We start from the raw sequence: 57,339 nt of genomic DNA, 5'->3' as shown, positions 1-57,339 counted from the left end.
TCGTCGTCCATGACGTCGTCGTGCAGGACCAGCAGCCGTACATAGTCATGGAATTGATCGAGGGCGGTTCGCTGGCCGGGCGGATCGCGCGGGGCGGGCCGCTGGACGCGGACGCCGTCGCACGCATGGGCATCGACCTGGTCGGGGCGCTGCGCACCGCGCACGAGGCGGGCATCCTGCACCGTGACCTCAAGCCCGCCAACGTACTCCTGGAGCGGTCGACCGGCCGCGTCGTGCTCACCGACTTCGGGATCGCGCAGCTGACGGGGGCGACGACGCTCACGGAGGTCGGGTCGTTCGTGGGTTCGCCCGAGTACACCGCGCCGGAGCGGATGGCGGGGGAGCGGACGGGGCCCGAGTCCGACCTGTGGTCGCTGGGCGCCCTGCTGGTCACCGCGCTGACCGGCGAGTCACCGTTCCGCCGCGACTCCATCGGCGGCGTGCTGCACGCGGTCGTCTACGACGACTTCCGCCCGCCCGTGGCCGCCGCGCCGCTGCTGCCCGTGGTGCTCGGCCTCCTGGACCGCGATCCGGACCGGCGGCTCGACGCGGCGGAGGTGGAGGGGCTGTTGAAGGCGTATGTCGAGACGGGGCGGATGCCGGCGGTGGTGCGGGAGAGACCCGGGTCCGGGCTGCCGGGGCTCCCGGGACGGGCGGGCTTGCCGAGTCTGCCGGGGTTTCCGAGGAGATCGGGTCTGCCGGGGTTACCAGGGCGGTCGAGGCAGTCGGGGCGCGGCGTCCAGACACCGGCCGAGCGGGAGCTTCTCGCGAGCCAGGCCGCCGCGGGGCTCGTGAAGCCGGAGAAGCACGGCCGGGCGTTCATGGTCGCCGCCGCGCTGGTGGCGGCCCTCACGGGGGCGGGGGTCTCCGCCGCTCTGCTCCTCGGCAGGGGCGGGGACGGCGGTGACACGCCGGCCACCCCGTCGTCCTCCGCGACGCCTGCCTCGCCGACGCCCACGGTCACCGTGACGACGCGCACGCCGAGGCCGTCGTCGCCCGAGGCCCCTCAGGGCTACCGCATCGCGAAGGACCCCAAGGGCTTCGCGCTCGCCGTGCCCGAAGGCTTCCTCCGGCAGGCGGACGGCCCCCGTGTCTACTACGTGTCGCCCGACGGCACCTACCGCATCGGCATCAAAGAGGCGCCCTCCGAGCCCGGCGGCCCGCTCGCCGCACAGCGCCGCGCCGACTCCGAAGGACCGCGCACCAACCCCGGTTACCGCGACAGCAGGGTCTCGGAGACCACGCGCAACGGAAGGCCCGCCGCCCTGTGGGAGTACACCTGGGACGGTTACAGCGAGGAGAAGGGCGGCCGGCGCACGCTCGACCTGTGCTGGGAAGAGGGCGGCCGGAGGTTCGACGTGTGGGTGTCGGCGCCGGCCGGGGACGCGGGGCAGGCGCGGCGGTACTTCGACGCGGCGGTCGACACGTTCGTACGCCGATGACGTCCCCCGGAGTGCATCACCCCGGTCACAATGGGGGGCCTGGCTGGAAAGGTGGGGTCCCGGCAAGGTAGTGATGTGGGCATGAGTAACGACGGGGGAGCCTCTTACGGGCCGTACGAACCCACCAGCTTCGGCCTGCAGCCGCCACCACGACCGGGAGCACCGGGCATACCGGCGGCACCGGGAATACCGGAACAATCCAGCCAACACGGCGGCCCGCACCCCGGCAACCCGTACGCCCAGCCCGCCCCGGCCGTGCCCGCCCCGGCCGCCCCCGCCCGAGCCGCGGCCCACCAGCCGTCCCGGCCCGAGCCGGGCGCGGGCCGGCTGATCGCGAACCGCTACCGGCTGCTCGCCAAGCTCGGCCACGGCGGCATGGGCACGGTGTGGCGCGCCAAGGACGAGACGGTGGACCGCGAGGTCGCCGTGAAGGAGCCGCGCCTCCCCGACCACCTGCCGGAGCGCGAGCGCGCCAACGCCTTCGAGCGGATGCGCCGCGAGGCGCGCGCCGCGGCCCGCCTCGACCACCCGGCCGTCGTCAACGTCCACGACGTGGCGGTCGAGGACGGCCAGCCGTGGATCGTGATGGAGCTCGTCCAGGGCCGTTCCCTGGGCGCCGCGCTGCAGGAGGGCACGCTCGGCGCCCGCGACGCCGCCCGCGTCGGCCTCGACGTACTGAACGCGCTGGACGCCGCGCACCAGGCGGGCATCCTGCACCGCGACGTGAAGCCGGACAACGTCATGCTCGGCCGCCACGACCGCGTCGTCCTCACCGACTTCGGCATCGCCCAGATCGAGGGCGAGACGAATCTGACGGACACCGGCGGATTCGTCGGTTCGCCCGAATTCATCGCGCCCGAGCGGGTGTTGGGCCAGCGGCCCGGACCGGCGTCCGACCTCTGGTCGCTGGGCGTCGTCCTGTACGTCGCGACCGAGGGCGTCTCGCCCTTCCGCCGCAACAACACCCCCGCGACGCTCCAGTCCGTCCTGAACGCGACGCCCGCCGCGCCCGCATCCGCCTCCGGACCGCTCGCCGAGGCGATCAACCGGCTGCTGGTCAAGGACCCGGCCCAGCGCCCCAACGCCGCGCAGGTCCGCACCCTCCTGGAGGCGGCGGCCAGGCCTCCGCAGCCGGCGCCGACGCAGATCGTCACGGTCGCGGGCGGTGGCGCCGGGCAGCGGGGCAAGGGCATCTTCCTGAGCCGCAAGGCCTTGGCGGCCGTCGCGGGTGCGGTCGTCGCCGCCGTGGCCGCCGGGGTCCTGGTGGCGGTGAACCCGTTCGGCGGCTCGGACGACGCCGAGGGCTGGAAGAAGCACGAGGCGAAGGTGGTCGCCGCCACGGTCTCCACTCCCGAGGGGTACGTGGAGAGCAAGCCGGAGGCCACCGACACGGACAAGTCCTGGGTCAGGTACACCGATCCCAGCGGTGCCGTCTTCATCACGCTCGACCTCGCGGAGAAGAAGGACACCTCGCTGGAGGTCGCGGGGACCGCGGCGGCCCAGGCGTACGCCGACGCGGAGAAGTTCGAGGAGAGCGGCGAGACGTCGTTCAGCAACATGTCCGGCGACCCCGCTCCCGTCGCCAGGACCAAGGAGACGAAGTACCGGGACCGGAGCGCCGCCGAGAACACGGTCACGTACACCGACTCGCAGACCGAGCTGCCGCACGAGGCCAAGATCCTCTACTACCGGACCAAGTCCGGTGACATGTACCGGCTGTGGATCGACTATCCCGGCAAGGGCGACTTCACCGCCCGCGGCCGCGAGGTCGCCGAGACCGCCATCGCCGACCTGGAGCTCGACAAGCTCTGAAAACTGCTCCAAGGCTCGTCCCGCTGGCGACAACGCCCTGATCAGCGGCTTTGTCGCCAGCAATCACTGGCGTGGTGCGAGTGACGCGTGAAGCCCATTACCGATGGGTACCCAAAAACCTGACGTGGGCCTACTCTCACGAGCATGACGGACTCGCAGGCCATCGCAGCGCCCCTCGGCACGAACCCGACCGCCCCGGCCCCCGAAGGCGCGCGCACCGCCGCCGACGTGGTCACGCCCGAGCTGATCGCCCAGCTCACCCGTGACGTCATCGGTTCGGGGCGTACGGCCAACCACACGCCGCTCACCGGCGAGAAGCTGGCCGACCTGCCCGAGTCCACCCCCGAGGACGTGGCCACCGCCTTCGAGCGGGCCCGCACCGCCCAGGTCGCCTGGGCCAGGACCCCCGTGAAGCAGCGCGCCGCCGTCCTGCTGCGCTTCCACGACCTGGTGCTCCAGCGCCAGGCCGAGGTCCTCGACCTGATCCAGCTGGAGACCGGCAAGTCCCGGCTGCACGCGCACGAGGAGATCCAGGCCGTCGCGGTCGCCGCCCGGCACTACGGCCGCAAGGCCCCCTCGTATCTGAGCCCGAAGCGGCACACCGGCGTCGTCCCGACCCTCACCAAGGTCACCGAGAACCGCCAGCCGCGCGGCGTCGTCGGCCAGATCGCCCCCTGGAACTACCCGTTCGAGCTCTCCATCGGCGACGCGCTGCCCGCCCTCGTCGCGGGCAACGCCCTCGTGATGAAGCCCGACACGGAGACCTGCCTGACCGCCCTGTGGGCCCGCGACCTCATCATCGAGGCGGGCCTGCCGTCGGAGGTCTTCCAGGTCGTCCTCGGCGAGGGCCCCGTCGTCGGCCCGGAGGTCGTCAAGCACGCCGACTACGTCTCCTTCACCGGCTCCACCCGCACCGGACGCGAGGTCGCGCAGGGCGCCGCCGCGCGCCTGGTCGGCGTCTCGCTCGAACTCGGCGGCAAGAACGCCATGCTGGTCCTGCACGACGCCGACGTCGACAAGGCCGCGTCGGGCGCGGTGCGCGCCTGCTTCTCCTCCGCGGGCCAGCTGTGCATCTCCATCGAACGGCTGTACGTCCACGAGTCCATCGCGGACGAGTTCGTGGCGCGCTTCGCCGAGCGCACGAAGGCGATGCGGCTCGGCAAGTCCCTCGCGTACGGCGCCGACATGGGCTCCCTCGTCGGCGAGCGGCAGCTGGAGACCGTGACCCGGCACGTCGAGGAGGCCGTCGCCAAGGGCGCCACACTCATCGCGGGCGGTGTCGCGCGCCCGGACATCGGCCCGTACTTCTTCGAGCCCACGATCCTGGACGGCGTCGAGGCCCCGATGGCGGTCTGCACCGAGGAGACCTTCGGCCCGGTCGTCTCCATCTACCGCTTCACCGACGAGAACGAGGCGGTCGAGCTCGCCAACGCCACTCCGTACGGTCTGAACTCCTCGGTCTGGACGAAGGACGGCAGCCGCGGCCGCAAGCTCGCCGCCCGCCTGCGCACCGGCACGGTCAACGTCAACGAGGGCTACGCGCCCGCCTACGGCAGCGTGCAGTCCCCGATGGGCGGCATGAAGGACTCCGGTCTCGGCCGCCGGCACGGCTCCGAGGGCATCCTCAAGTACACCGAGGCGCAGACCGTCGCCACCCAGCGGATCATGCCGCTCGCCCCGTCCTTCGGGATGGACGACGAGAAGTACGCGGCGTTCATGACCACGAGCCTCAAGGTCATGAAGGCGTTCCGACTGCGTTAGCGACTGCGCGAGCAACCACAGACGGCCCGCGGGCAATTTGACGAGGAGAGTCCATGTCACAGGAGAGCTCTGCCCGGAACCAGGTGGGCGATGACGCTTCGTACGACTACGACGTCGTTGTCGTAGGTTCGGGATTCGGCGGCGCGGTGTCCGCGCTGCGGCTGACGGAGAAGGGCTACCGCGTCGGCGTCCTCGAAGCGGGCCGCCGCTTCACGCGCGCGACGCTGCCCAAGAACTCCTGGGACCTGAAGAACTACCTGTGGGCCCCCGCGCTCGGCCTCTTCGGCATCCAGCGCATCCACCTGCTCGGCAACGTGATGGTCCTCGCGGGCGCCGGGGTCGGCGGCGGCTCGCTGAACTACGCCAACACCCTCTACGTACCACCCGAGCCGTTCTTCAAGGACTCGCAGTGGAAGGACATCACGGACTGGCAGGACGAACTGCACCCCTACTACGAGCAGGCCAAGCGCATGCTCGGGGTGCGGCTCAACCCGACGACGACGCCCTCGGACATCCATCTGAAGGCCGCCGCCCAGGAGATGGGGGTCGGCGACAGCTTCCACATGGCACCCGTCGGCGTCTTCTTCGGCGACAAGGACGACGCGGACGGTCGTTCAACGACCCGCCCCGGCACGGAAGTTCCCGACCCCTACTTCGGCGGCGCAGGGCCCTCCCGCAGGGCCTGCACCGAATGCGGCGAGTGCATGACGGGCTGCCGGCGCGGCGCGAAGAACACCCTCAACGAGAACTACCTCTACCTCGCGGAGAAGGCCGGCGCGGTCGTCCACCCGATGACATCGGTCGTCGCCGTCACCGAGGACTCGCAGGGCGGTTTCGCCGTCGCCACCCTGCCCACCGACGACAAGCGCAAGGGCCGGGGCCGGACGTTCCGGGCACGCAAGGTGGTCATCGCCGCCGGTACGTACGGGACGCAGACGCTCCTGCACCGCATGAAGGACACCGGCCTGCTGCCGCACATATCGAAGCGGCTCGGCACGCTCACCCGCACCAACTCCGAGGCGCTGGTCGGCGCCCAGACCACCGACCGCCGCTACCGCAAGCGCCACGGCGCCGAGAAGGTCGACTTCACCAAGGGCGTCGCGATCACCTCGTCGATCCACCCGAACGCCACCACCCACATCGAGCCCGTCCGCTACGGCAAGAAGTCCAACGCCATGGGCAGCCTGACGGTGCTCCAGGTCCCGTACAGCGCCAAGGGCGGCAAGGCACGGGTCGCGGGCTGGCTCGGCAACGTCGCCCGCCATCCCTCGCTCCTGCTCCGCTCCCTCTCCAACCGCCGCTGGTCGGAGCGCACCATCATCGGCCTGGTCATGCAGTCCCTCGACAACTCCCTGACCACGTACCGCAAGGAGAAGGGCATCGGGAAGGGGCTGCTCACCGCCCGCCAGGGCCACGGTGCGCCCAACCCCGACCAGATCCCCGAGGCCACCCGGGCGGCGACGATCCTCTCCAAGGAGATCAACGGCTTCGCGGGCTCCAACATCGGCGAGCTCATGGGCACCCCGCTGACCGCGCACTTCCTCGGCGGCTGCCCGATCGGCGACTCGCCGAACACGGGCGTCATCGACCCCTACCACCGGCTCTACGGACACCCCGGCATCTCGGTCGTCGACGGCGCCGCGGTCTCCGCGAACCTGGGGGTGAACCCGTCCCTGACGATCACCGCGCAGGCCGAGCGCGCGATGTCGTTCTGGCCCAACAAGGGCGGCGAGGACCCGCGTCCTGCACAGGGCGAGCGGTACGTGCGGCTCGCGGCCGTCGAACCGAAGACCCCGGCGGTCCCGGCGGACGCGTTCGGCGCGCTGAAGCTGCCGTTCCTCGGGATGCCGACGGTGCCGCCCAAGTCCGAGGTGTAACGGACCGCTTCCGGGGTCTCCCGGACGCACGCGGATACACGTAAGGACCTGCGCCCCCCTCCGAGCGCAGGTCCTTCCGCGTGATCAGGTGCCGCGTTACGCGGCGGTGTCGGCCTTGCGGCGACGTACGGCGAGCACCGCGCCCGCACCGGCGACGACGGCGATCCCGCCCACGAGGGCGACGGTCGGCAGCATCGAGCTGGAGCCGGTCTCGGCGAGGCTGCCCGTGTCGCCGGTGGTGCCGGCGGTCGGGAGCTCCTTGGCGGCGCCCTGCGGGGACTCGTCGGCGGTCGGCGTCGGCGTCGGCTTGTCCGGGGTGCGGGTGGCCGTGCCCGGCGTCTCCTCGGTGCTGCCCGGCTTGGCGATCGTGAGCGGCTGGTACGCGTTCGACTCGTGCATGCAGTTCTGCTCGGGGTCGAGGTACTTGCCGAGGCCGACCGCGTAGCCTTCACCGGTCGGGGCCTTGGGCTCGATGCTCACCCGCAGCTTGATGTCGACCTGCTCGTCGGCGCCGAGGTCCGTGACGTCGAAGGCGAGCCCGCCGTTCAGGTCGCCGTCGATCACCTCCCAGGCACCGGACTTGGTGTCGAAGTACTGCAGGTCGGTGTAGTGGGCGAGCCGGTCCTCGTCGTCCTTGCCGTACGAGCGGTCGTTGACGGCCGCGATCCACTTGACCTCACCGAGCTCCTCGTCGGTGGGGTTGCTGAGGGACAGCTCGAACCGGTGCCAGCCGCTGCCCTTGACGATCTTCTTGGGCAGGCCGACGAGGTCGACCTCCAGCACGGAATCGGGGTCCACGCCCTCGTCGTCGACCTCGCAGTCGACCGGCTCCTCCGTCTCCTCGTCCTCAAGCTCCTCGTCGTCGAGGTCCTCGTCCTTGATGTCGTCGGGGACGTCGTCGCTCTTCGCGGGCTTCGGGGACTTCGCGGGCTGTGCGGTCTTTCCGGGCTTCGAGGGCGGCGTGGACGTCGGCTTGCCCTCCGGCTCGTCCGTGTCCTTGTCGGTCGCGGGCGGCGTGGAGGTGGCCGTGCCCGTGGGTGTCCCGGCCGGCGTGGGCGTCCCGGAGGGCGTCGTGGCAGACGTCGCCGAGCCGGCCTCCTCGGTCGCGAAGGAGGCCGGGGCCGAGAGCAGCGCGAGCGGGGCCAGGGCAGCCGTAGCGGCCGCGGCAGCCATGGCACGACGAAGCTTCATGAAGACCTCAGGAAGTCCGGCGCGCTGCCTGGTGGGGCAGCACGGAGATGGAGGCGTCCGAGGTGGGGACGCGGGTGTGGCCGTAGTTACTGCATGCATGACCTGCGATCCCTGTGAATGGTTGTCCTCGAACTCACGGAATTCTTATGTGGGGTGGATCACAGCGCTTGTGCTGTCGTGAGGGGGTGCCGTAGAACTGCCCCCGCTCCGGAGGGACATAAGGGGAGGGGACAGCGTGGCCATACCCGACGAGGTGTGGGAGAGATTCGAGAACGACAGCGAGCGGGACATCCGCTCGTCCGCGCCGAAGGAGCCGTCCGCGCGGGCCCGCATGGTGGCCGAGAGGCTGCGGCGCCTCGACGAGGAGGCCGCGCGCCGCCGGATCGAGGAGGCGGGGCGGTTCCGCCGCAGGCGCGCCAAGCGTGCGGCCGCGAGCGAGCGGTGGCGGCCGGACGACTGGCGGGCGGCGCCGACGGGTCCGCGGCGCAGCGGACGGTCCGAGCGCGGCCGCAGGGCGTGGAGCGTGGTGATCGTCATCGGCGGCATGGCCCTCGCGATCGTGCTGCTCAGCCCGTTCCGCTTCTGGATCTGGGGCTGGTGACGGCGGCGCGCGGAACCGGAATGGATCTTCCCCCGTCGTAGAAGTGCAAGCAGTGACGAGCAGGCAGTAACAAGCAGGAAAGCCTTCGGGGGAAACAGAACGTGAAGTCAGCTGTGTCGCGTGTCGTGGTGACCGTCTCGGTCGTGGCGGCCCTCGGAGCGAGCGCCGCGTGCAGCGGCAGCGGTGACGATGACGCCAAGAAGCCGGCGAAGCCGCATGCCGGTGTGGGCTCCGCGGCCCTGGAGGAGGCGGCCCTCGCCGCGGGGGACGTCAAGGGCTACGAGGTCGAGACGCCCAAGAAGTCCGGGGTCGCGGAGGGGCCCGCCGCCGGGAAGCCGTCGCCCACGGAGTGCGCCCCGCTCGCCGCGATGCTCGGTTCCGGTTCCGGTTCCGGTGCTGGTGCCGCTTCCGGTGGCGCGGCGAAGGCGAAGGCCCGCGTCGACCGAGTCCTGACTCCGACCGACGACGCGGTCTCCACGACGACGGGCGTCGAACTGGCCGCCTACACCGAGGCCGGTGCCAAGCAAGCGATGACGGACCTGCGCACGGCGTCGAAGTCAAAGAAGTGCTCCGCCTTCCGCGTCGGCGAACAGCGCTACCTCGGCGTGAAATCGCTGCCGGCCCCGGAGGGCGGTGGCGACGAGGTCGTTTCGTACAAAATCGCTCATCGCAAGGGCGAGTTCGTGATGCGGGACAGCGTCACGGTCGTGCGCAGCGGTGCGACGCTCGCGGTCTTCGACGCGTCGAACCTGTACGACCCGGAGGGCGTCCAGAGCGACAGGGAGGCCGCGAAGGACGGCGCGGACGACGTGGCCGGCGCCGGGGCGCCCACGGCGGACGAGGATCCGAAGGTGGCCCCCGCGATCGTCGACGCGCAGCTCGGCAAGCTCTGACCCACCTCACACGCGCCGCGTACAACCTTTTGGCCGGTTTCCGATCGTTACGGAAAACGCTGGTGACAGGCGTGCGTTTACCGCTTTCATGTCGCCTCGGCGCGGGCCGTCGCCCGCGCCGTGAACTGAAGGCAGGAAACGGAAACGTGAAGTCAACTGTGTCTCGGGCCGTCATGGCCGCGTCCGTCACGGTCGCGCTGGGCCTGACCGCAGCCTGTGGCAGCGACAACGGCGACAGCGGCAAGAGCGGCGACAACGGCAAGAAGGCGTCGGGGAAGCCTGCCGCGGTGCGGCCGGCCGCGAAGAAGTCGACCGTGCTGACCACCGCCGACCTGGAGAAGGCGGCACTCGTCAAGGGCGACCTCAAGGGCTACAAGGTCGAGAAGATGTCCGCGGCGGACATGCCCGCGCAGACCGTGCCCGCGGACCCGGCCGCTTGCCAGCCGCTGGCCGACATGTTCATGTTCGCCGGCCGGCCGACGGCGAAAGCCCGCGTCGGCCGGACCGTGACCAGCACCGACGAGCTGGACGCGACCGTCATCTCGTTCGCGCTGCTCGCCCACGAGAAGGCGGCCGCGGAGAAGGTCATGGACGGCCTGCGGACGGCCACGAAGAAGTGCACCTCGTACGAGCACGCCGGCTCCGAGTACCGCGACGTCGCGGCCCTGGCCGCCCCGAAGACGGGCGACGAGGCCGTCTCGTACAAGGTCGTGGGCGACATCGAGGGCCAGAAGACGCCGATGAGCTTCACCGTCGTCCGCAGCGGGCCGACGGTCGCGGCCTTCTACTCGATCAACCTGCTCAAGCCGAAGAAGTTCGGCGTGCCGACGGAGATCGTCGAGGCGCAGGTGAAGAAGTTGGAGAAGACGAGCAAGTAGAGCGAAGGGCCCCGCGGGACGGATCCGCGGGGCCCTTGGCCGTCGGCACCGACGTCAGGGCTGCGTCGGGGCCTCGGAGCGGCGCCGGGGGGAGTGCGCCGCTTGGTCGAGGTGCCGGTGGCCGACCCGGCGCACAGGGGGCGCTCGCGTGGTATCGACCAATGGCAATGAAGCTGTGGACGGGGGACGTGCGGTCCGCCCTTCTACGCATCGTGCTGGATGTGCTGTTGGCAGCGCAACCGTTTCGACCCACTTCTGTAGGGAAAGGGCCGGGGATCCCGCTCGTGCCCGGGACGGGGTTCGGCGGGGTGGTTTCGGGACGACGTCGGGGACGGAGGCCGGCCGGCTCCGGGCGTCCCCGGAACCGACCGTTCTCTTGGGTGACCGGGCTGCTGTCCCCTGCCGTCCGGTCACATCACTGGAGTGAGGTCCCACGGCGCGAGGACGCAATCCTCACGCCTCATCGCTCCAGCGGAGCCACGCGTGGTTCTTACGGGCCCGCACCTGGCTGACACGGACACCGGGACCAACGAAGCCCGCCCGGCACCGGTCACGCGCCGTACGGGTGAGAACGGACCCGAACTCGTGCGCGGGGCTCAGACACGGCCCCGGCACAGCTCCAGGAGCGTCATCGCGAGCGCCGTGCCGGGCTTGCCGAGCGCGTCCCTGTAGTGGCCGAGGATCTCCATCTCGCGGGAGAGGTTCACGCGGCGGCCGCCGGAGGTGATGCGTGCTTCCTGGATGACGGCCGAAACGGCCATCCGTTCCTGTACGAGGCCGATGATCCGGTCGTCGAGCGCGTCGATCCGCTCCCGGGCGTTCTCGATCACGTCGGCGGCCTCGGGGGTGCGGGCGCCGGTCTTGTCCGCGGTGGCGGTCGTCATCGTCATGTGGGGTCTCCTTGTCGGAAGAGGTGCCCCGGAGCGGCAGGACCCGCGTACGACAGAGCGCCCCGGGCCTTGTCGGCCCGGGGCGCCCGGTAAGTCGCTTGTCAGTGGATCAAGCAGCTCGACCATGGCAGCCGGCAGGCCGGTCGCCATAGGTAAAGAGGAAGCTGAGGTGCTTGGTCACGGGCTCAGTATGCCCCCACGCGCGCGTGCCGGGTCAATCGGAGCCCGCGTACGGCTCGGATACTGAGACGCCCGCCCGTCCACGCTCCACGCGGGGCCCGTCGGATACGACGAAGGGGTCGCGCCGAGCCCGTTAGAATTGACAAACACAGACCCCCTGCTCACGCACGAGCCTCTGCTCACGCACCGCTCAAGCTCAACGCCGGAAGGCCGCCGCCGTGCCATCAGCGCCCCCCGCTGCCGCCGCTCCCGACACCGTTCTGGTCGTCGACTTCGGAGCGCAGTACGCCCAGCTCATCGCCCGTCGCGTCCGTGAGGCCCGCGTCTACAGCGAGATCGTGCCGAGCACGATGCCCGTCTCCGAGATGCTCGCCAAGAAGCCCGCCGCCATAATCCTGTCCGGCGGCCCTTCGTCGGTGTACGCGGAGAACGCGCCGGTCGTCGACCGTCAGCTCTTCGAGGCCGGCGTCCCCGTCTTCGGCATGTGCTACGGCTTCCAGCTGATGGCCACCACCCTCGGCGGCACGGTCGACAACACGGGCGCCCGTGAGTACGGCCGCACGCCGCTGGCCGTCTCCAAGGCCGGCTCCACCCTCTTCGAGGGCACCCCCACCGAGCAGTCCGTGTGGATGTCGCACGGCGACGCGTGCAGCGCCGCGCCCGAGGGCTTCACGGTCACCGCGTCCACGGACGTCGTGCCGGTCGCCGCCTTCGAGGACGACGAGAAGAAGCTGTACGGCGTGCAGTACCACCCCGAGGTGATGCACTCCACGCACGGCCAGCAGGTCCTTGAGCACTTCCTCTACCGCGGCGCCGGCCTCAAGCCGAACTGGACGACCGGCAACGTCATCGACGAGCAGGTCGCCGCGATCCGCGAGCAGGTTGGCACCAAGCGCGCGATCTGCGGCCTCTCCGGCGGCGTGGACTCCGCGGTCGCCGCGGCTCTCGTGCAGAAGGCCATCGGCTCCCAGCTGACCTGCGTCTACGTCGACCACGGCCTGATGCGCAAGGGCGAGACCGAGCAGGTCGAGAAGGACTTCGTCGCCGCGACCGGCGTCAAGCTGAAGGTCGTCGACGCCCAGGAGCGGTTCCTGAACGCCCTCGCCGGGGTCAGCGACCCCGAGGAGAAGCGGAAGATCATCGGGCGCGAGTTCATCCGCGTCTTCGAGCAGGCCCAGGCGGAGATCGTCGCCGAGGCCCCCGGTGACCAGCCCGTGGAGTTCCTGGTCCAGGGCACCCTCTACCCCGACGTGGTCGAGTCCGGTGGCGGCAGCGGCACCGCGAACATCAAGTCCCACCACAATGTGGGCGGACTCCCCGAAGACCTTGAGTTCCAGCTCATCGAGCCGCTGCGCAAGCTGTTCAAGGACGAGGTCCGGATGGTCGGCGCCGAGCTCGGCCTGCCGGACGAGATCGTCCAGCGCCAGCCCTTCCCCGGTCCCGGCCTGGGCATCCGCATCGTCGGCGAGGTCACCAAGGACCGCCTCGACCTGCTGCGCGAGGCCGACGCCATCGCCCGCGAGGAGCTGACGGCGGCCGGTCTCGACCGGGAGATCTGGCAGTGCCCCGTCGTGCTGCTCGCGGACGTCCGCAGCGTCGGCGTCCAGGGCGACGGCCGCACCTACGGCCACCCGATCGTCCTGCGCCCCGTCTCGTCCGAGGACGCCATGACGGCCGACTGGACCCGCATGCCGTACGACGTCCTCGCGAAGATCTCGACGCGCATCACGAACGAGGTCGCCGACGTGAACCGCGTCGTCCTCGACGTGACGTCGAAGCCGCCGGGGACCATCGAGTGGGAGTGACCCCCAGGGGCCCAGGGCCCAGGGTCTGAGTCCCCAGGGTCTTCCCGCACGCTTCCTGAGCGCCGGTGCCGCCATGTCCGAACGGAGTGGCGGCACCGGCGCTCTCACGTCCGCCGGGTCGTGCGGACCGGGGCGCCCGGCCTCCACCACTGCACCGCCAGGTACTTCTCGTCCTCGATGTACGTGCGGACCACCTCCGTCAGCTCGGCGCGGAAGAGGTGGAAGGCGTCCGGATCCGGCGGATTCACCGAGTCCGTGTAGCGCGCGACGGCCTCGGGGTCGCGCACCTCCACGGCCCGGCCCGCGATGCGGACATCGCCGCCCGCCATCTCCGTGCCCGGCCCCGGGTTGGCCTGCAGCGCGAAGCGCGGGTCGCGGCGCAGGTCGAGCGCCTTGACGGAATTCGGCATCATGCCGAGCCACAACTCCCCGTGCAGGAAACGGGCTTCCAGCCCGGTGGTGCGCGGCGAACCGTCCTTGCGGAGCGTCGCGAGGACGTGGTGGGTGAACGCGCCGAAGCGCTCCTCGACCGTCGCGGCCAGGCCCGGTTCCGCTGCGGCGAAGGCTTCCCAATTGACTTCCCCATCGAATGGCATGCCCACAGCCTGCCGCCGATACCGGACACCTCCTGTCACCTTTCCGCGCGCCGTTGATCGCGCCGCGCCTCTGTCCTCCTGGGCTTCCCGCCGGTAACTTCCGCCCCGTACAGCCAGGGATGGAGGACACATGCAGGCGCCCACACCGATACCCGTCGAACGGTTGCAGTTCGCGATGCCGCCCGTCCATGAGTCCGTGACGGACGAACGACGGCACCGCAAGGAGAGGCTCGCCGGCGCACTGCGGATCTTCGGACGGTTCGGGTACGAGGACGGGGTCTCCGGCCACATCACCGCGCGCGACCCGGAACACACCGACTGCTTCTGGGTGAACCCCTTCGGCATGCCCTTCAAGCACATCACCGTCGGCGACCTCGTCCTCGTCAACGCCGAGGGGCAGGTGGTCGAGGGGCGCCACCACGTCAACCAGGCCGCGTTCACCGTCCACGCCCAGGCCCACCTGGCGCGGCCCGACGTGGTCGCCGTCGCCCACTGCCACTCGCTGCACGGCCGCGCGCTCTCCACGCTCGGCGAACTCCTGGACCCGATCACCCAGGAGGCCTGCGCCTTCTACGAGAACCACGCCCTGTACGACGGCTACACCGGTGTAGTCGTCGACGCCGCCGAGGGCCGCAGGATCGCGGCCGCGCTCGGCGAGCACAAGGCGGTCATCCTGCGCAACCACGGTCTGCTCACCGTCGGGGACTCCGTCGACGCCGCCGCCTGGTGGTTCATCTCCATGGAACGCTCCTGCCAGGTCCAGCTGAGCGCGCGGGCCGCCGGCCGGCCGGTGCTCATCGGCCACAAGCAGGCGGTGCAGACCCGCGAGCAGCTCGGCAGCGATCTGGTCGCGTGGATCAACTACCAGTCCCTGTGGCAGGACATCAGCCGCAGCGAACCCGACCTGCTGGCCTGACCCGGCCGTCAACACCGAGCCGGGCCATTCACCCCCGCTGACCTGACCCCGGCAGTACGTTCGCCCTTCAGTGCGGCACAATTCGCTTGCTCTGTAAGGAAGTTCGCACGGGGCCCCAGGGGCTTCGAGGGTGGGGAAGGCGGCGTACGCGGTGGCAGTGCAGGAGGCGGGGCAGGGCGCGCACGGGGGTGGCTGCACATGCGGCGGCTGCCCGCACGGGGCGCGCGAGGGGCACCGAAGAGCCGTGGCCGCGTTCCTCGCCAAGCGGGACGAACTCGCTTCCGGGCAGGGGCTGCCCGCAGCCGTCGCCCACTCGGCGGGCGCCTCACGGCAGTGGGTGTCGGACGAGCTGACGCAGTCCGCGCACACCGTCGCCGAGCGCGGCAGGGCCGAGGGCGAGGCCTGGCTGCGACGGCTCTGGACGCGCACGCTCGGCGTCGTCTGGATCTCCTTCGGCGTGCTGCTCCTCGTCCAGGCGCTCACCGCGATCGGCGCCGGCTGGTCGGACGCGCGGACCGCCGGGCTCCTCGCGGCCTTCGTCGTGGGCGGGCTGCTGACCGGCGCGGCATACGCCCACCGGGCGCGCGGCGGGGTCCTCGCGCCGGTGATCGGTGAGGACAACCGGCTCTCCACCTCGCGTGCCGTGGCCGCCGCCTGGGTGGTCCTCGTCGTCTTCGCCGTGCTCGTCCTCGCGGGCGAACTGGCCGCCGCCTCGGACCACCGGCAGCGCGACGAACTGATCACTGGCCTCGACCTGGCCGGCGCCGCCGGAACAGTGACCGTCCTCGCCGTGGTGTGCGCGGTCGCCGTCCTGGTACGCAGGGTCGTCGGCCTGCGCGTGCTCGGCCAGCGCCTGCAGAAGGTGCGCGCGGACCGGCCGCGGGCCGCCGACCCGCTCACCGACGACGAGGGCCGCGGCAGCTTCAGCGACGCGCAGTACGTCCTGGTCAACGCCGTCGCCGTGGTCTTCGCCGCCGTACGCCTCGCGCGGCGGCCCGAGCAGCTGCCCGACCTGCCGTGGGGTCTCGCCCTGCTCGTGCTGGTGTCTGCCGTGACGTATCTGGCGGGGAAGTACTCCGAAGGCGGCCGTCCCGTGATCCTCTCCGTCGTCCGCGCCCGCGAGGCCGGTGACCTCGACGCGCCCATCCGCACGGGCGACGACATCGAGATCCGCGGCGCGGGCTTCGTCCCGCCCGGCGCCGGGGACGCGGACCGCCTCGCCCGCACGGTCGTCCGCATCGGCGCCGTGCACGTCCACGTGCCGCTCGTGCCCGTGCCGGGCGGCTTCACCAACCCGACCGACGCGACGCTGACCGTGCCCGTCCCCGTCGACGTCGAACCCGGCCGCGTCGACGTCCAGGTCGTCACGGCCGCGGGCGTCGAGACGAACCGCGTCACGATCGACGTCACGGACTGAACCACCTCTGCCTCCCCCCTCTCCGGACCACCCGGACCTGTGCCGTGGAATCCGCTGCACATGGGTGAGCAGCGGCACCTCTTCGTACGTATCGTCGGAAGACGGGACCACGCGAGAGGCGGCGGAGTGCCATGGCGCACGGCATGCGTACGGACAGCCACACCCACCACGTCAGGCGCGCCGACTGGCGGGACTCCGCCACCCGCTACGCTCTGCTCCCCCTACGGATCTTCCTGGGCGTCACCTTCATCTACGCCGGCCTGGACAAGCTCACCGACAGCACCTTCCTGCAAGCGAGCGGCGCGGGCTCGATCGGCGCTCAGATGGAGGGCGTCCGGGACATCTCCGCGATTCCCCCGCTCGTCGACCTTTCCCTCAAGAGCCCCGTCGGCTTCGGCTACGCCATCGCCCTGGGCGAACTCGCCGTCGGTATCGGCACACTCATCGGCCTGTTCGCCCGGATCGCGGCGCTCGGCGGAGCACTCATCTCGCTCAGCCTCTGGCTGACCGTCAGCTGGCAAGAGACGCCCTACTACTACGGCAACGACCTGGCGTACCTGATGGCGTGGCTGCCACTGGTGCTCGCCGGAGCCGCGGTCTTCTCCCTCGACGCCCTGCGCACCGCCCGCCGCCGCGGGAACGTCCCGGGGCCCGACGGACCCTAGTCCTGCCGCTGGTCCTTGGCGCCCTGGGAGCGGCCGACCGGGCGGGCCGTGCCCCTCGGACGTATCCCGTGGATCGCCGCCGCCACGCCCGCGAGGAACAGGCCGGCCATCACGAGCGGCAGCGCGACGAACCAGGGCGCGTCCCAGGCACCGCCCGCGTCGCCCGCGTACACGACGGCGACCAACAGCAGGAAGAGGCCTGCCACCAGCTTTCCGGGGTGGAATTCATGACGTAGCACGGGTCACCTTCGCTTGTCCGACGCCGACTTCGAGGCGCAGCTCCATCGTGCCGCCGTCCTTGCTGCCCGCGGGCGGCCGCAGCGTCGCCTTCTTCTCCCGGCCCGGAGCGATGTCCAGGTCCTTGTTCTTGTCGTCCGGCAACACGATGTCGCCGACGCCCACTTCCGCGTCGAGCCGCACGGTGGCGTCCTTCGGCACGATCACCCGGAGGTCGCCCGCGCCGACCTCGACGCCGGTCTTGAGCGTCTTCCCCTTGCCGAGCTCGACCTTGCTCAGATCGAGCGTGCCCCTGCCGAACCCCACCTCGTACTGCGGCCGGACGTCCGCCACGGCCGTAGGTATCCAGTCCATGCGGGCGTAGTGCGTCGTGATGTTCTTCGGCAGGGCCGCCGAGGCCGCGAGGAGCCCGGCGGTGAGCACCGCCAGCACGATCGATCCCGCGCCGGTGCGCCCGAGGAAGGCGCTGACCGCGATACCGAGGCCGAACACCGCCAGCGCGCAGGCGAGACCGGCCTGCAAGGTCGTGCCGAGCGGTTGCTCCTCCCAGGTCAGGCCGGTGCCGAGGCCACCCGCGAGCAGGGCGAACAGGAACACCCAGCCGCCGATCCAGCGCGGCCCCCTGGGCTGCGGTTCCGGGTCGGCCACCGCTGTCTCCTTGCGGGGCACACCGCGGTGGTGACCCGACGGCTGATAACCGATGGCGAGGCCTTCGGGACCCCAGAAGTAGCCCGAGACCCCGTCGTACGTACCGTCCTTCACTATCGGGTCGCGCCACCATGAAGGCCCTCCGGTGACGGGGGGCGCCTTCGCCTCGGGCGGAGCGTCCGCCGCGGCCTGTGCCGCCGCCTGATCGGTGTCGAGGGTGTCGCGCTGCTGCGACCAGTACCCCGCGCCCGCGAGGAGCAGGGCCAGGACGGCGGCGAAGGTGAGCGCCCCGCCGTTGTTCAACAAAGTGAGGAAGACGCCGCAGCCGACCAGGGCGAAGAGCACCGCGGTCAGCGCCTGGCCGTCGACCCGGCCGGAGAGGAGCCTGCGCACCTCGTTCTCCTCCTCGTCCTCGTACGGCACGAAGAGCCAGGCGAAGCCGTAGAAGACCAGGCCGAGGCCGCTGGTTATGGCCAGGACGGCGAGGCCGATGCGGAAGATCACCGGATCCATGTCGCAGTGCCGGCCGAGCCCGGCGCACACGCCGCCGAGCTTCTTCTGCCGACGGTCGCGGCGGAACTTCCGCTCCTCCGCGGGCAGGCCCGGGGCCTGACCGTCGACGGGATCGGCCGCGTGAGCGCCCGCGGGACCGGCCGGCTCGCTGTCCGCGGTGCGCAGGGCATCGCGGATGGCGGCCTCGGTCTCCGTCTCGGCGGGCTGCTGATCTGTCATGCGTCCATGGTGACTGCCGCGGGCCCGCCGCGGCAGTCGGGACGACCCTGGCCGAACCCTGATATCGCCCCTGAGACGCCCCGGGTCGCACCCCTGACAGGGCCGGGGCAGGGGTCGAGATCAGGGAAGTCTCGGGGGTCGACCCTGATGCTCGTACCCGAGCGCGCGTGTGAGGATCGATGACATGCCGGAAGCCGCCGCCCCGCCCATCGAGGACGTCCGACCGCTGCGACCGCTGCGCAAGCTCTACCGCAGCGGTGACGGCCGTTGGCTCGGCGGCGTCGCGCGCGGCCTGGCCGGACACCTCGGGCTGCCCGTGATCTGGGTCCGGCTGATCTTCGTCGGCCTGTTCACCGCGGACGGCCTCGGCGCGCTGCTCTACGCGGCGTTCTGGTTCTTCGTCCCGCTCGGGGTGGGCGGCGTCGACTCCGAGCGGCCGCCCGCGGCCGTCACCGCCGAGACCACGCCGGACGGCCGCCGAAGACTCGTGGCCCGCAAGCCCGACAAGGGGCAGCTCGTCGCGCTCCTCGCGATGGTCGTCGTCGCCATGGTCTTCGTCGGCAATGTGGACCTGGACGGCTCGACCAAGGCCTATGTCTTCCCGACCCTGCTCGTCGCCGCGGGTGTCGCCCTCGTCTGGCGGCAGGCCGACAACGCCCGTCGGGCGCGCTGGATGGCCGTCGGCCGTCGCAGGCGCACCCTCACCATCGCCCGGTCGGCGGCCGGTGTGCTCCTGGTCGGCGCCGGCGTCTCCGGCATCTTCGTGCTGCAGGGCTCCGCCGCGCACCTCGGTGCGGTGCTGCAGGCCTCGCTCGCCGTGCTCGTCGGCATCGCGCTGCTCGCCGGCCCCTATCTCGTCCGCATGACGCAGGACCTCTCCGAGGAACGGCTGATGCGCATCCGAGCCCAGGAGCGAGCCGAGGTCGCCGCCCATGTCCACGACTCCGTGCTGCACACCCTCACCCTGATCCAGCGCAACGCGGAGAGCGCGGGCGAGGTCCGCCGCCTCGCCCGGGCCCAGGAGCGGGAGCTGCGGGCCTGGCTCTACAACCCCGAGGGCAGCGGCAAGGACGAGGACGAGGAGCCCGACACCCTCGCCGAGGCGGTCCGCCGCAGCGCCGCGGAGGTCGAGGACAAGCACGGCGTCCCCATTGAGGTCGTCGTGGTCGGCGACTGCCCGCTCGACGAGCCGCTGACCGCACAGATGCAGGCCGCGAGGGAAGCGATGGTCAACGCCGCCAAGTACGGTGGCGAGGGCGGCGCGGTGCAGGTCTTCGCCGAAGTCGAGGAGGAGACGGTGTTCGTGTCCGTCCGGGACCGCGGTCCCGGCTTCGATCTGGATTCCGTTCCGGACGACCGCATGGGCGTACGAGAATCGATCATCGGCCGCATGCAGCGCAACGGCGGCACGGCGCGGCTGCGCGCGGTGCCCGGCGGCGGCACGGAAGTCGAGCTGCAGATGGAGAGGACGGCGACGACATGAGCGACACGACCGGGGCGAGCGAGCCCATGGAGCCGACCGGGACGGACGAGGACGGCGGTGCGGACGGGCGTCGCGTGCGAGTCGTCCTGGTCGACGACCACCGGATGTTCCGTACCGGAGTGCAGGCGGAGATCGGCCGGACCGACATCACCGGCGTCGAGGTCGTCGGCGAGGCCGCCGACGTCGACCAGGCGGTCACGGTCATCACGGCCACCCGGCCGGAGGTCGTCCTCCTGGACGTGCACCTGCCGGGCGGCGGTGGCGTGGAAGTCCTGCGCCGCTGTTCGCCGTTGATGGCGGACGCGGAGAGCCCGGTGCGCTTCCTCGCGCTGTCGGTCTCCGACGCCGCCGAGGACGTCATCGGCGTCATCCGGGGCGGTGCCCGCGGCTATGTCACCAAGACCATCACCGGCACCGACCTGGTGGACTCGATCTTCCGCGTGCAGGACGGCGACGCGGTGTTCTCGCCGCGCCTCGCCGGGTTCGTCCTGGACGCCTTCGCCTCGACGGACGCACCCCCGATCGACGAGGACCTGGACCGCCTCACGCAGCGCGAGCGGGAGGTCCTGCGGCTCATCGCGCGTGGTTACGCGTACAAGGAGATCGCCAAGCAGCTCTACATCTCCGTGAAGACGGTCGAGTCGCACGTCTCGGCGGTGCTGCGGAAGCTGCAGCTGTCCAATCGGCATGAGCTGACGCGGTGGGCGACGGCGCGACGGCTGGTCTGACCGGACGACGGTGGGGCGTGGAGCCGTGTGCCGGTGGCGGTGCCGTGGCTCACGCCACGCGCGTGGCTCCTGCGAACGGCATCTGGTCGATGGGGGCGAGCCGTACCGGGGCGCTCGGGTTCGGGGCGTGGATCATCTTGCCGTTGCCGACGTAGAGGCCGACGTGGCTGATGCCCGAGTAGAAGAACACCAGGTCGCCGGGGCGCAGTTCGGAGCGGGAGACGCGCCGGCCCGAGGCGATCTGGGCGTAGGTGGTGCGAGGCAGGGCGACGCCCGCCGAGCGGTACGCGGCCTGGGTGAGCCCTGAGCAGTCGAACGCGTTGGGGCCGGTGGCGCCCCAGACGTAGGGACTGCCGATGGCCTTGTACGCGTAGGAGACGGCGGACGCGGCGCGGGCGTTGGGGGCCTTGGCGGTGCCCAGGGAGGCCTTACGGGCGTCCGAGCGGGAGGCGGGGTCGTCTTCTTCCCGGCCGGCGAGTTCCGCGCGCTGCTCGGCGGTGAGCCGGGACAGCAGCCGCTTCGCCTCGCCGAGCTTTCTGGTGATCGTCTTCTTGTGCTTGTTCAGCTCCGCCTGGCGTGCGCGGAGGGCGGTCAGCCGGTCGTCGGCCGCGTCGCGCAGCCGGTCCATCTCCCGGACCTGCTTCCGCACATCGCGGAGGGCGAGGGCCTGGCGGCTGCCGGCCCGGTCGGCGCGTGCCGCGCGGTCCAGGAACTGCGCGGGATCGGAGGAGAGCGCGAGCTGCAGGGAGGGGTCGATGCCGCCCGCGCGGTACTGCGCGGCGGCGTACGAACCGAGGCTGTTACGGGTGGCGTTGAGCTTCTCCGTCTTGCGGGCCGCCGTGTCGCGCAGTTCACGGAGCGATTTCTCGGCCTTCTCGGCCTTCTCCTTCGCGCCGTTGTACTTCTCGGTGGCTGTCTCCGCCTCGCGGTAGAGCGAGTCGACCTTTGCCTTCACCTCAGTGGGGCTGAGCCGGGGGTCCGCGTGTCCCGTGCCGTCCAAGGCGGTCACCGACGCGGCTCCGGCAAGGGCGAGGGTTGCGGCGGTGCGGGCCGTGCTGCCGCTGAGTGAGCGCTGTCTGGGCTTGCGGTGCGCTGCCACGAAGTGGGGCTCCTCACGTGTCCGGCGGCGGCCCGCACAGGGGGGACGGGCCGCCGCCGGGTTTCTCGGCGGTGGTGACCGACAGCCGACCAGGTTCGGACGGCGGTTGGGGAGCCGGTCACCTGGTGAAGGACGCTAAACCTGGCCGTCACCGGTTGGTGAGGGACTGTGCGCAACTGACGGAAGTGGGCGGACAGTGACCGACAACGACCGTGCCGTTCGCCGGACGGCGGCCGCTTGGCGCATGGCCGTGACCGATGGCTCGTTTCCGGCTTGCCCGGCCGGAGTGAGGTGATATGGGGGCGCCTGCCCGGCCCGGCCCGACGCCCGGCTAGGCTCCGGCCTCATGGACCTACTCATCCATCTCTTCGTCGGCCTGCACATCATCGGCATCGCCTCGCTCCTGGGCGGCTTCCTGACCCAGATGAAGCAGATGGGCCAGGGCACCGCGCGCTTCAGCCCCGGAATGCTGCACGGCGCGTTGATCATGCTCGTCACCGGTGTGGTCCTGGTGGGCCTCAACCAGGCGGACGACAACACGGTCAACAACGTCAAGATCGGCATCAAGCTGGCCCTGCTGATCGTGATCCTCGCGCTGGTCTATGTGAAGCGGGACGAGGAGAAGGTCGACAAGGGCATGTTCGGTGCGGTCGGCCTGCTGACCACGGCGAACATCTTCATCGCGGTGCTGTGGACCTGAGTTTTTACACCTCTACGCGCGCGTGGCCCGCATCCTGCCGGATGCGGGCCACGCGCTTTGTGATCAAGCGCTTTGTGCTCAAGCGGGGCGCACCACGCTGTGGATCGGCATGTAGTAGATCGACTCGACGCGGACGTTCGCGCCCGGCTTCGGGGCGTGGATCATCTTGCCGTTGCCGATGTAGATCCCCACGTGACTGATGTCGTCGTAGAAGAACACCAGGTCACCCGGCTTGGCGTCGGCGGTCTTCACGGCCGTGCCGACCTTCACCTGGTCCCACGTGGTACGCGGCAGGGAGATTCCCGCGGCCTTCCAGGCGTCCTGGGTGAGTCCGGAGCAGTCGTAGGAGTCGGGGCCGGTGGCGCCCCACACGTACGGCTTGCCGATCTGACCCTCCGCGAAGTCGATGACCTTCGCGGCCTTGGTGGCGTAGCTGCCGTCGGTGCTTCCGGAGCCGGAGCCGGAGCCGGTTCCGGATCCTGAGCCCGAACCCGAACCCGAACCCGCGTCGGAGCCGGAGCCGGAACCAGAGCCCTGGTCGGACTCCCGCTCCTTCTCCCGCTGCGCCGCCTCCTCGGCCTTCCGCTCGCGCTCCGCCTCCGCGGCCTGCTCACGGGCCAGCTTCTCGGCCTTGCGCTTGGCCTCCTGCTTCTTCTTCCGCTCGATCTCCGCGAGCCGCGCCTTCTCCTCGGCGGTCAGCTCCGAGAGGAGCTCACGCGCGTCGCCCAGCTTCTTCTGGACGGTCCGCTTGCTCGTCCTGAGGTCGTCCCGCGAGTCGCTCAGCGTCTTGAGGCTCTTCGCGGCCTTCGTGCGCTGCTTGGTCGCCGATGCCTGCTGCGCCTGGTAGTCGTCGACCGCCTTCTTCTGGCGCGTGGTCAGCCGGTCCGCCAGGTGGTTCTGGTCGAAGTAGCCCTGCGGGTCCTCGGCGAGCATCATCGTGGCCGTCTCCGAGACGGCGCCGGTGCGGTACTGGGCGGCGGCGAACGAGCCCAGCTCCTCGCGTGCGTCGTTCAGCTCGGCCGTGCGCTTGGCCACGTCGTCGAGCAGGCGGTCGACCTTCTTGCGCTGCTTGTCGGTGCGCTCCTTGGCCGAGTTGTACTTCTGGGTGGCCACGCCGGCCTGCTGGTAGAGCTCGTCGACCTTCTTCTGGACCTCTTCGAGGCTGGGCTTCGTCGGCGCGGAGGGCGCCGCCTGTGCGCTCTGAGCCAGGAGGGCGACGGAGGTGAGGGCTGCCGTCGTGATGCCGAGGGCGGGGGCCGTGCGTATGCCGGCTGTACGGGTCCGCGGCTTGCGGTGCGACGCCAAGGGAGGCGACTCCTTCCGTAGACCGCCTACCGGGTTAGCTGTCGGGTTCGGGCGGGTGGTTCGGAAGGCTGCCCTACAGTCCCGTACTTCGTACGGGACCGATTCACCCCAAGGTTCTGGTGGGTCCCCGGCTCCGAACACGTCGGACTCGGCGGAGGTCACTCGTTCCCGGCGGGGTTCGCCGGTGGGGGGCGAGTGGCCCGCCGGGCACGCTAGCCAACCCGTGTGGCTCCTGTGAAGGTTGATGTTCGATATGCCCGATACATTTTCGTGACTTTACGAGACCCTTGACGCGGACACGGCGGAGACCGGAAGCGGCGTAGCCAAGCGTGATCGCTTGTGAGCGCGGCGTAGGAAGGTCGGGGTGTGTCCGGAACCCGCAGCGGGTTGTCAGTGGCGCCGCCTAGACTCGGGAGGCGATGAGCAGCCTCTTTGATGACAGCTTCCTGGCGGACCTGCAGGCCTCCAAGGCCGCGGACGAAGCGCCCCCGCCGCCCGAGGACAGCGCTCCGGAGCCCATTCCGGACGACTTGTTCGACGGGAAGTTCGACGCGCCCATGACCCGGCAGTCGCACTACCGCGACGGTGCCCCGCGCCCGGTCATCGACCCGGCGTCGCTCCTCGACGGGCTGAACGAGAACCAGCGCGCGGCCGTCGTGCACGCCGGCTCCCCCCTGCTCATCGTGGCCGGCGCCGGCTCCGGCAAGACCCGCGTGCTGACCCACCGCATCGCGTACCTCCTCGCCGAGCGCGGCGTGCACCCCGGCCAGATCCTCGCGATCACCTTCACGAACAAGGCCGCGGGCGAGATGAAGGAGCGCGTCGAGCACCTCGTGGGCCCGCGGGCGAACGCGATGTGGGTGTCGACCTTCCACAGCGCCTGCGTCCGCATCCTGCGCCGCGAGTACAAGAAGCTGGGCTTCACCTCCTCCTTCTCGATCTACGACGCCGCGGACTCCAAGCGCCTCATGGCCCTGGTCTGCCGCGACCTGGACCTCGACCCGAAGAAGTTCCCGCCGAAGTCGTTCAGTGCCAAGATCTCGAACCTGAAGAACGAGCTGGTCGACGAGGAGGACTTCGCCGCTCAGGCCGCCGACGGTTTTGAGAAGACCCTCGCCCAGGCCTACGCGATGTACCAGTCACGCCTCCGCGAGGCGAACGCGCTGGACTTCGACGACCTGATCATGACGACGGTCCACCTGCTGCGTGCCTTCCCTGACGTCGCCGAGCACTACAGGCGCCGCTTCCGGCACGTCATGGTCGACGAGTACCAGGACACCAACCACGCCCAGTACGCCCTGGTGCGCGAGCTCGTCGGCCCCTCCGGAGGCGACGAGGACGACCCGGCCGAGCTGTGCGTCGTGGGCGACGCGGACCAGTCCATCTACGCCTTCCGCGGTGCCACCATCCGGAACATCCTCCAGTTTGAGGAGGACTACACCGATGCGACGACGATCCTCCTGGAGCAGAACTACCGCTCCACGCAGACGATCCTGACCGCCGCGAACGCGGTCATCGAGCGGAACGAGAGCCGCCGCCCCAAGAACCTCTGGACCAACCAGGGCGCGGGCGCCCGCATCACCGGATACGTCGCCGACACCGAGCACGACGAGGCCCAGTTCGTCGCCGACGAGATCGACCGCCTCACCGACGCGGGCGAGGCCAAGGCCGGCGACGTCGCGATCTTCTACCGGACGAACGCCCAGTCCCGTGTCTTCGAAGAGATCTTCATCCGCGTCGGCCTGCCCTACAAGGTCGTCGGCGGCGTCCGCTTCTACGAGCGCAAGGAGGTCCGCGATGTGCTGGCCTACCTGCGCGTTCTCGCCAACCCCGAGGACGCGGTCCCGCTGCGCCGCATCCTGAACGTACCGAAGAGGGGCATCGGCGACCGCGCCGAAGCCATGATCGACGCGCTCTCGCAGCGCGAGAAGATCTCCTTCCCGCAGGCCCTGCGCCGCGTCGACGAGGCGTACGGAATGGCGGCCCGCTCCACCAACGCCGTCAAGCGTTTCAACACGCTCATGGAGGAGCTGCGGACCATCGTCGAGTCCGGCGCGGGCCCGGCCGTCGTCCTGGAAGCCGTGCTCGAACGGACCGGCTACCTCGCCGAGCTGCAGGCATCGACCGACCCGCAGGACGAGACCCGCATCGAGAACCTCCAGGAGCTCGCCGCCGTGGCGCTGGAGTTCGAGCAGGACAACAGCGCAGCCGCCGAGGGCGAGGAGGGGACCGCCCCGGCCGGTACGCTCTCCGACTTCCTGGAGCGCGTCGCCTTGGTCGCCGACTCCGACCAGATCCCCGACGAGGAGGACGACGGCTCCGGAGTCATCACGCTCATGACCCTGCACACCGCCAAGGGCCTCGAATTCCCCGTGGTGTTCCTGACCGGCATGGAGGACGGCGTCTTCCCGCACATGCGCGCCCTCGGGCAGGTCAAGGAGCTGGAGGAGGAGCGCCGCCTCGCGTACGTGGGCATCACCCGCGCGCGTGAACGGCTCTATCTGACCCGGTCCTCCATGCGCAGCGCCTGGGGCCAGCCGTCGTACAACCCGCCGTCGCGTTTCCTGGAGGAGATCCCGGACACGCACCTGGACTGGAAGCGGACCGGCTCGGTCGGCGCACCCGTCTCGTCCGGGCCGGCGGCGGGCATCGCCTCGACGCTGTCGTCCTCGCGCTCGCGTTCCGGCGGGGCGCAGGGCTTCGCCACGCGCCGCGCGTCGGAGAAGCCGGTGGTGTCGCTCGCCGTCGGCGACCGGGTCACGCACGACCAGTTCGGCCTCGGGACCGTGGTCGGGGTGAAGGGGACGGGTGCGAACGCCGAGGCGACGGTGGACTTCGGAGAGCCCAAGCCGAAGCGCCTGCTGCTGAGGTACGCGCCGGTGGAGAAGCTCTGACGGCTCTGACGCCGAGGGCGGCGGCCGGAGAGCTGCTCTAGGGGTTACGTCGGGTCGAGGCCGTGGCTGCGCAGCCACGGCAGCGGGTCGATCGCCGAGCCGCCGCCCGGCCGCACCTCGAAGTGCAGGTGCGGTCCTGTGGAGTTGCCGGAGTTCCCGGAGAAGGCGATGGCCTCGCCCGCCTTCACGGGACCGCTGGAGATCTTGTGCGTGGAGAGGTGGCAGTACCACGTCTCCGTGCCGTCCTTGGCGGTGACGATCGCCATGTTGCCGTAGGCGCTGTTCCACTTCGTCGACACGGTGCCGTCGGTCGCGGCGAGGACCTCCGTGCCGTACGACACAGGGAAGTCGATGCCGGAGTGCGCGGACATCCAGTTGACGCCCGCCTGGCCGTAGTAGGCGCTCAGTCCGTGCTGCTTCACCGGCAGGGCGAACTTGGGGCGCAGCCGCTCCTTGCGCGCCGCCTCGGCCGCGGCCTTCTTCTGGGCGGCCACCTTCTCGGCCTTGAGGTCGATGCGCTCCTGCGTGCGGCTCGCGCGGTCCGCGAAGTCGCCGGCGTCGGCGGAGAGGTTCGCCAGCTGGGTGTCCAGCTTGTTGTTGGCGGCGGAGGGCTGCACGGGCGCGGTGTCCGGAGCCGACGCCGTCGTCTCCTTCTTCTCGTCGTCCCCGCCGAAGCTGCCCACGGACGCGGCGGCCACTCCGGCGACGCCCATGACGCAGGCCGAGGGCACCGCGACGGTGAACAGGGCGGAGCGCTTGGCGGGGGTCCGGCGGCGGGTCCTGGAGCGGCCGCCGTCGGCGCCGCCGCTCTTTCCGCGGGAGGCGCGGGACGTCCGGGGAGCGGCGCTCCCGGAATCCGCGGCGGCCGTCTCGGGGTCCACGGTCCCGTACGGGTCGTCGGCGTCGGCGTCGGCGTCGAGCGCGTACTGGTCGAGGTCGGGCTGCTCCGCCTCGTGCGGCGGGGCCACGTCATGCGGGTCGTACGCGCTCGTGTCGAAAGTCTGCGTGTCCCACTCGCCGGTCTGCGGCGTCTGGTCCCAGGCGGTGGTGTCCCACTGGCCCGTGGAGTCGGGGCCCGGCTGCGAGGGGATGTCGGCGAGCTGCTGGTAGCCACCGGTCGACCACATGGAGGCGGTGTCGTAGCTGCCGGTGTCGTACGTCTCGGCGTAGTACTGCGCGGCGTACGGATCCTCGGTGAGCGTCGTCCGCTGCGGCGGGGCCGTGGTGGCCGTGGTGGTCGCCCACTGGCCCGTGTCGTGCCCGGTGCCCGGCATGTCACCGAAGAGCGGGTCGGTGGCGAAAGTACCGGTGTCGAAGCTTCCGGTCTCGAAGCTTCCGGTGTCGAAACCGGTGGTGGCGAAGGTGCCGGTGGAGTAGGTGTCGTAGCCGTAGCCGCCGTGCTGGGCGCTCTGTCGGTCGTACGTCGGGTAGTGCGGTTGGTCGGCGCCGGGTGCCGAGGACGGGGGAGTCGAGCTCCCCGACGGGTGACGGTCGTTCACCAACTTCTCTTTCGCCTCGGCAGCAGGGGCAGAGCAGTGCGGCGACTGTACCCGGCGGTATACGGGCGCGACAATCTTCGGCAGGTTTCACGGTTTCAGGAAACGGGCATTCGGCCGTCTTTCGGGGGACTGTGGGCACAGCCTTGGCTCTGCGTTCGAGGTTCGTTCGACAGGAGTGGGTGCGAGCGGGGGTGTGGAGGTGGGGAGTGACGGATGAGGTGGGCCGGGGTCAGGCGACCGTCAGTCCGCCCGGTGCGCTCTTGGCGTCGGCTCCTGGATTCGCCAGGTCGAGTGCCTGGCGTATGCCGTTCGCGACGGCGGGGTGCACCGGCAGTGCGAGATGCCCGATGCCGGTCACGCGGACGTTCTGCGCGAGCAGGTCGGGGTGGTCGACGCAGGCCGTCTCCAGCGGGTCCATGATCTGGTCCAGGTCGCTCCAGAAGCTCACGAACTGCGTGCGGCAGCCCGGCGCCGGCTCCTTGAGTTCCTGGATCACGTCGGAGCCCGGACGCATCTGTCGGACGATCGGGTGGGCGTCCGCGAGCGGCACGACGCGGGTGCCGGCGTGCGGGGTGCCGAGCGTGACCAGCGTGCGTACGCGTGCGTCACCGTCGAGCCGCTGCACGTAATAGCGGGCGATCAGGCCGCCGAGGCTGTGCCCGACAACATCCACCCGGGCGTGTCCCGTGCGCTCGCAGATCTCCTCGATGTGGCGGCCGAGCAGCTCGGCGGCGACACGGATGTCGCAGGTCAATGGGGAGTAGTTGAGGGTCTCCACCCGGCGGCCGTGCTGGGAGAGCGCGCGGCGCAGCAGTACGAAGACGGAGCGGTTGTCGATGAAACCGTGCAGGAGCAGGACCGGAGGCCTGCCGTCCGGGGGCAGCCGGGGAGCGCCGGGAGGCGGCTGGACCGGGGCCGACCTGCGCTCCTGGGCGATGCCGGAGGGGTAGAGGAGCACGTGACCCGCGAGGATCGTCATCTCCAGTGCGGTCGCCTTCAGCAGGGCCACGGAGAGGCCGGCCACTTTGGCCGGCAGAGCGGGGAGGGCCGGGAGTGGGGTCAGGCCGAGGATTTTCGGCAGCAGCGAACCGAGTGGCCGAAAGGGGCGGGCCCCCGCGTGGGCCTTCGTGACCGGCATCGTCGACCTCCCGTTTGGCGCACGGAAGGGAGGCTCTGTCCCCCGTGTGCCCTAGGGGGAGTCGTGGTCGAGGAGTCGGCTGTGCGATGGCGATCCCGGCCACCGCCCTGCGGTGACTCCGTGCCCCCGTTGCATCGCCGATACGCGGTGTCACCACGCCGTGCGGCTGCCGGCGCGGTGGCCCGGCGTCTCGTTGCGGCTCCCCTCGCGCCTGGTCCGGATGCGGAGCGTGAACCCCTGGGTTACGGACGGGCGCGCAGCGAACGTGTCCCACGTGTGATTTCCCCCTCGCTCTCCACCGTGAAACTGCCGCTTGCGCGATGCTGGGGATAACGTTCGTTCACTTCCCCGGCCGGTGCGGTGCGGGGTATCTGTGCCGGGGACAGACTGTTGTCGGTTACGGATATCGGTACATGGAGGCAGTGATGGGTGTGGCAGCCGGGCCGATCCGCGTGGTGGTCGCCAAGCCGGGGCTCGACGGGCACGATCGCGGGGCCAAGGTGATCGCGCGGGCGTTGCGCGACGCCGGTATGGAGGTCATCTACACCGGGCTGCACCAGACGCCCGAGCAGGTGGTGGACACCGCGATCCAGGAGGACGCCGACGCGATCGGCCTCTCCATCCTCTCCGGAGCGCACAACACGCTGTTCGCGCGGGTGTTGGAGCTCTTGAAGGAACGGGACGCGGAGGACATCAAGGTGTTCGGTGGCGGCATCATCCCGGAGGCGGACATCGCACCGCTGAAGGAGAAGGGCGTCGCGGAGATCTTCACACCCGGGGCCACCACCACGTCGATCGTGGAGTGGGTCCGGGGGAACGTGCGCCAGGCCGCCTGAGGGGTCCCCAGGTCGCTTGAGGGGTCCCATCGGTGGTCCGCCGTGGTCGGCGACATGGCGGTGGACGCCATGTCGATGGGCGTCAGCACGGTGGACGTCATGTCGCCGGGGCGAGTTCGTCGCGTATCGCCGCGCGCAGGCGCAGGGTGGTGACCAGGCGTTGGAACGCTTCCGACCAGTAGCTGCCCGCGCCGGGTGACGCGTCCTCCGATTCGTCGGGGATGGCGGTGAGCGCTTCCAGGCGGACCGCCTCGGCCGGGTCCAGGCAGCGCTCGGCCAGGCCCATCACTCCGCTGAAGCTCCACGGGTAACTGCCCGCGTCGCGCGCGATGTTCAGGGAGTCGACCACGGCTCGGCCGAGAGGGCCGGCCCAGGGAACCGCGCAGACGCCGAGCAGTTGGAACGCCTCCGACAGACCGTGTGCCGCTATGAACCCCGCCACCCAGTCCGCACGCTCGGCGGCGGGCAGGGAGGCCAGCAGTTTGGCCCGCTCGGCCAGGGATACGGCGCCCGGGCCTGCCGCGTCGGGTGAGGAGGGGGCGCCCAGCAGCGCTCTGGACCAGGCCACGTCACGTTGGCGTACGGCCGCGCGACACCACGCGGCGTGCAGTTCCCCCCGCCAGTCGTCGGCCACCGGGAGCGCCACGATCTCGGTCGGGGTGCGGTTGCCGAGCCGGGGCGGCCAGGTGGCGAGCGGGGCCGATTCCACGAGCTGGCCGAGCCACCAGGAGCGCTCGCCCCGGCCGTTCGGGGGCTTCGGGATGACGCCGTCCCGCTCCATGCCCGCGTCGCACTCGTGCGGCGCCTCGACGGTGAGGGTCGGCGTGCTCGATGTGTGGTCGACGGCCACGCAGGAGGCCGCGCGCGCCGACATCCGTCCCGCCAGGGCCGATTCGGGAAGCGCGGAGAGCAATTCGGCCGCTGTGGAGCGGACGTTGCGGCTGCGGTCGGTGAGGGCCTGCTCCAGGAAGGGTTCGTCCGCGGCGGAGAGGCCCGTGCGCAGCGAGTCGAGGAACATCAGGCGGTCCTCCGCCCGCTCCGTCGGCCAGGTGGAGGTGAGCAGGTCCAGGGCCATGCGGGCGTTGTCCGCACGCAGCGCGGTGAGCAGGGCGACGCGCTCGGCGAAGAGGCCCTCCTCCCAGAGCTGCCCGACTCTCTGTGCGTCGTCGGTCGACGGGAGCGCCACGCCGCCTCCCGGGGTGGCGCGGAGTGCGAACTTCCAGTCGGGGTTCAGGCGGGCCAGCCAGAGAGCTCTCGGGCCCGCGAAGGTGAGTGCCTGGGGGCGCAGGTCCGTGCGGCCGCGGGCCGCGTTCAGGAGGGCAGGCAGGAGCTCCGGAGGCGCCCCGTATCCTCGCGCGTTGGCCAGGGCCAGCCACTGGGGCAGGAGCTCCATCAGGTCGGGTGCGGCGCCGCGGCGGCCGGCGCTGCCGGTCCCCGGCTGGTCGGTGAGCAGCGTCGCGAGTCTGCGTCCGGCCGCGGGCGGTACCTGTGGCCTGGGGTCGTCCGGGGCGGGTTCGGGTGGTGCGGCGGCCGGGGCCGGGCGCAGGCCCGCCCTGCGGCGCACCGTCTGCACCGCCGCCGCGTCCAGGAGGGCGAGTGGCGCCTCCTTGCCGGGGGCGTGCAGGGCGGGGGGCAGCGCGCGGCGGTCGGTGCCCAGCAAGGCCGCCGTGACCAGGTCGTCCCAGGTGGGGGCGGGGGGTGCAGTGGACATGCGTGTCTCCTGGTGTGCGTTTGTCCCGTGGTGCGCGGTTGTCCCCTGGTGTGTGTACGTTCCCTGGTGCGCGGCTGTCAGCACAGCGGCACCGGCTCTCGTGAGTCCTTCTGCCAGGCCGTGAGGGGCGTGAAGCCTTGGTGGCCGCACTCGCCGAACACCGTCAGCGGTGCGCCCCCGGACAGGGCGACCAGACGCCACAGGCCCGGCCTGGATATGGCGGCTGGGGACAGGGGGAGGGCGGTCCGGAGGGCGGTGGTGCCCTCGGAGTCCGTCAGCTGCCAGGAGCCTTCGTGCGGGGTCGGTATCACCTCGGAGAGCGTGACCGGCCAGGACTCCAGCCATGGGTCGCCGCGCAGCGCCTCGCCGTAGCGGACGGCGGCCTCTTCCGTGCGTACGCCACGGGGGCGGTGTGCGGTGGGTGCCGGTGCTGCGAACTGCTCGCCCAGCTCCGCGCGCGGCTGGGACGCGCCGGGGTAGGAGGTCACCTCGGCGTCGAGCGCGAGGCCCACCGGGAGGGCGAGCGTGGGCGCGCGGCCCGCCGCGCCGTACGAGAGGAGGAGCGCGGTGCGGCCGGACTCCGTGCCGTACAGCCATATGCGGCGTGTGGTGAGTTTGCTGTCCGCCGTGTCGTACTGGGCGAGGACCAGCCAGTGGTCCCGCAACGGCGGGCCTTCCGGGTGCGCGGGCAGGCCGACACGCGAGCGGACCGTGGCCGCGAGGTCGGTCGGCAGCCGGTCGCGGTGGTGCCAGCCCTGGTCGAGGAGGTGCAGCAGCGCACACTCCTCCAGGAGGCGCGCGGGCCAGCCGGGTCCGGAGGACGGGATCGCCCCCAATTCCCGCACCCGGGCCGCGAGTCCCGGCGCCTGCGCGTCGACCATGCGGGCCGCCGTCTCCTCCCACGCGCCGTACCCCGCCTGGTCGGCCGATGCGGTGCCGCCGCGGAGCAGGTCGGACAGGCGCTGCTCCAGCTCCGACGCCCCCGCGCTGATCCGCTCGGCCCGCTTCGCCGCTCTTTTACGCGCCGCCTCCGGGTCTGCGGCGGGTGCGGGCGCAGCGGCCGAACTCCGCTTGTCCTCGGCCTTCTTGCGGCGTGACATGAGCCATTCCTCGGCCCAGGGCGGCGGCTCTCCGCCGTCCGGAACGGTGCCGTCCGCGCCCGCCCAGACCAGCAGCAGCCCCAGCGCGTGCTTGCACGGGAACTTGCGGCTCGGACAACTGCACTTGTACGCCGGGCCCGCCGCGTCCGCGATGTCGACGACCGTCTGATACGGCTTGCTGCCACTGCCCTTGCACAGCCCCCACACCGTCCCCTCGCCAGAACTGCCCGCCTCCGACCATGGGCCGGCGACGCCGAGTTTGCTTCCCGCCTTGCGCGACGGGGCGTCAGGAGCCAGTGCCAGCACCTGATCCGCCGTCCAGCGCACCCCCTGCTGAGTCATGTCTCGAAGGTAGGCGCAGCCACTGACAATCGACCCGACGACGGGAGTTTGCGCAGGTCAGTGGCGTGCGGAGGGTGATTGTCAGTGGCGTGGTGCACCGTGGAGACATATCCGGGCCAGAAGCGTCCGGACGAGCTGGAGGGGGATCGCTCCATGACCGTTTCCGTCGACTCGACGACGTCCGCGACCGCGAATCCGTCGGATGCCCTGCGGCCGCACGCCGAGCGCGCCTTCGCCGCCGAACTGGCCGCGCTCGCCGCGCAGGACGACCGGCCGAGGCCGCAGCGGTGGAAGCTCTCGCCGTGGGCCGTCGCCACCTATCTGCTCGGCGGCACCCTGCCCGACGGCACGGTGATCACGCCGAAGTACGTGGGGCCGCGACGCATCGTCGAGGTCGCCGTCACCACCCTCGCCACCGACCGCGCCCTGCTGCTGCTCGGCGTCCCCGGCACCGCCAAGACATGGGTGTCCGAGCACCTCGCGGCCGCCGTCAGCGGCGACTCGACCCTGCTCGTCCAGGGCACCGCGGGCACACCGGAGGAAGCCATCCGGTACGGCTGGAACTACGCCCAGCTGCTCGCGCACGGCCCCAGCCGCGACGCGCTCGTGCCCAGCCCCGTCATGCGGGCGATGGCGGAGGGCATGACGGCACGCGTCGAGGAGCTGACCCGCATCCCGGCCGACGTGCAGGACACGCTGATCACGATCCTGTCGGAAAAGACGCTGCCCATCCCGGAGTTGGGCCAGGAGCAGCAGGCCGTGCGCGGCTTCAACCTCATCGCCACGGCCAACGACCGCGACCGCGGGGTCAACGACCTGTCGAGCGCCCTGCGCCGCCGCTTCAACACCGTCGTCCTGCCGCTGCCCGCGAGCGCCGACGCCGAGGTCGACATCGTCTCGCGCCGCGTCGACCAGATCGGCCGCTCCCTCGACCTGCCCACGGGCCCGGAGGGCATCGACGAGATACGCCGTGTCGTCACCGTCTTCCGCGAGCTCCGCGACGGCGTGACGGCCGACGGGCGGACGAAACTGAAGTCGCCCAGCGGCACGCTGTCGACGGCCGAGGCGATCTCCGTCGTCACCAACGGACTCGCGCTGGCCACTCACTTCGGGGACGGCGTCCTGCGCCCCGGCGATGTTGCGGCCGGCATCCTCGGCGCCGTCGTGCGCGACCCGGCGGCGGACCGCGTCATCTGGCAGGAGTACCTGGAGGCGGTCGTGCGGGAGCGCGACGGGTGGAAGGACTTCTACCGCGCGTGCCGCGAGGTGAGCGCATGACGAGCGCGCCGGAACCGCTGCTGCTCGGGGTGCGGCACCACGGTCCGGGTTCCGCGCGTGCGGTGCGGGCGGCGCTCGCCGAGAGGCGGCCCGACGCCGTCCTCGTGGAGGGCCCGCCCGAGGCCGACGCCCTGGTGCCGCTCGCCGCCGACGAGGGGATGCGGCCGCCGGTGGCGCTGCTCGCCCATGTGGTGGACGAGCCGGGCCGTTCGGCGTTCTGGCCGCTCGCCGAGTTCTCCCCGGAGTGGGTCGCCATCAAGTGGGCCCTGGAGCATGGGGCGACGGTGCGCTTCATCGACCTGCCCGCGGCCCATTCACTCGCCCTGCGTGCCGAGGAGGAGGTGGAAGGCGAGAAGGTGCCGCCGGGGGAGGAGGACGTGCGGATCGACCCGATCGGCGTCCTCGCCGAGACCGCGGGGTACGACGACCCCGAGCGCTGGTGGGAGGACGTCGTCGAGCACCGCGGGGCGGACGGTGACGCGTTCGCGCCGTTCGAGGCGCTGGGCGACGCGATGGGGGCCCTGCGCGAGGCCTACGGGGACGGCGGGCACGACCGTGACCTGGTGCGCGAGGCATACATGCGACTCCAGGTCCGCGCCGCGCAGAAGGAGTTCGGGTCCGAGCGGGTCACCGTGGTGTGCGGGGCCTGGCACGTTCCCGCGCTGCTGCGGAAGGTCACCGTGGCCGCCGACCGGGCGCTGCTCAAAGGGCTGCCCAAGGTGAAGGCCGAGATGACGTGGGTCCCGTGGACCCACCGCCGGCTCTCCCGCGCCAGCGGGTACGGCGCGGGGATCACCTCCCCCGGCTGGTACGGGCATCTGTTCAGCGCGCCCGACCGGCCCGTCGAGCGGTGGATGACGAAGGTCGCGGGCCTGTTGCGCGACGAGGACATGCTCGTCTCGTCCGCGCACGTCATCGAGGCGGTGCGGCTCGCCGACACACTGGCCGTGATGCGGGGGCGGCCACTGGCAGGGCTGACCGAGACGACCGACGCCGTGCGCGCGGTGCTGTGCGAGGGCTCCGACGTCCCGCTCGCACTCGTGCACGACAAGCTCGTCGTGGGTGACGTGCTGGGCGAGGTGCCCGAGTCGGCGCCCGCGGTGCCGCTGCAGCGGGACCTCACGCGGCTGCAGCGCGCGCTGCGGCTCAAACCGGAAGCGGCGCAGCGGGAGTTGGAGCTCGACCTCCGCAAGGAGACGGACGCCGCGCGCAGCAGACTGCTGCACCGGCTGCGGCTGCTCGGCGTCCACTGGGGGGAGCCGGTGGCGTCCCGGGGGAGCACGGGGACGTTCCGGGAGACCTGGCGGCTGCGGTGGGAACCGGAGCTCTCCGTGCGGGTCGCGGAGGCGGGGGTGTGGGGGACCACCGTTCTCGCCGCGGCCACGGGCAAGGCCTCGTCCGACGCGGTCGACGCGAGGGCCCTCGCCGACGTCACGGCGCTCGCCGAGCGGTGCCTGCTGGCCGAGCTGCCGGACGCCCTGCCCGTGGTGATGCGGGTGCTGGCGGACCGGGCGGCACTGGACGCGGACGTCGGCCACCTCGCGCAGGCGTTGCCCGCGCTGGTGCGGTCCCTTCGGTACGGGGACGTCCGGGGGACCGGCACCGAGGCTCTCGGCGGGGTGGCCCTGGGGCTCGCCGAGCGGATCTTCGTGGGGCTGCCGCCCGCGTGCGCGGGTCTGGACGCGGAGGCGGCCGTGGAGATGCGGGGGCACGTCGACGCCGTGCACGGGGCGGTGGGGCTGCTCGGCGACATCCGCCCGGGTCCGGCCGGCGGGCCGGTGCCTCGGCCTTCGGCGCCCGGCGCCGTGGACACAGCCCACACGGGAGGGCAGGGGGTGCGGGAGCGCTGGCACTCCGTGCTCCGGGTGCTGGGGCAGCGGGACACTGTCGCCGGGGTCGTGCGGGGGCGGAGCGTGCGCCTGTTGCTGGACGCGGGGGCATGGGGGGACGAGGAGGTCGCCCGGCTCATGGGGCTCGCGCTGTCCCGTGGGAGCGCGCCCGCGGAAGGGGCCGCCTGGATCGAGGGGTTCGTCGGAGGCGGGTCCGGCGGCGGGATGCTGCTGGTGCACGACGAGCGGCTGCTCGGTCTGGTCGACGACTGGCTGAGCGGGGTGTCGGACAGCGCCTTCACCGACGTACTGCCGTTGCTGCGGCGCACCTTCTCGGCGTACGAGCCGGGGGTGCGGCGGACGCTGGGCGAGCTGGTGAGACGTGGGCCGGCGGGGGCCGGAGCCGGGGCGGGGCGCGTGGCGAGCGGGTCCGTGAGCGCGGTAGGGGGTGGGCTCTCCGGCGGCCTGCCCGGTTTCGCCGATGAGGTCGATGCGGCGCGCGCGGACGCCGTCGTGCCGGTCGTGCACCTGCTGCTGGGCCTGTCGACGGAGGCACAGGCCGGAGCGGGGGCGGAAGCGGAAGGGGCAGAGCAAGCGGAGGCACAGGCCGGAGCGGAGCTGGCGGCGGGGGGGCGTGCGGTGACGGAGGCAGAGGCGGAGGGGTGTGCGGTGGCGGGGGCCGCGGCGGGGATCAAGGGCAACGACTGCGTGGGGGTGGCGGGATGAGCGGGGCGACCGAGGAGCGGCTGCGGCGGTGGCGGCTCGTGCTGGGCGGGGAAGGCGCCGACGGGACGGGATGCACGCTCACCGGCCAGGACGCGGCGATGGACGGCGCGCTGTCCGCGCTGTACGGAGGAGGGGGCGGGAAGGACGGCCGGGGGCGGGACCGTTCGGCGGGGCTCGGGGCGTCGGCGCCGTCCGTGGCGCGCTGGCTCGGGGACATCCGGACGTACTTCCCCTCGTCCGTCGTCCAGGTCATGCAGCGCGACGCCATCGACCGGCTGGGGCTCTCCGCGCTCCTCCTCGAACCGGAGATGCTGGAGGCCGTCGACGCAGACGTGCACCTGGTCGGCACCCTGCTCTCCCTCAACAAGGCCATGCCGGAGACGACCAAGGAGACCGCGCGTGCCGTCGTGCGCAAGGTCGTCGAGGACCTGGAGAAGCGGCTCGCGACACGGACCCGCTCCACGCTCACCGGAGCCCTCGACCGCAGCGCCCGCGTCAGCAGGCCCCGCCACCACGACATCGACTGGAACCGCACGATCGCGGTCAACCTCAAGAACTACCTGCCGGAGTACCGGACGATCGTCCCCGAGCGGCTCATCGGGTACGGGCGGGCGTCCCGGTCCGTGAAGAAGGAGGTCATCCTCTGCATCGACCAGTCGGGGTCGATGGCCGCGTCCGTGGTCTACGCCTCGGTGTTCGGGGCCGTGCTCGGGTCCATGCGGTCGCTGGACACCCGGCTCGTCGTCTTCGACACGAACGTCGTCGACCTCACCGACCAGCTCGACGACCCGGTCGACGTCCTCTTCGGTACGCAGCTGGGAGGCGGGACCGACATCAACAGGGCGCTCGCGTACTGCCAGTCGCAGATCACCCGGCCCGCCGACACGGTCGTCGTCCTCATCAGCGACCTCTACGAAGGCGGCATACGCAACGAGATGCTGAAGCGGGTCGCGGCGATGAAGGCGTCCGGAGTGCAGTTCGTGACGCTGCTCGCGCTCTCCGACGAAGGGGCTCCCGCATACGACCGCGAGCACGCGGCGGCGCTCGCCGCGCTGGGCGCGCCGGCCTTCGCCTGCACGCCGGACCTCTTCCCGGAGGTGATGGCCGCGGCGATCGAGAAGCGACCCCTTCCCATACCGGACACGGTCACCTGATCGCGGGAGCAACCAGAGCAAACAAGGGGTGTCCGGCGCCGCAGGGGCCGCCCGGCCGGCCCGGCGGCCGCGGGTTTTGCCGCGGTGACCACGCGATCTGTGACCGTCATCACCGCCCAAATGTGATCTGTGATTTAGGGACCCACGTCCTGCGGCGATAACCTGCGAGACGGACATGCCGCGTACTGGACTCCGTCCTACGCCTCCCTTGTGACAGCGCAGTCACGTTGCCCTCCGCGGCACGCCCATGCAGACAGCTGACACCAATGCAGCGAGATCGCAGCGAGATCACGGATAAGGGACGGACGCGCGTGGACCTGTTCGAGTACCAGGCGAGGGACCTCTTCGCCAAGCACGGTGTACCGGTGCTGGCCGGTGAAGTCATCGACACGCCTGAGGCGGCGCGCGAGGCCACCGAGCGACTGGGCGGCAAGTCGGTCGTCAAGGCGCAGGTGAAGGTCGGTGGCCGCGGCAAGGCCGGCGGCGTGAAGCTGGCGGCGAACCCGGACGAGGCCGTCGCTCGCGCGACGGACATCCTCGGCATGGACATCAAGGGCCACACGGTCCACAAGGTGATGATCGCCGAGCTGTCCCCGGAGATCGAGGCGGAGTACTACGTCTCGTACCTCCTCGACCGCACCAACCGCACCTTCCTCGCCATGGCGTCGGTGCAGGGCGGCATGGACATCGAGGAGGTCGCGGAGAAGACCCCCGAGGCCCTCGCGAAGGTCCCGGTCGACTCCAACGACGGCGTCACCATCGAGAAGGCCCGCGAGATCGTGGCCCAGGCGAAGTTCCCGGCCGAGGTGGCCGAGGGTGTCGCCGAGGCCATGGTGACCCTGTGGGAGACCTTCGTCGCCGAGGACGCGCTCCTCGTCGAGGTCAACCCGCTGGTGAAGACCAAGGACGGCCGCATTCTGGCCCTGGACGGCAAGGTCTCGCTCGACGAGAACGCCGACTTCCGCCAGCCCGACCACGAGGCGCTTGAGGACAAGGACGCAGCCAACCCGCTCGAGGCTGCTGCCAAGGCCAAGGGCCTCAACTACGTCAAGCTCGACGGCGAGGTCGGCATCATCGGCAACGGCGCCGGTCTGGTCATGTCGACCCTGGACGTCGTCGCGTACGCCGGTGAGAACCACGGTGGCGTGAAGCCCGCCAACTTCCTCGACATCGGTGGCGGCGCCTCCGCCGAGGTCATGGCGAACGGCCTGGAGATCATCCTCGGCGACTCGGACGTCAAGTCCGTCTTCGTCAACGTCTTCGGTGGCATCACCGCGTGCGACGAGGTCGCCAACGGCATCGTGCAGGCCCTGGAGCTGCTCGCCTCCAAGGGCGAGAAGGTCGAGAAGCCGCTGGTCGTGCGCCTCGACGGCAACAACGCGGAGCTGGGTCGCAAGATCCTGAGCGACGCCAACCATCCGCTGGTGCAGCGTGTGGACACCATGGACGGCGCGGCCGACAAGGCCGCCGAGCTCGCGGCCGCGAAGTAAGGGACGAGGGAAAGAACAGCCATGGCTATCTTCCTCAACAAGGACAGCAAGGTCATCGTCCAGGGCATGACCGGTGCCACGGGCATGAAGCACACCAAGCTCATGCTGGGTGACGGCACGAACATCGTCGGCGGTGTGAACCCGCGCAAGGCCGGCACCTCCGTCGACTTCGACGGCACCGAGGTCCCGGTCTTCGGCTCCGTCAAGGAGGCCATGGAGAAGACGGGCGCCAACGTCTCCGTCCTCTTCGTGCCGCCGGCCTTCTCCAAGGCCGCCGTCGTCGAGGCGATCGACGCGGAGATCCCCCTCGCCGTCGTCATCACCGAGGGCATCGCCGTCCACGACTCCGCCGCCTTCTGGGCGTACGCGAAGGCGAAGGGCAACAAGACCCGCATCATCGGCCCGAACTGCCCCGGTCTCATCACCCCGGGCCAGTCGAACGCCGGCATCATCCCGGGCGACATCACGAAGCCGGGCCGCATCGGCCTGGTCTCGAAGTCCGGCACGCTGACGTACCAGATGATGTACGAACTCCGTGACATCGGCTTCTCCTCGGCCGTCGGCATCGGTGGCGACCCGGTCATCGGCACGACGCACATCGACGCCCTTGAGGCGTTCGAGGCCGACCCCGACACCGACCTGATCGTCATGATCGGTGAGATCGGCGGCGACGCGGAGGAGCGCGCGGCGGACTTCATCAAGGCGAACGTGACGAAGCCGGTCGTCGGCTACGTCGCGGGCTTCACGGCGCCCGAGGGCAAGACGATGGGCCACGCGGGCGCCATCGTCTCCGGCTCCTCCGGCACCGCCGCCGCGAAGAAGGAGGCCCTTGAGGCCGCCGGCGTGAAGGTCGGCAAGACGCCGACCGAGACGGCGAAGCTGGCGCGCGAGATCCTGGCGGGCTGACTCCGTCGGTTGAGCAGTGTGTGAAAGTGGGCCCGCACCGGATTGGTGCGGGCCCACTTTTTGTGCCTTCGTCTTTTCGGCTGCGGGCCGGTGGGGGCTTGTCGCGCAGTTCCCCGCGCCCCTGAAAACGCGGGCCGGTGGGGGCTTGTTGCGCAGTTCCCCGCGCCCCTGAAAGCCCGGCCGATGAGGGCTTGACGTGTCCTATGGCAGTTGGGGGGTCAGGCGGGGGTTGCCGGTGGTTAGTTCTGCTCGGAGTTTTTCGCGGAGGGTGGTGTCCTCGTACGAGAGGGGGCCCGGGCCCATGCGCGGTGGTACGCCGTTGATGGCGGTGCCGGGGGCCTGGGGTGGTTCGTACTGGGTGGGGGCGTTCCGCAGGGTCAGTGCTGTCGCGCCGACGATCAGGGCCGTGAAGGCGATGGCGGCGCGTGTCCAGAAGCGGGCGCGGTACTCGCTGCCGGTCCTGACCCGTTCCGCCTTGGGCAGCCGCAATGCCTCGGCTCCGGCGACTTCCATGAGGCGCCGGTGCAGCACTTCGGGGTCCGCCAGTTCGGGCATCTGTTCGGCGACCGTCTCGCGCGCGTGCAGCAGGCGTCTCGCGGTGGCCGGTGTGCTCGCCTCCGTCTCGGCGGCGGTGTCCGGCAGGTCGAGGCCGAGGCCGTCGTAGAGCATCAGGGTGCGGCGTTGCGCGGGCGGCAGACTCAGGAGTACGTCGAGGAAGGCGCGGTCGGCCGCCGACGCGGGCAGGGCGTCCGGGTGGCGTTGGCCGGGCCGGAAGCGGTGCCAGGGGGACATCGCGTACTCGTATGCCGCCGCGCGCACCCAACCCGCCGGGTCGCGGTCGACCGCCACCTCGGGCCAGCGCTGCCACGCCAGTTGGAAGGCCCGCTCCACCGACTCCTGTGCGAGGCCCCGCCGCCCGGTGAGCAGGTACGTCTGGCGTACGAGGCCGGGGGCGCAGTAGGCGCAGAGGGCGTCGAAGGCCTGGGCCGGGCTGTGGTCCCGTGGTCCGGGGAACGGGGGCGCGGCGGTCGTCGCCACCCGGATCGGCTGGGGGAGGGGGGTGGTGGCGGTGGCGGTGGCGGTGGCTGTCGCCGGTGCCGGTGCCGGGGGTGGGGGTGACGCCGGGGTGAGGGCGGGGTGGCGTGCCGAGGTGTGCGACTTCGGGGCGCGCTTGGCGGTCGGCGGGGTGGCGCCCGCGTTCAGGAGCCTGATGTAGGCCTCGCGTTTGCGGCCTCGCGGCGCGGTGCGGCCCGTTTCCCACGAACGGACCGTTTCGCGGGTGACGCCGATCTTCGCCGCGATGTCGGCCTGGCTCAGCGACTTCGCCTCGCGCAGCCTGCGGCGTTCCTTGGGGGACGGCAGAGGCGTGGCAGGGCTCTGGGGCATGTCGGACTCTCCGCACCGTGGGCCGACGTACGGCGGGAGGCCGGGCGCGGCTGACCCGCCGTACGAATAATTACATAAACGTATATTGGGCGACACATCCGATATTCGCCTGTTACGGGAAGAAAGCGCGTGTCGTTGGCAGCATGGCCGCGTGACCCAGACGTTCGATCACCACGCCTCGCCGCCGCCCGCCGAGCCGCCGCGCACACGGGCCCGCGATCGTTCGCCCGGACTGGCCACCTGCGCGCTGGGCGGGGCCGTCGCCGCGGGACTGGGGCTCGGCGCGTTCGCCGTGCTGGTCATCATGTTGTGGATCAGCTCGCCGTACCCGGACAGCGGACCCGACGGCGCCCTGCACGTCGCGGCGGGGCTCTGGCTGCTGGCCCACGGCACGGAGCTGATCAGGACGGACACGCTCTCGGGCACGCCCGCGCCGGTCGGTGTGACACCGCTGCTCCTCGTCGTCCTGCCCGGCTGGCTGCTGCACCGGGCGGCGCGCGACGCGGCGTCCCCCGAGGGGCGCGGGCACACCGGGCGGACGGCGTGGTGCGGGGTGGTGGCCGGTTATTTGCTGGTCGGCGGGGCCGCGGCGCTGTACGCGGCGGGCGGTGCGCTGCGGCCCGACTGGCTCAGTGCGGTCGTGCACATGCCGGTTCTCGCGGTGGTCGCGGCCGGGCTCGGGGTGTGGACGGCGCGCGGCCGCCCGCGCGGGCCGCTGCCGGCAGCCGTGCGCCGTCCGCTGGCCGCGCTGCCCGAGGGCGTGCGTGTCGCTCTCCGCGCCGCGCTCGTACGGAGCTTCCTCGCGCGGCGCCGCTCGGTGGCCGTCACCCGGGCCGGGGTGGCGGGCGCGCTGGCCCTCGTCGGCGGCGGGGCGCTGCTCGTCGCTGTGGCGCTCGTGCTGCGCGCCGGGCTGGTACAGATGTCGTTCACACAGGTCACGGACGTGTGGTCGGGGCGGCTCGCGGTGCTTCTGCTGGCCGTCGTCCTCGTGCCGAACGCCGCGGTGTGGGGCGCGGCCTATGGCCTCGGCCCCGGTTTCACCCTCGGCGCGGGTGCCGTCATGAGCCCCCTCGCCGCGGGCGCGGCGCCGCTGCTGCCGCCCTTCCCGCTGCTCGCGGCGGTGCCGCCGGCGGGACCCGGGTCGCCACTGACCTGGTCGGCCGCGGTGGTGCCCGTGGCGGCGGGGTGCGCGGTCGCGTGGTGCACGGTCCAGGCGGCGGCGCCCGCCTTCGGGGAGCGGGACGAGGCGTGGCCGCCCGGACGGACGGCCGCGTGTGCCGCGATGGCGGCGGTGGTGTGCGGGGCGGCCATGGCGGTACTCGCGGCGCTCGCGGGCGGGCCGATGGGCGTGGCGGTGCTCGCCGAGTTCGGGCCGGTGTGGTGGCAGGTGGGGGCGGCGGCGTTCGGCTGGACGTTGCTGGCCGGGGTGCCGGTGACGCTGGTCCTGCGGGCGTGGCGACTGAGGCGGCCCTCCGCGAGGCGCCCTTCCGCGAAGGTGCGGCGTGCGTGGCTGCCGCGGCCGGCGATGTCTCCGCTGCGGATTCGGTGGGCGGGACGGTCGGAGTACGGCGAGGCACAGGAGCCGTCGAGGGTTCAGGAGCCGTCATCGGCAGCACAGGAATTGCCGGGGCCGACGGAACCGCTGAAGTCGCGGGGGCTGCGGGGGTTGTGGGGGCTGGGAAAGCTGCGGGAGCTGCGGAAATCGCGGAGGCTGCGAAAACAGCGGAAGCTGCTGGAACCGCTGGAGCTACGGAACTCGCCGGAGCTACGGGAACCGCGAGGACTGCGGGACCAGCTGGAGCTGCCGGAGCTGTCGGAAGCGCCGCGGCCGCCGGGCCCAGCGGAACCACCGGGTCCAGCAGGCCCATCGGAGCCGCCGAGGCCGTCAGCGCCGCCGAACCCGCCGAACCCACCGGACCCACCCAGGCCGTCAGCATCGCCGAAGCGATCCGAGCCCGTGCTCCCGGCGGAGGCCCGGTCCCCCGGCCGAGAGCTGAAGCCGGGGCGGGAGCCGCTGGTGGGGGAGGAGCCGGGCCCACCCACGCCGTACGGTGGCCCCCTCCCGCCGAGCAGCCCCTCCCGGCACGCCGACGCCGCCCGCGAGGCCCGCGAAGCCCGCTGGCAGGCGCTCAAGGAGGAGGGGGAACGCCTCTGGGGACGGCGTCCCCCGGAGCCGCCGGAGCCGTCCTGACCTGGGAGAAGCCCCGGCTGGCAGCCAGCGGCCAGCAGCAAGCAGCCAGCGACCAGCGCCTAGTCGTCCTGCTCGCCGAGCAGCGGTCGCAGCTGCTTGGGCAGCAGGTCCTCGCAGGACTGCTTCGACGTGCTGGTGAGCGCGTCGTCCACGCACGTGTAGTAGTCGCGGTACACCAGCTGCGCGGTGAACGTCGCCGCCACCATCACCAGCGCGAGCCCACCCGTCACCAGGCCGCTGATCGCGGCGGTCGTCTGCGGCCTCGTGGAGGTCGCCGCGGGGTCGGTCCTGGGCCGGCCGGCCGGCGGAGCGGGCATCGTGGGGGTGGCGGGCGTGCCCGGCGAGGCCGCCGTGGCGGGCGCCGGTGCCGTCGGGTCCGGCGTCCGCGGCTTCGCGCGCAGCGACTGCACCGCCCACATCACCGCGAGCGCGCCGAGCAGCAACGCGACGTACCGCCAGCCGAACAGTGCGAAGAAGAAGCCCCACATGCCGGAGAGCAGGGCGTAGCGCGCGCGGCGCTGGGCCGGGTCGGTCGGGTCCCAGCGCATGCCGCCACCGCCGGACCCCGGGGAACCGTCCCGGCCGGGGCCGTTCTGCTGGTCCTGGCCCTGCCCGGGGCGTTCGCCGAAGCCGCCCTGGGAGCGGCCGGGCTGGCGGTCGCTCCACTGGCTGCCCCAGGGCGAACCGTGGCCCCCGCCGGAGTCGCCGGAGTTCTGGTCGTCCGGCGTGGAGTCGCCGGAGGGGCGGCGCGGCTGCCACGGCCGGTCCGGGGTCCCCTCCGGCGGCGGCGCGAAGGGGTTGTCGTCGTCCTTGCCCGTTCCCTGGGCGCCCGGGCCCCGGGACTCGGGTCCCTGGGATTCCGGGTCCTGCGGCGGAGACGAAGGGCGGCTACGGTCCGGCATCAGGTGTGCGTCTTCCCCTTGGTAGGGCCGTGGTGGAGCCGTCGGGCGACGGCTCGGCAACTCGGCATTCTTCGGTATTCAGGCGCCTTTCCCCCAGACGCTACCTCCCGCCCGCGCCCCCGTCCCGTGAGGGGCGGTTCCGGGTGCCGGTATCGTTGCTCGCGGTCGGCCGCTTCGTAGGGTTCCCCGTATCGAGGGGACCGAAGCCTTCGTACGACCGTACAAAGACGCAAAGACGCGCCTTCTAAGACGCATCCTCCGAGAAAGGCCCCGCTGTGGCCAAGAGCGCTGTGGTCGCGCGCCCCAAGCGCCTCGTCGTGCTGGTGTCCGGGTCGGGCACGAACCTTCAGGCCCTGATCGACACCGTCACCGCCGAGGGGGCCGAGCACTACGGCGCCGAGATCGTGGCCGTCGGCGCCGACCGCGACGGCATCGCGGGCCTGGAGCGCGCCGAGCGCGCCGGGATCCCGACCTTTGTCTGCCGGGTGAAGGACCACGCGACGCGCGACGAGTGGGATGCCGCGCTCGCCGGGGCGACGGCCGCGTACGGACCGGACCTGGTGGTCTCCGCCGGGTTCATGAAAATCGTGGGGAAGGCGTTCCTCGCGCGCTTCGGCGGGCGGTTCGTGAACACGCACCCCGCGCTGCTGCCCAGTTTTCCGGGGGCCCACGGTGCGCGCGACGCGCTCGCGTACGGCGTGAAGGTCACCGGCTGCACCGTCCACTTCGTCGACGACGGCGTCGACACCGGCCCGATCATCGCCCAGGGCGTGGTCGAGGTCCGGGACGAGGACGACGAGAGCGCTCTGCACGAGCGCATCAAGGAAGTCGAGCGCACGCTGCTCGTCGATGTCGTGGGGCGTCTGGCCCGGCACGGCTACCGCATTGAGGGACGAAAGGTTCTTATCCCGTGACCGCCGAAGCTATGAACGCCGAAGCTATGGACGCTGCAGCCACGAACGCTGCCGACTCGAACGGCACGCAGCGCCCCGTCAAGCGCGCGCTCGTCAGCGTCTACGACAAGACCGGCCTGGAAGAGCTCGCGCGCGGGCTGCACGAGGCGGGCGTCGAGCTCGTCTCCACCGGCTCGACGGCCGCGCGGATCGCCGCCGCCGGAGTGCCCGTCACCAAGGTCGAGGAGCTCACCGGCTTCGCCGAGTGCCTCGACGGCCGGGTCAAGACCCTGCACCCGAAGGTCCACGCGGGCATCCTCGCCGACCTGCGTCTGGAGGACCACCGCAACCAGCTCGCCGAGCTGGGCGTCGAGCCCTTCCAGCTCGTCGTCGTGAACCTGTACCCCTTCAAGGAGACCGTCGCCTCGGGCGCCACGCCCGACGAGTGCGTCGAGCAGATCGACATCGGCGGCCCGTCGATGGTCCGCGCCGCCGCCAAGAACCACCCGTCGGTCGCGGTCGTCACCGACCCGAAGCGGTACGCGGACGTGCTCGCGGCGGTCGAGGCGGGCGGCTTCGACCTGACCGCGCGCAAGCGGCTCGCGGGAGAAGCGTTCCAGCACACGGCCGCGTACGACGTGGCGGTGGCCGGATGGTTCGCCGAGGGCTACGCCGCGGCCGACGAGACCGGCCACCCCAACTTCCTCGGCGCCACGTACGAGCGCAAGAACGTGCTCCGTTACGGCGAGAACCCGCACCAGGGCGCGGCCCTCTACGTCGACGGCACGGGCGGCCTCGCCGAGGCCGAGCAGCTGCACGGCAAAGAGATGTCGTACAACAACTTCACGGACACGGACGCCGCGCGCCGTGCCGCGTACGACCACGACGAGCCCTGCGTCGCGATCATCAAGCACGCCAACCCGTGCGGCATCGCGATCGGCGCGAACGTCGCCGAGGCGCACCGCAAGGCGCACGCCTGCGACCCGCTGTCCGCGTTCGGCGGCGTGATCGCCGTCAACCGCCCGGTCAGCAAGGAGATGGCGGAGCAGGTCGCCGACATCTTCACCGAGGTCATCGTCGCGCCCGAGTACGAGGACGGCGCCCTCGAAGTCCTCACCAAGAAGAAGAACATCCGCGTCCTGCGCGCCCACCGGGCGCCGTCGAACGCGGTCGAGGTGAAGCAGATCGACGGCGGCGCGCTGCTCCAGGTCACCGACCGGCTGCAGGCCGAGGGCGACGACCCCGCCAACTGGACGCTCGCCACGGGCGACGCCCTGAACGAGGGCGAGCTGGCCGAACTGGCCTTCGCCTGGAAGGCGTCCCGCGCGGTCAAGTCCAACGCGATCCTGCTCGCCAAGGACGGCGCCTCCGTCGGCGTCGGCATGGGCCAGGTCAACCGCGTCGACTCCGCGAAGCTCGCGGTCGAGCGGGCGGGCGAGGAGCGGGCCCGCGGTTCGTACGCGGCGTCCGACGCGTTCTTCCCCTTCCCTGACGGCCTGGAGATCCTGACCGCCGCGGGCGTCAAGGCCGTGGTGCAGCCGGGCGGTTCGGTCCGCGACGAGCTCGTCGTCGAGGCCGCGAAGAAGGCGGGCGTGACGATGTACTTCACGGGGACGCGGCACTTCTTCCACTGAGCCGTGCGTGCGATCCGTGCGTGTGATCCGTGCGTGTTCGTACGCGCGAAGGCCGCGCCCCCTCACAACGGGGGCGCGGCCTTCGCGGTTGTGACAACTGCGGCGGGTGGGTCAGTTGTTGGACCGCTGGATCACCATGGTCTTGGCCGCCTTGTCGTGCCAGCCCTGCTGACGCCCGCTCTTGTCCCAGAACGGCGACAGGTAGACGAGCAGCGAGCCGATGCCGCAGGCCAGCGAGCCCACCAGCGGAATGATGTAGCGGACGAAGGCCGCGCCTATGCCGGGCTTCTGGCCGCTCTCCGCGTCGATGACGCGGATGCCCACGGCGAGCTTGCCGAGCGTGCCGCCGACCATGGCCGTCATCAGCCACTCGTAGAGCAGGCCGACGACCGCGAGGGCGCCGATCACGGCCCCGAGGGACCCCATGATGTCGGTGCTCGCGTCGTTCATGCAGCTGTCGTACGCGGCCGAGCCCGGGTCGCAGTCCGCGGCCTCGCCGATGGCGTCGGCGGCGCCGACGACGAGGAGGACGATGTAGATCAGGGTGAAGGCGACACCGTCGATCGCGCGGGCGCCGAAGCGGCGGCCCATGGACGCGACCGTCGGGCCGCCGCCCGGGTAGCCGTAGCCGCCGCCGGGCTGCTGCGGGTACGCGCCGTAGGGCGAGGCCGGCTGCTGCGGATAGCCGTACCCCTGCGGCGGGACGCCGCCCGGCGCCTGCTGGGGATAGCCGTACTGCGGCTGGCCCTGCGGCTGTCCGTAGGCGGGCTGGCCCGGCGCCTGGCCGTAGCCACCGGGCTGGCCCTGGGGCGGCTGCTGGCCGTAGGGGTTGTTCGGATCGCCGAAACTCATGGCGGATTTCCTCCGTTGTTCGCTGCGGGGACGACGCGGTGCGAGCGGAGGAAAGAGGTGCTGCTGAGCGGTTTGCCCCCCGACACTGCCCGCGGCATGGCCCGGGCCATGGTTCTCAATGGGTCACCTTCCTGTCCAGTCGGCCACGCCAGGTGTTGTGCAAGTGCAACCTCGCTGATCAGCGCGCGAACCGGCGGGACGCCAGGGGGCGGCCTGAGAGCCTGTCTTTGAACCCCCGCCTGCGCCCCGACGCCCGGCACGCCCTCCCCCAAGCTCTCGGCTGCGCTCGAGCAGGGGGGACCCCCATGCCGCACGGCGCCCCAGGACAGGTGGCTCCGCCACATGACCTGGGACACCGCACGCCGGATCGCACGCACCGAACGCCGCTGCGCCCGCGCTCCGCGCGAACGACGGGGGTTCAAAGACAGGCTCTGATTGGTACCGGGCGGGCCTCATCCGGGAAGATGGAGTCATGACCGCCCAGATTCTCGATGGCAAGGCCACCGCAGCCGCGATCAAGTCCGAACTGACCGCCCGCGTGGCGGCCCTGAAGGAGAAGGGCGTCACGCCCGGACTCGGTACCGTCCTGGTCGGCGACGACCCCGGCAGCCAGAAGTACGTCGCGGGCAAGCACCGCGACTGCGCGCAGGTCGGCATCGCCTCCATCCAGCGCGAACTCCCCGCCACCGCCTCGCAGGAGGAGATCGAGGCAGTGGTCCGCGAGCTCAACGAGGACCCCGCCTGCACCGGCTACATCGTCCAGCTCCCGCTGCCCAAGGGCATCGACGAGAACCGCGTCCTGGAGCTCATGGACCCGGACAAGGACGCCGACGGACTGCACCCGATGAACCTCGGCCGCCTCGTCCTGAACGAGCCGGCGCCGCTGCCCTGCACCCCGTACGGAATCATCCGGCTGCTGCGGCAGCACGACGTGGAGATCAAGGGCGCCGAGGTCGTCGTCGTCGGCCGCGGCGTGACCATCGGCAGGCCGATGCCTCTCCTTCTCACCCGCAAGTCGGAGAACGCGACCGTCACGCAGTGCCACACCGGCACCCGTGACCTCGCCGCGCACCTGAAGCGGGCCGACATCATCGTCGCCGCGGCGGGCGTCCCGCACCTGATCAAGCCCGAGGACGTGAAGCCGGGCGCAGCCGTCCTGGACGTCGGCGTCTCGCGCGACGAGAACGGCAAGATCGTGGGCGACGTCCACCCGGGCGTCGCCGAGGTCGCCGGATGGATCTCCCCGAACCCGGGCGGTGTCGGCCCGATGACCCGCGCCCAGCTCCTGGTGAACGTCGTCGAGGCCGCGGAACGCGCAGCGCGCTGATCGGGAAAGAGGCGAGGTCATGAGCGAGGCCGGCGGCTCGGAAGCCGAGCAGGACAGCACCCCGGACGTCCCCCGGGCCAAGGGCGCGGTCAGCGCGCCGGGCCCGGACGGGCGACCGCGGAAGGTGTCCCGCCGCTTCCCGCTGTTCACCCGCGACACCGCACGGCCCGAGGGCGGCGGCCGTGCCGCGGCCGGCGACGCACCCGCACCGGCCCGGCAGTGGCCGCTGCTCAGCGTCGTCTCCCTGGTCGGGCTCGGGCTGCTGCTCACCGCGCTCGACGTGTTCCGCGTCGGCACGCTGCTCGTCGGCGTCGCCCTCGTCGGCGGCGCCGTGCTGCGCTGGGCGCTGCCGGACGTGGGCATGCTGGCGGTGCGCTCCCGGTTCACCGACATGGTCACGTACGGGGCGCTGGGCCTCGCCATCGTGCTGCTCGCGATGATGGCGCAGCCCGAGCCGTGGCTGGAGATTCCGTTCCTGGACGACACGTTGCACTACACGATCTAGACGTCGTACCGCTCGACGCGTGCCGGTGGCCCGTCCTCCCCCGAGGGGACGGGCCACCGCCATGGGGACCGGGCGCCCTCCCCCGTGTGATCCCCCGACGCCGCGGTCCCTGGTTCCACAAACTACGGGCGGGGCGCCTGCCGCGTCGTCACGTCCTGGGTTGATCCGGGTCTGCTCCAGGCGCGGTACGCCTCCGGTTCCTGCAACTTCCGCGGTACCGCGGCTGGTTGACGTTCCGGCGCCCATACGCGCGTTACGCTGCGGCGATGCGGATCCGCCCCCTCGCCGTAGACGCACTCATCGCGGCCGCCCTGACCACGGTGGCCGTGCTGCTCGGGCAGGAGTCCGTCAAGCAGGGCTGGCCCGCGCTCGACCCCGTGGGATACGCGCTGGTGGCGCTGGTCTGCGTGCCGGTCGCCGCCCGGAGCAGGGCGCCGCTCACCGTCCTCCTCGTCGTCCATGTGGCGTGGTTCGGCTACGTCACCGCCGGCTACTGGCCCGTGGTCGGCACCTTCGGCCCCATGCTCACCGTCTACACGGTCGCCTCCCTCTGCCCTCCGCGCACCTCCCTCGCCTGCGCCGCGCTGACGGGCACCCTCTGGATCTACGCCGGCGCGATCAGCGAGGGCTCCTCCATGCCGTCCGTCGTCGGCCAGGCCGTCGGCTTCTCCCTCGTCCTCTGGCGCTTCGGGTACGTGGCACGCCGAACGACGGAACTGGCCCGGCAGTTGAAGCGGGAACAGGACGAACGGGCCCGGCGCGAGGTCGCCGAGGAGCGGGGCCGCATCGCCCGCGAGCTGCACGACGTGGTCGCCCACCACATGTCGGTGATATCCGTGCAGGCGGGCCTCGCGACGTTCGTCTTCGGCTCCGACCCCGCCACCGCCCGCGCCGCGCTCGGCACCATCTCCGGGACCAGCGGCGAGGCGCTCGAAGAACTGCGCCGCATGCTGCGGGTGCTGCGGGCCGGGGACGGCGAGGAAGCCGGCGACGCCCCCGCCGCGCCCATGCCGGGCCTCGCCCGCCTGGACGAGATGGTCGAACGGGTCCGTGCCGGGGGAGCCCCCGTCGCGCTGCGCGTCACGGGCACGCCCCGGCCGGTGGCGCCCGGCGTGGAACTCTGCGCGTACCGCGTGGTCCAGGAGGCGCTCACCAACGTACTGAAGCACGCCCGGGGAGCGGCGGTGACCGTCGAACTCGTCTACGAGCGCAAACACATCGAGGTCTCGGTCGTCAATGACGGGACGGGCGAGGGGGAGGGGGTGAATCAGGACAGAGTACGGACGGGTAGCGGGCACGGCTTGATTGGGATGCGGGAGCGGGCCAAGCTCTACGGCGGGGCGATCAGCATCGGCCCGCTGAGCGAGGGGGGATTCGCCGTGCGACTCACCCTGCCGACCTCGGCGCGCGCCGAGGCGCGTGGGGACGAGGCGGGGGACGACGCAACGGAATGAGCCGGGTGACCGGGTGACCGGATGACTGCATGCATCAGAGTGCTCGTCGTCGACGACCAATTCCTCATCCGTGCGGGGTTGGTGGGTCTGCTGCGCGCCGCGCCGGGCATCGAGGTCGTCGGCGAGGCGGGCGACGGGGACGAGGCCGTGGAGCTCGCCGCGCGGACCTCTCCCGACGTCGTCCTCATGGACATCCGGATGCCGGGCACGAACGGCATCACCGCCACCGCGAAGATCCTCCAGCAGGCCGCCGATCCGGCGCCGCGCGTCCTGGTCCTCACGACGTTCGACCTCGACGAGTACGTGTACGGGGCGCTGCGCGCGGGCGCTTCCGGGTTCCTGCTCAAGGACTCCGGGCCCGAGCGGCTGCTCGCCGCGGTGGCGGCGGTCGGCGGCGGTGACGCGCTCTTCGCGCCCAGTGTGACGCGGCGCCTCGTCGAGGCGTTCGCCCGGCAGGGGGCGGGGCCCGAGGACGCCGGGCCCGAGTGGGCGCGGAGCCGGCGGCCGCCCGACCTCGCGGCGCTGACCCTGCGCGAGGCCGAGGTGCTCAAGCTGGTCGCGCGGGGCCTGACCAACGCGGACATCGCGGAGCGGCTCTACATCAGCGAGGCCACCGTCAAGACCCACCTCAACCGCACGATGAGCAAACTCGACCTCGACAGCAGGGCGCAGGCCGTGGTGGTGGCGTACGAGTCGGGGCTGGTCACGCCAGGCGCGGGTGGGTGAGCGGGGCCGGGCGGGTGAGCGGGGGCGGGCCGCCGTTCCGGTGGCTCAGCAGGTGACCACCTTGCCGTAGGAGCCGCGGCCCCAGTTCCACTCCCACTGCTGGTTGGGCTGGTACGTCAGGCACGGGGAGTCGTCGCCCCAGTCGATGACGACCTTCAGGTGCATGGCCCGGCCGCAGTGGTTGGTCACCTTCACGTACTTGCGGTGCTTGATGACGTCCCGCTTGACGCAGGCCGGGGCGGTGCCGCGGAGCGAGGGTGCTTTCGGGGTGGCCGATGCCGCGGGGGCCGTGGCCAGGACCGTGCCGAGCAGGGCGAATGCGGTGATGGCGGTGGTGGTGGCGGTTCCGGCGAGTCGCTTGCCGTACTTCATGGGCGGGTCCCTTCGGGGGCCGTGCTGAGCGGTGTTGTCGCACCGACTCTGCCGAGATCCTCGGGTCCGGGGCCGCAAGACATGGCCGAAGTCGCCCTTTCGGGGACGCCGTGCGCGCCGTATAGGGAGGTGGCTGGCTGGTGCCCGGGTGGCGGCTGGGGTGACGGCGCCCGTCCCCACCCCCGTGGGAGGACGGGCACCGTCGGTCGGGGAGATGTGATTCCTGCTGGAACCTCCCGATGTAAGCGGTGCGTTCCGCTCGTGATCCAGAGTCATGGACCCGCCAACCCCGGACAAGGGATGACCGGCCCCTGTGGCACGGAGGTGACCATTCCGCAACGGTGTTCGAGGTGTGCAACGGTGCTGGTGGGCCGGGCCGGGGGGCCGGGTGATCAGGGAGTTTCCGGGTGTCTCGGGCCGCTCCGCGGGTTCCGCCCCCACTTCGGGAACTGACATCCTGGCTCCGAGCATCCCTCTGGGTAGGCCTGGGCGGGGCGGTGCGGGGGGCGGGACAGGAACGTACGGGGGGAATAGGGGGAGCAATGCCTCGTTGGAAGGCGCTACCGGAAGAGCTCGACCCAGAGGTCAAGGAGTTCGCCGGTCAGCTGCGCAGGCTCGTCGACCGTAGCGGGCTGAGCATCGCGGCGGTGTCCGACAGGACCGGCTACAGCAAGACGTCCTGGGAGCGCTATCTGAACGGGCGGCTCCTCGCGCCCAAGGGGGCGATCGTCGCGCTGGCGGAGGTGACGGGCACGCAGCCCGTGCATCTCATCACCATGTGGGAGCTGGCGGAGCGGGCGTGGAGCCGGTCCGAGATGCGGCACGACATGACGATGCAGGCGATTCGCATCTCGCAGGCGCGGGCCGCGTTGGGCGAGACGGGGGCGCATCCGACCGGGCCGGGGCAGCTGGGGCAGTCGGGGCAGGTCTCTTCTTCCTCTCAGTCTTCTCCTCCTTCTCCTTCGTCGACCTCTTCGCCGTCTGCGTCGGCCGTGCCTGCGAAGTCTTCTGGCTGGGGCGTCCGGCCGGTTACCGGGGTCGCGGGTCCTGCCGGGGTGTCGCCCACGGTGCCGCCGCACGTGTCCCCCTTCGGTGAAGCGGGCGGCGGCGGGGAGTCGCCCGACGGGCAGCGGCGGCGCAGGAAGCTGACGATGTTCCTCGCGGGTGTGGTGGGCGCCCTCGTCGTCATAGCCGCCGCCGTCTTCATGACCGGGTTCGGCGACGACGACAAGGGTGACGACAAGGCGAAGCCGTCCGCCACGCCGACCGCCAAGGACACCGATCTGCCCGCGGGCGTGGAGTGCAGCGGCAAGGACTGTGCGGGCAAGGACCCCGAGAACATGGGGTGCGGCGGCGAGCTGGCGAGGACGACGTCGCGCGCGACGGTCGGCACGACGCTGGTCGAGGTGCGGTACAGCAAGACGTGCGGGGCCGCGTGGGCGCGGATCACGCAGGCCACGCCGGGGGACGAGCTCACGATCACGGGGTCGGGGGGCGGGGCGTCGGCGAAGCAGAACAGCACGGTGAACGAGGACTTCGACGCGTATACGCCGATGGTGGCGGTCACGTCGGGAACGGCGGCGAAGGCGTGCGCGACGCTGACCTCCGGGGTGACGGGCTGCACGGAGTAGGTCCCCGGGGGTGGGTGGGTGCTTGCTGTTCGGCGCCTGCTGTTCGGTTGTGGGGCGGGGCCGCGGGGGTATGTGCGTACTCGCCATCCCTGCGCCGCGGCACACGGACAAAGACGCCGATGTTTCCTCGGTGCTCCGTTCGCACACACCCCCACGTCCCCTCGCGTCTCGATCGCGGCTGCGGGCCGGTCCGCGCTGCCCTCCCCACAAATGGCCGCTCCCGGTGGGGATTTGAGGGGCGTGGGAGAAAGTCGGGCTGGAGGGGGCATGACATGGGTTGCTGAGGGCAGGCGGACCGTACCCCCACGGGAGTGGTCACACCCCCACGGCGGCCGCCACGCTCCCCCCTCACGTGGCGGCCGCCCCCCAAGGGGGGCCATAGGGCGTGCTGTGGGGCGGGCCACACCGACCCGGCCGCGAGGGGCGGGCGGGGCGCGATAGCCTGGCGGCGGATCTCTCTTGATGCCAAGAGATCGATCATCGAGAGGCGATCGAAGACTCGAAGAGGCGTCGGCGGGGATCCAGGAATCAGGGGATCCAGTAGAGGGACACGGGACCCCACCGCCAGCTGTCTTACGGAGATCGCCATGACCCGCACTCCCGTGAATGTCACCGTCACCGGCGCGGCCGGCCAGATCGGCTACGCGCTGCTCTTCCGCATCGCCTCGGGCCACCTGCTCGGCGCGGACGTGCCGGTCAACCTGCGCCTTCTTGAGATCACGCCGGCGCTGAAGGCCGCCGAGGGCACCGCCATGGAGCTCGACGACTGCGCCTTCCCGCTGCTGAAGGGCATCGAGATCAGCGACGACCCCAACGTCGCCTTCGACGGTGCCAACGTCGCCCTGCTCGTCGGCGCCCGCCCCCGCACCAAGGGCATGGAGCGCGGTGACCTCCTGGAGGCCAACGGCGGCATCTTCAAGCCGCAGGGCAAGGCCATCAACGACCACGCCGCCGACGACATCAAGGTGCTCGTGGTCGGCAACCCGGCCAACACCAACGCGCTCATCGCGCAGGCCGCCGCCCCGGACGTACCGGCCGAGCGCTTCACCGCGATGACCCGCCTGGACCACAACCGCGCGCTGTCGCAGCTCGCGAAGAAGACCGGCTCGTCCGTCGCCGACATCAAGCGGCTGACCATCTGGGGCAACCACTCGGCCACCCAGTACCCCGACATCTTCCACGCGGAGATCGCCGGCAAGAACGCCGCCGAGGTCGTGAACGACCAGGCGTGGCTCGCCGACGAGTTCATCCCGACCGTCGCCAAGCGCGGTGCCGCGATCATCGAGGCCCGTGGCGCCTCGTCGGCCGCCTCCGCCGCCAACGCCGCCATCGACCACGTCCACACGTGGGTGAACGGCACGGCCGCCGGTGACTGGACCTCCATGGGCATCCCGTCCGACGGTTCGTACGGTGTGCCGGAGGGTCTCATCTCCTCCTTCCCCGTCACCGCCAAGGACGGCAAGTACGAGATCGTCCAGGGCCTGGAGATCAACGACTTCTCGCGTGCGCGCATCGACGCGTCCGTGCAGGAGCTCACCGAGGAGCGCGAGGCCGTCCGCGGTCTCGGCCTCATCTGAGCCCCCGCGTACACGCGCGACCGAAAAGACCGCCCCCCGGCAGCCGTCAAGGCCGCCGGGGGGCGGTCTCATTGGCGTACGACACGGGGGACCACTTGCCCGTACGCTGAAACCACTGCCGTCTCCGGCTCGCCTGCGAGCCCGGGCAGCCAGCGCATCGGGGGTACTCGTGACCCATACCCAAGCACCTCAGAGGACCGGCTGTCCCACCGGTCCCGGTGGGGACCCGAGCGCGAGCGAGGCGACCCGGCTCCTGTGCGCGGCCTCCTACGTCGACATCGGCTTCCGGGACGCGGTGATCGACGAGCTGTACGTCCATGAGGAGCGCATCGCCGCCCCCTCGTCCGGCATCGACGCCACCCGCGTGCTCGCCCACGCGCTGCGCGCCCGGCGCGTCGAGTGCGGCTGGGCGTTCGTGATCCTGCTGCTGTGGATCGTGGCCCTGCCCCTCACCCGCGGTCTTGTCCTCTTCTATCTGCCGCCCTTCGCGATGCTCGTCCTCGCGGGGTGGATCCGGGGGATCGTGAAGCGCTCGTCCCTGCTCTGGCGCGTCGTGGCGTGGCAGCTGCGCTGGAGCGGACGGGGATCGCTCGTCTTCGTACTCCTGCTGCTCCTCGGTTTCGCTGCCGGGGACGGCGGCGACCTCCTCGGCGTCGGCATCGGCGGAGTGGACCCGGCCCCGGCGTGGTTCGCCCTCGCCCTGCCCCTCCTGATGGCCTGGGTCGTGGCCGCGCAGGGCGGACAGTTCGCCAAGGCGCTGACCGGTGAGCTGTCCAGGGCCCGGTTCCCCGATCTCGCCGCCGATCCGGCCGAGCAGGCGGAGGGTGAGCGCTTCCACCGGCTGCGCCGCCGCATCCACGTCGAGCAGCGGGCGCGCCTGGTCATGTACCGCGCGGCGGACCCCTTCTGCGGGGCGGGCATGCCGTACGCGCCGTGGTCCCTGTCGGTGGAGTTGCGGCCGCGTGAGGGCGTCGAGCCCGAGCCCCTGGACAACACGGAGATCCTGGGCCACATCGTGCCGCTCCTGGAGGCGTTGCGCGTGCCGTCCCCGCACGGTGCGCCCTATCGTGCCCTCGCCGTGCGCGACCGGCTGCGTGAGCTGGAGATCGACGAGGTGGTGTTCCTGCCGG

The 57,339-nt window shown here is 71.6% G+C and carries 46 protein-coding genes and 1 riboswitch (2 of these 47 only partly in view); of the genes, 31 read left to right on the top strand and 15 right to left on the bottom strand.

What is annotated here, in order from left to right:
- From AB0H82_RS17100 to AB0H82_RS17085, 4 genes are all read left to right on the top strand, one after another.
- Positions 1 to 1,442: the 3' portion of a serine/threonine-protein kinase gene (locus tag AB0H82_RS17100; protein ID WP_362993401.1), read on the top strand. The gene continues 307 nt to the left of window position 1, outside the view; the window shows 1,442 of its 1,749 coding nt (coding positions 308-1,749); its start codon lies off the left edge, out of view; its stop codon occupies positions 1,440 to 1,442.
- A gap of 81 nt (positions 1,443 to 1,523) precedes the next feature.
- Positions 1,524 to 3,254: a serine/threonine-protein kinase gene (locus AB0H82_RS17095; protein WP_362993399.1), complete on the top strand. Its 1,731-nt coding sequence runs from the start codon at positions 1,524 to 1,526 to the stop codon at positions 3,252 to 3,254.
- 144 nt (positions 3,255 to 3,398) lie between these two features.
- Complete coding sequence (locus AB0H82_RS17090; protein ID WP_362993397.1) at positions 3,399 to 5,015, top strand: succinic semialdehyde dehydrogenase; 1,617 nt, start codon at positions 3,399 to 3,401, stop codon at positions 5,013 to 5,015.
- Positions 5,016 to 5,068: 53 nt separating this feature from the next.
- Positions 5,069 to 6,892 carry a GMC family oxidoreductase gene (locus tag AB0H82_RS17085; protein WP_362993395.1) on the top strand — a complete coding sequence of 608 codons (1,824 nt, stop codon included), beginning with the start codon at positions 5,069 to 5,071 and terminating at the stop codon, positions 6,890 to 6,892.
- Positions 6,893 to 6,988: 96 nt separating this feature from the next.
- On the opposite strand, the gene AB0H82_RS17080 is transcribed toward AB0H82_RS17085, so the two are convergent.
- Complete coding sequence (locus AB0H82_RS17080; RefSeq protein WP_362993393.1) at positions 6,989 to 8,083, bottom strand: LPXTG cell wall anchor domain-containing protein; 1,095 nt, start codon at positions 8,081 to 8,083, stop codon at positions 6,989 to 6,991.
- Between the two features lie 235 nt (positions 8,084 to 8,318).
- Here AB0H82_RS17080 and AB0H82_RS17075 point away from each other — a divergent pair, with 235 nt between their 5' ends.
- The 3 genes from AB0H82_RS17075 (at position 8,319) to AB0H82_RS17065 (ending at position 10,455) form a co-directional block, all read left to right on the top strand.
- The gene (locus AB0H82_RS17075) at positions 8,319 to 8,684 is read left to right on the top strand and encodes a hypothetical protein (protein ID WP_362993391.1); all 366 of its coding nucleotides are present in this window, start codon (positions 8,319 to 8,321) and stop codon (positions 8,682 to 8,684) included.
- Positions 8,685 to 8,785: 101 nt separating this feature from the next.
- A complete protein-coding gene (locus AB0H82_RS17070) occupies positions 8,786 to 9,577 on the top strand; it encodes a hypothetical protein (RefSeq protein ID WP_362993389.1) in 792 nt (263 codons plus the stop codon).
- Positions 9,578 to 9,723: 146 nt separating this feature from the next.
- The gene (locus AB0H82_RS17065) at positions 9,724 to 10,455 is read left to right on the top strand and encodes a hypothetical protein (RefSeq protein ID WP_362993387.1); all 732 of its coding nucleotides are present in this window, start codon (positions 9,724 to 9,726) and stop codon (positions 10,453 to 10,455) included.
- A 596-nt stretch (positions 10,456 to 11,051) separates the two neighbouring features.
- Here AB0H82_RS17065 and AB0H82_RS17060 read toward each other — a convergent pair.
- A complete protein-coding gene (locus tag AB0H82_RS17060; protein WP_362993385.1) occupies positions 11,052 to 11,345 on the bottom strand; it encodes a chorismate mutase in 294 nt (97 codons plus the stop codon).
- 398 nt (positions 11,346 to 11,743) lie between these two features.
- On the opposite strand from AB0H82_RS17060, the gene guaA reads away from it, so the two are divergent.
- Entirely contained in the window at positions 11,744 to 13,330 is a 1,587-nt protein-coding gene (guaA, locus tag AB0H82_RS17055; protein ID WP_362993383.1) for a glutamine-hydrolyzing GMP synthase, read from the top strand.
- Positions 13,331 to 13,434: 104 nt separating this feature from the next.
- Here the strand turns inward: guaA and AB0H82_RS17050 are convergent, their stop codons facing one another.
- Entirely contained in the window at positions 13,435 to 13,926 is a 492-nt protein-coding gene (locus AB0H82_RS17050) for a pyridoxamine 5'-phosphate oxidase family protein (protein WP_362993381.1), read from the bottom strand.
- A 130-nt stretch (positions 13,927 to 14,056) separates the two neighbouring features.
- Between AB0H82_RS17050 and AB0H82_RS17045 the strand changes: the two genes are divergently transcribed.
- The 3 genes from AB0H82_RS17045 (at position 14,057) to AB0H82_RS17035 (ending at position 16,924) form a co-directional block, all read left to right on the top strand.
- Entirely contained in the window at positions 14,057 to 14,842 is a 786-nt protein-coding gene (locus AB0H82_RS17045) for a class II aldolase/adducin family protein (RefSeq protein WP_362993379.1), read from the top strand.
- 151 nt (positions 14,843 to 14,993) lie between these two features.
- Positions 14,994 to 16,259 (top strand): hypothetical protein, encoded by a 1,266-nt coding sequence (locus AB0H82_RS17040; protein WP_362993377.1) that lies wholly within the window; start codon positions 14,994 to 14,996, stop codon positions 16,257 to 16,259.
- 131 nt (positions 16,260 to 16,390) lie between these two features.
- Entirely contained in the window at positions 16,391 to 16,924 is a 534-nt protein-coding gene (locus tag AB0H82_RS17035) for a DoxX family protein (protein ID WP_362993375.1), read from the top strand.
- Here the strand turns inward: AB0H82_RS17035 and AB0H82_RS17030 are convergent.
- Positions 16,921 to 17,163 (bottom strand): hypothetical protein, encoded by a 243-nt coding sequence (locus AB0H82_RS17030; RefSeq protein ID WP_362993373.1) that lies wholly within the window; start codon positions 17,161 to 17,163, stop codon positions 16,921 to 16,923. The two genes, AB0H82_RS17035 and AB0H82_RS17030, sit on opposite strands and share 4 nt — an antisense overlap.
- Positions 17,150 to 18,541 carry a PspC domain-containing protein gene (locus tag AB0H82_RS17025; RefSeq protein ID WP_362993371.1) on the bottom strand — a complete coding sequence of 464 codons (1,392 nt, stop codon included), beginning with the start codon at positions 18,539 to 18,541 and terminating at the stop codon, positions 17,150 to 17,152. The genes AB0H82_RS17030 and AB0H82_RS17025 overlap by 14 nt, the downstream gene beginning before the upstream one ends.
- A 184-nt stretch (positions 18,542 to 18,725) precedes the next feature.
- Between AB0H82_RS17025 and AB0H82_RS17020 the strand changes: the two genes are divergently transcribed.
- Both AB0H82_RS17020 and AB0H82_RS17015 read left to right on the top strand, forming a co-directional pair.
- Positions 18,726 to 20,024 carry a PspC domain-containing protein gene (locus AB0H82_RS17020; RefSeq protein ID WP_362993369.1) on the top strand — a complete coding sequence of 433 codons (1,299 nt, stop codon included), beginning with the start codon at positions 18,726 to 18,728 and terminating at the stop codon, positions 20,022 to 20,024.
- A complete protein-coding gene (locus tag AB0H82_RS17015; RefSeq protein WP_362993367.1) occupies positions 20,021 to 20,752 on the top strand; it encodes a response regulator transcription factor in 732 nt (243 codons plus the stop codon). Before AB0H82_RS17020 ends, AB0H82_RS17015 begins: the two co-directional genes overlap by 4 nt.
- A 49-nt stretch (positions 20,753 to 20,801) precedes the next feature.
- Here the strand turns inward: AB0H82_RS17015 and AB0H82_RS17010 are convergent, their stop codons facing one another.
- Entirely contained in the window at positions 20,802 to 21,851 is a 1,050-nt protein-coding gene (locus AB0H82_RS17010; RefSeq protein ID WP_362993365.1) for an NlpC/P60 family protein, read from the bottom strand.
- 346 nt (positions 21,852 to 22,197) lie between these two features.
- Between AB0H82_RS17010 and AB0H82_RS17005 the strand changes: the two genes are divergently transcribed.
- Positions 22,198 to 22,551: a hypothetical protein gene (locus AB0H82_RS17005; RefSeq protein WP_362993363.1), complete on the top strand. Its 354-nt coding sequence runs from the start codon at positions 22,198 to 22,200 to the stop codon at positions 22,549 to 22,551.
- A gap of 78 nt (positions 22,552 to 22,629) precedes the next feature.
- On the opposite strand, the gene AB0H82_RS17000 is transcribed toward AB0H82_RS17005, so the two are convergent.
- A complete protein-coding gene (locus AB0H82_RS17000; protein ID WP_362993361.1) occupies positions 22,630 to 23,856 on the bottom strand; it encodes an NlpC/P60 family protein in 1,227 nt (408 codons plus the stop codon).
- Positions 23,857 to 23,863: 7 nt separating this feature from the next.
- Positions 23,864 to 24,020, bottom strand: a riboswitch (cyclic di-AMP (ydaO/yuaA leader).
- A 255-nt stretch (positions 24,021 to 24,275) separates the two neighbouring features.
- Between AB0H82_RS17000 and pcrA the strand changes: the two genes are divergently transcribed.
- Positions 24,276 to 26,750, top strand: a complete 2,475-nt coding sequence (pcrA, locus tag AB0H82_RS16995) for a DNA helicase PcrA (RefSeq protein ID WP_362993359.1) — start codon at positions 24,276 to 24,278, stop codon at positions 26,748 to 26,750.
- 44 nt (positions 26,751 to 26,794) lie between these two features.
- On the opposite strand, the gene AB0H82_RS16990 is transcribed toward pcrA, so the two are convergent.
- Together AB0H82_RS16990 and AB0H82_RS16985 are read right to left on the bottom strand one after the other, a co-directional pair.
- Positions 26,795 to 28,249: a M23 family metallopeptidase gene (locus AB0H82_RS16990; RefSeq protein WP_362993357.1), complete on the bottom strand. Its 1,455-nt coding sequence runs from the start codon at positions 28,247 to 28,249 to the stop codon at positions 26,795 to 26,797.
- 229 nt (positions 28,250 to 28,478) lie between these two features.
- On the bottom strand, positions 28,479 to 29,228 hold the full coding sequence (locus AB0H82_RS16985; protein ID WP_362993448.1) for an alpha/beta fold hydrolase: 750 nt from the start codon (positions 29,226 to 29,228) through the stop codon (positions 28,479 to 28,481).
- Between the two features lie 584 nt (positions 29,229 to 29,812).
- On the opposite strand from AB0H82_RS16985, the gene AB0H82_RS16980 reads away from it, so the two are divergent.
- Entirely contained in the window at positions 29,813 to 30,223 is a 411-nt protein-coding gene (locus AB0H82_RS16980; protein WP_362993355.1) for a cobalamin B12-binding domain-containing protein, read from the top strand.
- Between the two features lie 97 nt (positions 30,224 to 30,320).
- Here AB0H82_RS16980 and AB0H82_RS16975 read toward each other — a convergent pair whose 3' ends face one another.
- The gene (locus AB0H82_RS16975; RefSeq protein WP_362993353.1) at positions 30,321 to 31,934 is read right to left on the bottom strand and encodes a DUF5691 domain-containing protein; all 1,614 of its coding nucleotides are present in this window, start codon (positions 31,932 to 31,934) and stop codon (positions 30,321 to 30,323) included.
- A 77-nt stretch (positions 31,935 to 32,011) separates the two neighbouring features.
- Positions 32,012 to 33,376 carry an SWIM zinc finger family protein gene (locus AB0H82_RS16970; protein ID WP_362993351.1) on the bottom strand — a complete coding sequence of 455 codons (1,365 nt, stop codon included), beginning with the start codon at positions 33,374 to 33,376 and terminating at the stop codon, positions 32,012 to 32,014.
- Positions 33,377 to 33,529: 153 nt separating this feature from the next.
- Here AB0H82_RS16970 and AB0H82_RS16965 point away from each other — a divergent pair, with 153 nt between their 5' ends.
- From AB0H82_RS16965 to sucD, 5 genes are all read left to right on the top strand, one after another.
- A complete protein-coding gene (locus AB0H82_RS16965; RefSeq protein ID WP_362993349.1) occupies positions 33,530 to 34,654 on the top strand; it encodes an AAA family ATPase in 1,125 nt (374 codons plus the stop codon).
- Complete coding sequence (locus AB0H82_RS16960) at positions 34,651 to 37,209, top strand: DUF5682 family protein (protein ID WP_362993347.1); 2,559 nt, start codon at positions 34,651 to 34,653, stop codon at positions 37,207 to 37,209. The genes AB0H82_RS16965 and AB0H82_RS16960 overlap by 4 nt, the downstream gene beginning before the upstream one ends.
- Positions 37,206 to 38,363 (top strand): VWA domain-containing protein, encoded by a 1,158-nt coding sequence (locus AB0H82_RS16955; protein WP_362993345.1) that lies wholly within the window; start codon positions 37,206 to 37,208, stop codon positions 38,361 to 38,363. Before AB0H82_RS16960 ends, AB0H82_RS16955 begins: the two co-directional genes overlap by 4 nt.
- A 311-nt stretch (positions 38,364 to 38,674) precedes the next feature.
- Positions 38,675 to 39,853 carry an ADP-forming succinate--CoA ligase subunit beta gene (gene sucC, locus AB0H82_RS16950; RefSeq protein WP_362993343.1) on the top strand — a complete coding sequence of 393 codons (1,179 nt, stop codon included), beginning with the start codon at positions 38,675 to 38,677 and terminating at the stop codon, positions 39,851 to 39,853.
- Between the two features lie 21 nt (positions 39,854 to 39,874).
- Positions 39,875 to 40,759: a succinate--CoA ligase subunit alpha gene (gene sucD, locus AB0H82_RS16945; protein WP_150171229.1), complete on the top strand. Its 885-nt coding sequence runs from the start codon at positions 39,875 to 39,877 to the stop codon at positions 40,757 to 40,759.
- 201 nt (positions 40,760 to 40,960) lie between these two features.
- Here the strand turns inward: sucD and AB0H82_RS16940 are convergent, their stop codons facing one another.
- Positions 40,961 to 42,145, bottom strand: coding sequence for a helix-turn-helix domain-containing protein (locus AB0H82_RS16940; protein ID WP_362993340.1), 1,185 nt, complete (start codon positions 42,143 to 42,145; stop codon positions 40,961 to 40,963).
- Positions 42,146 to 42,296: 151 nt separating this feature from the next.
- Between AB0H82_RS16940 and AB0H82_RS16935 the strand changes: the two genes are divergently transcribed.
- Complete coding sequence (locus AB0H82_RS16935; RefSeq protein ID WP_362993338.1) at positions 42,297 to 44,336, top strand: DUF6350 family protein; 2,040 nt, start codon at positions 42,297 to 42,299, stop codon at positions 44,334 to 44,336.
- 59 nt (positions 44,337 to 44,395) lie between these two features.
- Here the strand turns inward: AB0H82_RS16935 and AB0H82_RS16930 are convergent, their stop codons facing one another.
- Positions 44,396 to 45,238, bottom strand: coding sequence for a hypothetical protein (locus AB0H82_RS16930; protein ID WP_362993336.1), 843 nt, complete (start codon positions 45,236 to 45,238; stop codon positions 44,396 to 44,398).
- Between the two features lie 290 nt (positions 45,239 to 45,528).
- Here AB0H82_RS16930 and purN point away from each other — a divergent pair, with 290 nt between their 5' ends.
- Entirely contained in the window at positions 45,529 to 46,152 is a 624-nt protein-coding gene (gene purN, locus AB0H82_RS16925) for a phosphoribosylglycinamide formyltransferase (protein ID WP_362993446.1), read from the top strand.
- A 26-nt stretch (positions 46,153 to 46,178) separates the two neighbouring features.
- Entirely contained in the window at positions 46,179 to 47,765 is a 1,587-nt protein-coding gene (gene purH / locus AB0H82_RS16920) for a bifunctional phosphoribosylaminoimidazolecarboxamide formyltransferase/IMP cyclohydrolase (RefSeq protein ID WP_362993335.1), read from the top strand.
- Between the two features lie 111 nt (positions 47,766 to 47,876).
- On the opposite strand, the gene AB0H82_RS16915 is transcribed toward purH, so the two are convergent.
- Positions 47,877 to 48,617 carry an RDD family protein gene (locus AB0H82_RS16915; RefSeq protein WP_362993333.1) on the bottom strand — a complete coding sequence of 247 codons (741 nt, stop codon included), beginning with the start codon at positions 48,615 to 48,617 and terminating at the stop codon, positions 47,877 to 47,879.
- A 472-nt stretch (positions 48,618 to 49,089) separates the two neighbouring features.
- On the opposite strand from AB0H82_RS16915, the gene AB0H82_RS16910 reads away from it, so the two are divergent.
- The 4 genes from AB0H82_RS16910 to AB0H82_RS16895 all read left to right on the top strand — a co-directional run bounded on the left by AB0H82_RS16910 (position 49,090) and on the right by AB0H82_RS16895 (position 52,629).
- A complete protein-coding gene (locus AB0H82_RS16910) occupies positions 49,090 to 49,944 on the top strand; it encodes a bifunctional methylenetetrahydrofolate dehydrogenase/methenyltetrahydrofolate cyclohydrolase (protein WP_055569933.1) in 855 nt (284 codons plus the stop codon).
- Between the two features lie 19 nt (positions 49,945 to 49,963).
- Complete coding sequence (locus tag AB0H82_RS16905) at positions 49,964 to 50,449, top strand: DUF3017 domain-containing protein (protein ID WP_362993331.1); 486 nt, start codon at positions 49,964 to 49,966, stop codon at positions 50,447 to 50,449.
- Between the two features lie 266 nt (positions 50,450 to 50,715).
- A complete protein-coding gene (locus AB0H82_RS16900; RefSeq protein ID WP_362993329.1) occupies positions 50,716 to 51,903 on the top strand; it encodes a sensor histidine kinase in 1,188 nt (395 codons plus the stop codon).
- A gap of 21 nt (positions 51,904 to 51,924) precedes the next feature.
- Complete coding sequence (locus tag AB0H82_RS16895) at positions 51,925 to 52,629, top strand: response regulator transcription factor (RefSeq protein WP_362993327.1); 705 nt, start codon at positions 51,925 to 51,927, stop codon at positions 52,627 to 52,629.
- Positions 52,630 to 52,674: 45 nt separating this feature from the next.
- Here the strand turns inward: AB0H82_RS16895 and AB0H82_RS16890 are convergent, their stop codons facing one another.
- A complete protein-coding gene (locus tag AB0H82_RS16890) occupies positions 52,675 to 53,001 on the bottom strand; it encodes a hypothetical protein (protein ID WP_362993325.1) in 327 nt (108 codons plus the stop codon).
- Between the two features lie 542 nt (positions 53,002 to 53,543).
- Here AB0H82_RS16890 and AB0H82_RS16885 point away from each other — a divergent pair.
- From AB0H82_RS16885 to AB0H82_RS16875, 3 genes are all read left to right on the top strand, one after another.
- On the top strand, positions 53,544 to 54,632 hold the full coding sequence (locus AB0H82_RS16885; RefSeq protein ID WP_362993323.1) for an XRE family transcriptional regulator: 1,089 nt from the start codon (positions 53,544 to 53,546) through the stop codon (positions 54,630 to 54,632).
- A 587-nt stretch (positions 54,633 to 55,219) separates the two neighbouring features.
- Positions 55,220 to 56,209, top strand: coding sequence for a malate dehydrogenase (locus AB0H82_RS16880; protein ID WP_362993321.1), 990 nt, complete (start codon positions 55,220 to 55,222; stop codon positions 56,207 to 56,209).
- Positions 56,210 to 56,378: 169 nt separating this feature from the next.
- A protein-coding gene (locus AB0H82_RS16875; RefSeq protein WP_362993319.1) for a hypothetical protein crosses the window boundary here: on the top strand, positions 56,379 to 57,339 show its 5' portion. The gene runs 734 nt beyond the window's last position; 961 of the gene's 1,695 nt are visible here — the first part of the coding sequence; it begins with the start codon at positions 56,379 to 56,381; the stop codon falls past the right edge of the window.

It is taken from the genome of Streptomyces sp. NPDC050732, from assembly GCF_040654255.1.
In the GTDB taxonomy this organism is placed as follows: Bacteria; Actinomycetota; Actinomycetes; order Streptomycetales; family Streptomycetaceae; genus Streptomyces.
The sequence above is the reverse complement of the archived record's forward strand: the minus strand, read 5'-3'. Positions and strand labels throughout refer to the sequence as shown.

Coding starts and splice junctions, on each gene's coding strand:
- AB0H82_RS16885 (WP_362993323.1), top strand. CDS start 53,544: ATGCCTCGTTGGAAGGCGCTACCGGAAGAGCTCGACCCAGAGGTCAAG.
- AB0H82_RS17080 (WP_362993393.1), bottom strand. CDS start 8,083: ATGAAGCTTCGTCGTGCCATGGCTGCCGCGGCCGCTACGGCTGCCCTG.
- AB0H82_RS16965 (WP_362993349.1), top strand. CDS start 33,530: ATGACCGTTTCCGTCGACTCGACGACGTCCGCGACCGCGAATCCGTCG.
- AB0H82_RS16880 (WP_362993321.1), top strand. CDS start 55,220: ATGACCCGCACTCCCGTGAATGTCACCGTCACCGGCGCGGCCGGCCAG.
- AB0H82_RS17085 (WP_362993395.1), top strand. CDS start 5,069: ATGTCACAGGAGAGCTCTGCCCGGAACCAGGTGGGCGATGACGCTTCG.
- AB0H82_RS17090 (WP_362993397.1), top strand. CDS start 3,399: ATGACGGACTCGCAGGCCATCGCAGCGCCCCTCGGCACGAACCCGACC.
- AB0H82_RS16975 (WP_362993353.1), bottom strand. CDS start 31,934: ATGTCCACTGCACCCCCCGCCCCCACCTGGGACGACCTGGTCACGGCG.
- pcrA (WP_362993359.1), top strand. CDS start 24,276: ATGAGCAGCCTCTTTGATGACAGCTTCCTGGCGGACCTGCAGGCCTCC.
- AB0H82_RS16910 (WP_055569933.1), top strand. CDS start 49,090: ATGACCGCCCAGATTCTCGATGGCAAGGCCACCGCAGCCGCGATCAAG.
- AB0H82_RS16985 (WP_362993448.1), bottom strand. CDS start 29,228: ATGACGATCCTCGCGGGTCACGTGCTCCTCTACCCCTCCGGCATCGCC.
- AB0H82_RS16980 (WP_362993355.1), top strand. CDS start 29,813: ATGGGTGTGGCAGCCGGGCCGATCCGCGTGGTGGTCGCCAAGCCGGGG.
- AB0H82_RS17045 (WP_362993379.1), top strand. CDS start 14,057: ATGCAGGCGCCCACACCGATACCCGTCGAACGGTTGCAGTTCGCGATG.
- purH (WP_362993335.1), top strand. CDS start 46,179: ATGGACGCTGCAGCCACGAACGCTGCCGACTCGAACGGCACGCAGCGC.
- AB0H82_RS17035 (WP_362993375.1), top strand. CDS start 16,391: ATGGCGCACGGCATGCGTACGGACAGCCACACCCACCACGTCAGGCGC.
- AB0H82_RS16955 (WP_362993345.1), top strand. CDS start 37,206: ATGAGCGGGGCGACCGAGGAGCGGCTGCGGCGGTGGCGGCTCGTGCTG.
- AB0H82_RS17095 (WP_362993399.1), top strand. CDS start 1,524: ATGAGTAACGACGGGGGAGCCTCTTACGGGCCGTACGAACCCACCAGC.
- AB0H82_RS16895 (WP_362993327.1), top strand. CDS start 51,925: ATGACTGCATGCATCAGAGTGCTCGTCGTCGACGACCAATTCCTCATC.
- AB0H82_RS16915 (WP_362993333.1), bottom strand. CDS start 48,617: ATGAGTTTCGGCGATCCGAACAACCCCTACGGCCAGCAGCCGCCCCAG.
- AB0H82_RS17005 (WP_362993363.1), top strand. CDS start 22,198: ATGGACCTACTCATCCATCTCTTCGTCGGCCTGCACATCATCGGCATC.
- AB0H82_RS17050 (WP_362993381.1), bottom strand. CDS start 13,926: ATGCCATTCGATGGGGAAGTCAATTGGGAAGCCTTCGCCGCAGCGGAA.
- AB0H82_RS16890 (WP_362993325.1), bottom strand. CDS start 53,001: ATGAAGTACGGCAAGCGACTCGCCGGAACCGCCACCACCACCGCCATC.
- AB0H82_RS17060 (WP_362993385.1), bottom strand. CDS start 11,345: ATGACGATGACGACCGCCACCGCGGACAAGACCGGCGCCCGCACCCCC.
- AB0H82_RS17015 (WP_362993367.1), top strand. CDS start 20,021: ATGAGCGACACGACCGGGGCGAGCGAGCCCATGGAGCCGACCGGGACG.
- AB0H82_RS16900 (WP_362993329.1), top strand. CDS start 50,716: ATGCGGATCCGCCCCCTCGCCGTAGACGCACTCATCGCGGCCGCCCTG.
- AB0H82_RS16940 (WP_362993340.1), bottom strand. CDS start 42,145: ATGCCCCAGAGCCCTGCCACGCCTCTGCCGTCCCCCAAGGAACGCCGC.
- AB0H82_RS16960 (WP_362993347.1), top strand. CDS start 34,651: ATGACGAGCGCGCCGGAACCGCTGCTGCTCGGGGTGCGGCACCACGGT.
- AB0H82_RS17020 (WP_362993369.1), top strand. CDS start 18,726: ATGCCGGAAGCCGCCGCCCCGCCCATCGAGGACGTCCGACCGCTGCGA.
- AB0H82_RS16905 (WP_362993331.1), top strand. CDS start 49,964: ATGAGCGAGGCCGGCGGCTCGGAAGCCGAGCAGGACAGCACCCCGGAC.
- AB0H82_RS16970 (WP_362993351.1), bottom strand. CDS start 33,376: ATGACTCAGCAGGGGGTGCGCTGGACGGCGGATCAGGTGCTGGCACTG.
- AB0H82_RS16930 (WP_362993336.1), bottom strand. CDS start 45,238: ATGCCGGACCGTAGCCGCCCTTCGTCTCCGCCGCAGGACCCGGAATCC.
- AB0H82_RS17025 (WP_362993371.1), bottom strand. CDS start 18,541: ATGACAGATCAGCAGCCCGCCGAGACGGAGACCGAGGCCGCCATCCGC.
- sucD (WP_150171229.1), top strand. CDS start 39,875: ATGGCTATCTTCCTCAACAAGGACAGCAAGGTCATCGTCCAGGGCATG.